The 45,886-nt window shown below is 62.7% G+C and carries 39 protein-coding genes, 1 tRNA gene, 1 pseudogene and 1 riboswitch (1 of these 42 only partly in view); of the genes and pseudogenes, 19 read left to right on the plus strand and 22 right to left on the minus strand.

The genetic code is table 11. The features are described 5' to 3' along the window. Together NKI29_RS26460 and NKI29_RS26465 are read left to right on the plus strand one after the other, a co-directional pair. Nucleotides 1-286, plus strand: partial view of a DUF952 domain-containing protein gene (locus NKI29_RS26460; protein ID WP_023677366.1) — the 3' portion only. It extends 65 nt beyond the left edge of the window; the window shows 286 of its 351 coding nt (coding positions 66-351); the start codon falls outside the window, past its left edge; it ends in the stop codon at nucleotides 284-286. Further along, nucleotides 283-1,359 carry a quinone-dependent dihydroorotate dehydrogenase gene (locus tag NKI29_RS26465; protein ID WP_023677365.1) on the plus strand — a complete coding sequence of 359 codons (1,077 nt, stop codon included), beginning with the start codon at nucleotides 283-285 and terminating at the stop codon, nucleotides 1,357-1,359. Before NKI29_RS26460 ends, NKI29_RS26465 begins: the two co-directional genes overlap by 4 nt. Nucleotides 1,360-1,362: 3 nt before the next feature. Here NKI29_RS26465 and NKI29_RS26470 read toward each other — a convergent pair whose 3' ends face one another. Beyond that, nucleotides 1,363-2,787, minus strand: coding sequence for an MATE family efflux transporter (locus NKI29_RS26470; RefSeq protein WP_352797803.1), 1,425 nt, complete (start codon nucleotides 2,785-2,787; stop codon nucleotides 1,363-1,365). A 50-nt stretch (nucleotides 2,788-2,837) separates the two neighbouring features. On the opposite strand from NKI29_RS26470, the gene NKI29_RS26475 reads away from it, so the two are divergent. Further along, on the plus strand, nucleotides 2,838-3,740 hold the full coding sequence (locus tag NKI29_RS26475) for a histone deacetylase family protein (RefSeq protein ID WP_023677363.1): 903 nt from the start codon (nucleotides 2,838-2,840) through the stop codon (nucleotides 3,738-3,740). A 4-nt stretch (nucleotides 3,741-3,744) separates the two neighbouring features. On the opposite strand, the gene NKI29_RS26480 is transcribed toward NKI29_RS26475, so the two are convergent. Continuing rightward, entirely contained in the window at nucleotides 3,745-4,008 is a 264-nt protein-coding gene (locus NKI29_RS26480; RefSeq protein WP_023677362.1) for a DUF6460 domain-containing protein, read from the minus strand. 131 nt (nucleotides 4,009-4,139) lie between these two features. Here NKI29_RS26480 and NKI29_RS26485 point away from each other — a divergent pair. After that, nucleotides 4,140-4,213: transfer RNA gene (locus NKI29_RS26485), tRNA-Gly, on the plus strand. A 313-nt stretch (nucleotides 4,214-4,526) separates the two neighbouring features. Here NKI29_RS26485 and NKI29_RS26490 read toward each other — a convergent pair. Continuing rightward, nucleotides 4,527-5,516 carry a LysR family transcriptional regulator gene (locus NKI29_RS26490; RefSeq protein WP_023677361.1) on the minus strand — a complete coding sequence of 330 codons (990 nt, stop codon included), beginning with the start codon at nucleotides 5,514-5,516 and terminating at the stop codon, nucleotides 4,527-4,529. A 317-nt stretch (nucleotides 5,517-5,833) separates the two neighbouring features. Between NKI29_RS26490 and chvE the strand changes: the two genes are divergently transcribed. The 5 genes from chvE to NKI29_RS26515 all read left to right on the plus strand — a co-directional run bounded on the left by chvE (nucleotide 5,834) and on the right by NKI29_RS26515 (nucleotide 11,482). Continuing rightward, nucleotides 5,834-6,898: a multiple monosaccharide ABC transporter substrate-binding protein gene (gene chvE / locus NKI29_RS26495; RefSeq protein WP_023677360.1), complete on the plus strand. Its 1,065-nt coding sequence runs from the start codon at nucleotides 5,834-5,836 to the stop codon at nucleotides 6,896-6,898. A gap of 99 nt (nucleotides 6,899-6,997) precedes the next feature. After that, nucleotides 6,998-8,530, plus strand: a complete 1,533-nt coding sequence (gene mmsA, locus NKI29_RS26500; RefSeq protein ID WP_352797800.1) for a multiple monosaccharide ABC transporter ATP-binding protein — start codon at nucleotides 6,998-7,000, stop codon at nucleotides 8,528-8,530. Beyond that, on the plus strand, nucleotides 8,527-9,819 hold the full coding sequence (gene mmsB, locus NKI29_RS26505; RefSeq protein WP_023677358.1) for a multiple monosaccharide ABC transporter permease: 1,293 nt from the start codon (nucleotides 8,527-8,529) through the stop codon (nucleotides 9,817-9,819). Before mmsA ends, mmsB begins: the two co-directional genes overlap by 4 nt. Before the next feature lie 190 nt (nucleotides 9,820-10,009). Continuing rightward, nucleotides 10,010-11,002 (plus strand): AraD1 family protein, encoded by a 993-nt coding sequence (gene araD1, locus NKI29_RS26510; RefSeq protein ID WP_023677357.1) that lies wholly within the window; start codon nucleotides 10,010-10,012, stop codon nucleotides 11,000-11,002. Between the two features lie 27 nt (nucleotides 11,003-11,029). After that, complete coding sequence (locus NKI29_RS26515) at nucleotides 11,030-11,482, plus strand: hypothetical protein (protein ID WP_023677356.1); 453 nt, start codon at nucleotides 11,030-11,032, stop codon at nucleotides 11,480-11,482. Nucleotides 11,483-11,498: 16 nt separating this feature from the next. On the opposite strand, the gene NKI29_RS26520 is transcribed toward NKI29_RS26515, so the two are convergent. Further along, nucleotides 11,499-12,593, minus strand: coding sequence for a 2'-deoxycytidine 5'-triphosphate deaminase (locus tag NKI29_RS26520; protein ID WP_023677355.1), 1,095 nt, complete (start codon nucleotides 12,591-12,593; stop codon nucleotides 11,499-11,501). 135 nt (nucleotides 12,594-12,728) lie between these two features. Next, nucleotides 12,729-12,806, plus strand: a riboswitch (SAM riboswitch). Nucleotides 12,807-12,876: 70 nt separating this feature from the next. Here NKI29_RS26520 and NKI29_RS26525 point away from each other — a divergent pair. Beyond that, the gene (locus NKI29_RS26525; protein ID WP_031211967.1) at nucleotides 12,877-14,067 is read left to right on the plus strand and encodes an O-succinylhomoserine sulfhydrylase; all 1,191 of its coding nucleotides are present in this window, start codon (nucleotides 12,877-12,879) and stop codon (nucleotides 14,065-14,067) included. Nucleotides 14,068-14,103: 36 nt separating this feature from the next. Here NKI29_RS26525 and NKI29_RS26530 read toward each other — a convergent pair whose 3' ends face one another. Continuing rightward, nucleotides 14,104-15,258, minus strand: coding sequence for a glycosyltransferase (locus tag NKI29_RS26530; RefSeq protein ID WP_023677353.1), 1,155 nt, complete (start codon nucleotides 15,256-15,258; stop codon nucleotides 14,104-14,106). A gap of 226 nt (nucleotides 15,259-15,484) precedes the next feature. Between NKI29_RS26530 and apaG the strand changes: the two genes are divergently transcribed. After that, a complete protein-coding gene (gene apaG, locus NKI29_RS26535) occupies nucleotides 15,485-15,877 on the plus strand; it encodes a Co2+/Mg2+ efflux facilitator ApaG/CorD (protein WP_023677352.1) in 393 nt (130 codons plus the stop codon). Between the two features lie 6 nt (nucleotides 15,878-15,883). Here apaG and NKI29_RS26540 read toward each other — a convergent pair whose 3' ends face one another. The 3 genes from NKI29_RS26540 to NKI29_RS26550 form a co-directional block, all read right to left on the minus strand. Further along, complete coding sequence (locus NKI29_RS26540) at nucleotides 15,884-16,894, minus strand: Hsp33 family molecular chaperone (RefSeq protein ID WP_023677351.1); 1,011 nt, start codon at nucleotides 16,892-16,894, stop codon at nucleotides 15,884-15,886. A gap of 162 nt (nucleotides 16,895-17,056) precedes the next feature. Next, nucleotides 17,057-17,968: an ornithine carbamoyltransferase gene (gene argF, locus NKI29_RS26545; protein ID WP_031211966.1), complete on the minus strand. Its 912-nt coding sequence runs from the start codon at nucleotides 17,966-17,968 to the stop codon at nucleotides 17,057-17,059. 14 nt (nucleotides 17,969-17,982) lie between these two features. Then, on the minus strand, nucleotides 17,983-19,182 hold the full coding sequence (locus NKI29_RS26550) for an aspartate aminotransferase family protein (protein WP_023677349.1): 1,200 nt from the start codon (nucleotides 19,180-19,182) through the stop codon (nucleotides 17,983-17,985). Nucleotides 19,183-19,537: 355 nt separating this feature from the next. Between NKI29_RS26550 and NKI29_RS26555 the strand changes: the two genes are divergently transcribed. Further along, the gene (locus NKI29_RS26555) at nucleotides 19,538-20,062 is read left to right on the plus strand and encodes a GcrA family cell cycle regulator (protein WP_023677348.1); all 525 of its coding nucleotides are present in this window, start codon (nucleotides 19,538-19,540) and stop codon (nucleotides 20,060-20,062) included. A 198-nt stretch (nucleotides 20,063-20,260) separates the two neighbouring features. On the opposite strand, the gene NKI29_RS26560 is transcribed toward NKI29_RS26555, so the two are convergent. The 3 genes from NKI29_RS26560 to NKI29_RS26570 form a co-directional block, all read right to left on the minus strand. Continuing rightward, nucleotides 20,261-21,268, minus strand: coding sequence for a magnesium and cobalt transport protein CorA (locus NKI29_RS26560; RefSeq protein WP_023677347.1), 1,008 nt, complete (start codon nucleotides 21,266-21,268; stop codon nucleotides 20,261-20,263). A gap of 116 nt (nucleotides 21,269-21,384) precedes the next feature. Beyond that, the gene (gene phoU / locus NKI29_RS26565) at nucleotides 21,385-22,110 is read right to left on the minus strand and encodes a phosphate signaling complex protein PhoU (RefSeq protein WP_023677346.1); all 726 of its coding nucleotides are present in this window, start codon (nucleotides 22,108-22,110) and stop codon (nucleotides 21,385-21,387) included. A 117-nt stretch (nucleotides 22,111-22,227) separates the two neighbouring features. Further along, a complete protein-coding gene (locus tag NKI29_RS26570; RefSeq protein WP_352570369.1) occupies nucleotides 22,228-23,490 on the minus strand; it encodes a sensor histidine kinase in 1,263 nt (420 codons plus the stop codon). 197 nt (nucleotides 23,491-23,687) lie between these two features. Here NKI29_RS26570 and ppk2 point away from each other — a divergent pair, with 197 nt between their 5' ends. Continuing rightward, nucleotides 23,688-24,590, plus strand: coding sequence for a polyphosphate kinase 2 (gene ppk2, locus NKI29_RS26575; RefSeq protein ID WP_352570368.1), 903 nt, complete (start codon nucleotides 23,688-23,690; stop codon nucleotides 24,588-24,590). Nucleotides 24,591-24,614: 24 nt separating this feature from the next. On the opposite strand, the gene NKI29_RS26580 is transcribed toward ppk2, so the two are convergent. The 3 genes from NKI29_RS26580 to NKI29_RS26590 form a co-directional block, all read right to left on the minus strand. After that, nucleotides 24,615-25,364 carry an enoyl-CoA hydratase-related protein gene (locus NKI29_RS26580; protein ID WP_352570367.1) on the minus strand — a complete coding sequence of 250 codons (750 nt, stop codon included), beginning with the start codon at nucleotides 25,362-25,364 and terminating at the stop codon, nucleotides 24,615-24,617. 15 nt (nucleotides 25,365-25,379) lie between these two features. Next, the gene (locus NKI29_RS26585) at nucleotides 25,380-26,018 is read right to left on the minus strand and encodes an acyl-homoserine-lactone synthase (protein ID WP_023677342.1); all 639 of its coding nucleotides are present in this window, start codon (nucleotides 26,016-26,018) and stop codon (nucleotides 25,380-25,382) included. Between the two features lie 97 nt (nucleotides 26,019-26,115). Then, on the minus strand, nucleotides 26,116-26,847 hold the full coding sequence (locus NKI29_RS26590; RefSeq protein ID WP_023677341.1) for a helix-turn-helix transcriptional regulator: 732 nt from the start codon (nucleotides 26,845-26,847) through the stop codon (nucleotides 26,116-26,118). 271 nt (nucleotides 26,848-27,118) lie between these two features. On the opposite strand from NKI29_RS26590, the gene NKI29_RS26595 reads away from it, so the two are divergent. Continuing rightward, nucleotides 27,119-27,970 carry an ABC transporter substrate-binding protein gene (locus tag NKI29_RS26595; protein ID WP_352570366.1) on the plus strand — a complete coding sequence of 284 codons (852 nt, stop codon included), beginning with the start codon at nucleotides 27,119-27,121 and terminating at the stop codon, nucleotides 27,968-27,970. 14 nt (nucleotides 27,971-27,984) lie between these two features. Here the strand turns inward: NKI29_RS26595 and NKI29_RS26600 are convergent, their stop codons facing one another. Next, nucleotides 27,985-28,395, minus strand: coding sequence for a tellurite resistance TerB family protein (locus NKI29_RS26600; RefSeq protein ID WP_023677339.1), 411 nt, complete (start codon nucleotides 28,393-28,395; stop codon nucleotides 27,985-27,987). A 246-nt stretch (nucleotides 28,396-28,641) separates the two neighbouring features. Between NKI29_RS26600 and NKI29_RS26605 the strand changes: the two genes are divergently transcribed. Continuing rightward, nucleotides 28,642-30,297: a lysine--tRNA ligase gene (locus NKI29_RS26605; protein ID WP_352570365.1), complete on the plus strand. Its 1,656-nt coding sequence runs from the start codon at nucleotides 28,642-28,644 to the stop codon at nucleotides 30,295-30,297. On the opposite strand, the gene NKI29_RS26610 is transcribed toward NKI29_RS26605, so the two are convergent. From NKI29_RS26610 to NKI29_RS26640, 7 genes are all read right to left on the minus strand, one after another. Beyond that, a complete protein-coding gene (locus tag NKI29_RS26610; RefSeq protein WP_352570364.1) occupies nucleotides 30,260-31,099 on the minus strand; it encodes a thermonuclease family protein in 840 nt (279 codons plus the stop codon). The two genes, NKI29_RS26605 and NKI29_RS26610, sit on opposite strands and share 38 nt — an antisense overlap. 11 nt (nucleotides 31,100-31,110) lie before the next feature. After that, complete coding sequence (locus NKI29_RS26615) at nucleotides 31,111-31,755, minus strand: S24 family peptidase (RefSeq protein ID WP_352570363.1); 645 nt, start codon at nucleotides 31,753-31,755, stop codon at nucleotides 31,111-31,113. An 82-nt stretch (nucleotides 31,756-31,837) separates the two neighbouring features. Then, nucleotides 31,838-34,057, minus strand: a complete 2,220-nt coding sequence (locus NKI29_RS26620; protein ID WP_352570362.1) for a 3-hydroxyacyl-CoA dehydrogenase NAD-binding domain-containing protein — start codon at nucleotides 34,055-34,057, stop codon at nucleotides 31,838-31,840. Nucleotides 34,058-34,069: 12 nt separating this feature from the next. After that, the gene (locus NKI29_RS26625; protein ID WP_352570361.1) at nucleotides 34,070-35,278 is read right to left on the minus strand and encodes an acetyl-CoA C-acetyltransferase; all 1,209 of its coding nucleotides are present in this window, start codon (nucleotides 35,276-35,278) and stop codon (nucleotides 34,070-34,072) included. Nucleotides 35,279-35,309: 31 nt separating this feature from the next. Beyond that, nucleotides 35,310-36,479, minus strand: coding sequence for an acyl-CoA dehydrogenase family protein (locus tag NKI29_RS26630; protein WP_352570360.1), 1,170 nt, complete (start codon nucleotides 36,477-36,479; stop codon nucleotides 35,310-35,312). Between the two features lie 237 nt (nucleotides 36,480-36,716). Then, nucleotides 36,717-38,513, minus strand: coding sequence for an acyl-CoA dehydrogenase (locus tag NKI29_RS26635; protein ID WP_352570359.1), 1,797 nt, complete (start codon nucleotides 38,511-38,513; stop codon nucleotides 36,717-36,719). Nucleotides 38,514-38,750: 237 nt separating this feature from the next. Further along, nucleotides 38,751-39,212 (minus strand): MerR family transcriptional regulator, encoded by a 462-nt coding sequence (locus NKI29_RS26640; protein WP_023677331.1) that lies wholly within the window; start codon nucleotides 39,210-39,212, stop codon nucleotides 38,751-38,753. 552 nt (nucleotides 39,213-39,764) lie between these two features. Here NKI29_RS26640 and NKI29_RS26645 point away from each other — a divergent pair. The 4 genes and pseudogenes from NKI29_RS26645 to NKI29_RS26660 form a co-directional block, all read left to right on the plus strand. Beyond that, the gene (locus NKI29_RS26645) at nucleotides 39,765-43,625 is read left to right on the plus strand and encodes a peptidoglycan-binding protein (protein WP_352635735.1); all 3,861 of its coding nucleotides are present in this window, start codon (nucleotides 39,765-39,767) and stop codon (nucleotides 43,623-43,625) included. Between the two features lie 191 nt (nucleotides 43,626-43,816). Then, nucleotides 43,817-44,740: a sulfite exporter TauE/SafE family protein gene (locus tag NKI29_RS26650; protein WP_023676949.1), complete on the plus strand. Its 924-nt coding sequence runs from the start codon at nucleotides 43,817-43,819 to the stop codon at nucleotides 44,738-44,740. After that, the gene (locus NKI29_RS26655; protein WP_352576961.1) at nucleotides 44,740-45,531 is read left to right on the plus strand and encodes a TIGR02186 family protein; all 792 of its coding nucleotides are present in this window, start codon (nucleotides 44,740-44,742) and stop codon (nucleotides 45,529-45,531) included. The genes NKI29_RS26650 and NKI29_RS26655 overlap by 1 nt, the downstream gene beginning before the upstream one ends. 108 nt (nucleotides 45,532-45,639) lie before the next feature. Further along, nucleotides 45,640-45,780, plus strand: a pseudogene (locus NKI29_RS26660) (Hsp70 family protein); the annotation flags it as partial. Between the last annotated feature and the right edge of the window lie 106 nt (nucleotides 45,781-45,886).

The raw sequence follows: 45,886 nt of genomic DNA on the forward strand, positions 1-45,886 counted from the left end.
CTTCACCGGCGCGCCGATCGACGTCGCCGACGGCTTCATCCATTTTTCCACCGCCGGGCAGGTTCGGGAAACGGCGGCCAAACATTTCGCCGGCCAAAGCCGGTTGCTGCTGGTCGCCGTCGATAGCGCGCGCCTCGGCGATGCGCTGAAATATGAGGTCTCGCGCGGCGGCGCCCTGTTCCCGCATCTCTATGGCGGGCTCGGCCTCGATGCGGTCGTTTCGGTGCAGGCATTGCCGCTCGGCGCTGACGGCCGGCATGAATTCCCGGCGCTGGAGGCCGAATGAGCGCGTTCGACCGGATCGGCCAGAAACTGCTGTTCACGCTCGATCCGGAAACCGCGCATGGGCTGTCGATTGCCGCGCTGAGATGCGGGCTGCCGGTCGCCGGTCGTCCGCCGCAGGACAACAGGTTAAAGGTCAGCCGTTGCGGGCTCGGTTTCCCGAACCCGCTCGGCATGGCCGCGGGTTACGACAAGAATGCCGAAGTGCCGGACGCGCTGCTCGGCCTCGGCTTCGGCTTCGCCGAGGTCGGCACGATCACGCCGCTGCCGCAGACCGGCAATCCGAAGCCGCGCATCTTCCGGCTGCCTTCGGACGGGGCAGTGATCAACCGGCTGGGCTTCAACAATGAAGGCCACGCCGCCGCGGAAAAGCGCCTTGCCGCCCGCATGGGCCGTGCCGGCATCGTCGGCGTCAACATCGGCGCCAACAAGGACAGCACCGACCGCGTCAGTGACTATGAACGCGGCGTGGTCCGGTTCGCGCGATATGCCAGTTATCTGGCAATCAACATCTCCTCGCCGAACACGCCGGGCCTGCGCAACATGCAGGCACGCGAACAGCTTGGCGAACTTCTGTCGCGGGTCATGGCCGCGCGTGCGGCAGCACCGGCAAAACCGCCCGTGTTCCTCAAGATCGCGCCGGATCTGGTCGAGGCCGAGCTTGAGGACATCGCCGCCGAGATCAGCGACAAGCAAATGGACGGCGTCATCGTCTCCAACACAACGATCGCGCGAGCCGGCCTGAGCAGCGCCGGCCTTGCCGGCGAGACCGGCGGGCTTTCGGGGAAACCCTTGTTCGAGCGCTCGACTATCGTGCTGGCAAGGATGCGAAAACTGCTTGGCCCGGATCCCACCATCATCGGCGTCGGCGGCGTCGATTCCGCCGAGACGGCGCTGGAAAAGATCCGTGCCGGCGCCGATCTCGTCCAGCTCTATACCGGCATGATCTATGCCGGGCCCGCGCTGCCGGGGCGCATTCTTTCCGGCATGGCCCGTTTCATGGACAGTCAACGGCTGAAGTCGCTGCGCGAGCTTCGCGACAGCCGCCTCGATCACTGGGCGGCGAAACCGTTTTAGCGATCAGCCAAAGACCGCGCGCACCCGCAGCCGCAATATGGCGGGCAGGCTGAAGCCGCGTACCAGCAGGAAGACATGCAACGCCGCCCACAAGCCGTGATTACCGAAGGCCGGCGCCAGGATCAGCAGCGCGGCGCTGAACGCCAGGAATGACAACAGCATCATGTTGCGCATGTCGCGCGACCATGTTGCGCCGATGAAGACACCGTCCATCTGGAAAGCCAGCACGCCGCTGAGCGCGGTGAACGCCGCCCAGGGCAGGTAGATGTCGGCAATGGCGCGGACGTCCGTCGCGGTCGTGATCAGGGCGATCAGATCCGTGCCCTCCAGCAGGAAGAAGAGTGTCGCCGCGCCGGCCAGACCGAGTCCCCAAAGCAGCGTCAGCCGCACCGCCTGGTTAAAGGCGGTGGCGGCGCGCGCTCCGATGGCGCGGCCGGCGAGCTGCTCGGCGGCAGTGGCGAAACCGTCGATGAAATAGCCGGCAACCAGGAACAGGTTCATCAGCACGGCGTTGGCGGCCAGCGTCAGCGTGCCGAACTGCGCGCCCTGGCGCGTGAACAGCGCGAAGGCGGCGAGCAGCGAAAAGGAGCGGATCATGATATCGCGGTTGAGCGACATCATGCGCAGGAATGCCGGCAGATCGAGGACGCGGTGGCGCGGCAGCCTGGGTGCCGCCCAGAAGCGCCGGCCGACGATGGCGAGACCCAGCAGCATGGCGACGAATTCGCCGGTGAGCGTCGCCCAGGCGACGCCGGCGACGCCCCAGCCGAACTCCAGGCCAAGCAGGAAGCAGAGGGCGATGTTGATGCCGTTCAGTATCAATTGCAGCATCAGCCCGAGCCCGCCCTCGCCGCGCCCAAGCACGTAACCGAGGATGGCGTAATTGATCAGGGAGAACGGTGCGGCGAGCATCCTGATGCGGATATAGACGTCCATCGCCGCGCTGACGCGCGGTTCGGCGCCTATGAACCATTGCCCGGCGGTGGAGACCAGCGGCGCAAGCGCGGCAAGCACGACGCCGGCGACGACCGCGATCAGCACGGCGCGCCAGAACACCGCCTGCTCCTCCAGCGCATCGCCGCGCCCGAAGGCCTGGGCGACGAGGCCGGTGGTGCCGGAGCGCAGGAAGTTGAAGGTGGTGAAAACGACGTCGAAGATCAGGGCGCCGGCCGCCAGGCCGCCGAGAAGGGCGGCGTCGCCGAACTGCCCAATCACCGCCGTGTCGACAATTCCGAGCAACGGCGTCGTCAGATAGGCAAGCGTCATCGGCACGGCGATGGCGAGCACCGAGCGGTTGGTGACGACGAAGGCCCTGGCTTCGGTGGCGTGGACTTCGGTGGGTAAAGCCTGCTCCAAACGCGTGTTGCTTCCTGTTGCGGCTTGATCGGCTAGCCGATGTGCCCCAGTTTGCGGACCTCGCGCAACCATCCACCCCGCTATGGTCAACCGAAACCCGCCTCTGGCGCACCGCCCGTCCCATGCCCTTGCAGATCGTTCATCATCCCGACTACGACGCCGGCTTCGCCGTCAACCACCGCTTCCCGATGAGCAAATATCCGCTGCTGATGGATGCCTTGCGGGCACGCGGCCTGGCGCAGCCCGAAGCGCTCAACATGCCGGAGGCGGCGCGGCCATCATGGCTGAAGCTTGCCCACGCGGTCGACTATGTCGACCAGGTGCTTGCCTGCGAAGTGCCGGTGGCGATCGAGCGCGAGATCGGCTTTCCCGTGGGACCGCGGGTTTCGCTGAGGGCGCAGCTCGCAACGGCCGGCACGGTGCTGGCAGCGCGGCTGGCGTTGCTGAACGGCATCGCCTGCAACACCGCCGGCGGCAGCCATCACGCGCGGCGCGCGCAAGGCGCCGGCTTCTGCACCTTCAACGACGTAGCCGTTGCCGCGCTGGTGCTGCTCGCCGAAGCTGCTGTCCAAAACATCCTGGTCGTCGACCTCGACGTGCATCAGGGCGACGGCACGGCGGATATCCTCAACGACGAGCCGCGCGTGTTTACCTTCTCCATGCATGGCGACCGCAACTACCCCGCGCTCAAGATCGCCTCCGATCTCGATGTCGCCCTGCCCGACGGCGCCGGCGATTCAGCCTATCTGGAGCGGCTGGACGCCATCCTGCCGGAGTTGTCGGCGCGAAGGCGCTGGGACCTCGTCTTCTACAATGCCGGCGTCGATGTCCATGTCGAGGACCGGCTCGGCAGGTTGTCGCTCACGGATGACGGGCTGCGTGCCCGCGACGATATGGTGATCCGCCATTTCCGCACGCTTGGCATACCGGTATGCGGCGTTATCGGCGGAGGCTATTCGACGGATGTCGCAGCACTTGCTGCACGGCACGCCATCCTGTTCGAGGTGGCGGCGGGCTACGCCTGAAAATTCATTTCCGGTAGTTAGCGATCCTGAGCAGGATGAAGGCCGGCACGACGATCGCGGCACCGAGCAGGATGTAGCCGAGGAAACGGTCGATGGCGTGGAAGCCCAAATTCCACAGGTCGATGAAGAATTTGCGAATGCCGTAAAGCACATCCATCGGCGACCAGCCGAAGGCATTCATGACCAGCCCGACGAGGAACGACACCACAAGCAGCTTCAGGATCACCCGGAGCGGCGTATCGCCGAGAAAGCGGTTCAGTGCGGACAAGCCTGTCTCCACAGTCGGGTGCCGCGATTCGGGCACATGCCTAGAAATACGCAGTTGATAGCCCAGCATCAAGCCGAGCCCTCAAACCGGATTGCGCATCGGCGCCGGGCCATGATATCGGAGGAACCAGCGCGGGTATGATGTAATGGTAGCTTGTCAGCTTCCCAAGCTGAACGCGCGGGTTCGATTCCCGCTACCCGCTCCAGCTTTTGCCCCCGGTGCATTGCACTTGTTCTGGCCAAGCTGAAAACCAGCGGATTTATAGGCAGTTTTACAGCCCGGCTGGCCGTCTTTCATCTGTTTGGCCGATGTGCCAGTTCGTGGAATATCTCACATTGAGGGTCGGCGGGGCCTCGAATGACCCCAACCGGAAAGTCTACCCTTGGCCCGCTGGCTTCTGCTGGCGGGCTTTTTTTGAGCATCAGGCAGTAGTGGCCGACGTGCATCGGCGCCGCTGCTGGCGGGCCTGTCTGGTCGTCTGGCCGGCCACGGGATGCGCCCGCTACCCGCTCCAACCCTCAGCCCACCTCTCGCAAAATAAAATCGTGCAGCATCTTGGCTGCCGGTGACAGCGCGCGGTTCTTCACCGTGATCAGGCTGTACGGCCTGACCTCGATGTCGAATTCAGTGTGGACGACATCGATAGCGCCGGCCAGGCCCTCGGGGTTCTGGATGAACTTCGCGACCTGGATCGACACCGGCGCGATGGCGTCGGATTGCGCGACCATGACCAGAGTCAATAGCAGCGAGCTGGTGTTGAGGATGCGGTCCGGCAGCGCGATGTTGCGGTTCAAAAAGTTGCTTTCCATCGCCTGGCGCAGCGGCGAGCCGCCCGACTGGAAAACCCAGTCATAGGCGGCGGTGTCTTCCAGCCGCACCGCCTTGCCCTTGGTCAGCGGGTGGCCGCGGCGCACGATCAGGCAGGCTTTCTCGACGCCGATGACGCGCGCTTCGAACAGCCGCGGATTGAGGTCGTCGGGGATGCGGGCGATGATGAAATCGTGGCGCGAGGCGATCAGCTCGCGCGCCAGGACGTTCGATGTCTCGACCTGCATGGTGATTTCGATGCGCGGATAAAGGCGCCGGATCTCGCGGATCGCCGGCACCGCCAGCTCGATCGCCGGTGCTGTCACCGCGCCCAGGAACACCGAGCCGCCTTTGCCCGCCTTGAGCTCGAAAATCTCGCGATCGACCTCGCGCATCTCGAGCAGGATCGATCGCGCGCGCCGTGCCAACGCCTTGCCATAGGGTGTCAGCGTGACGCCGCGCGGCAGCCTTTCGCAGAGCTTGACGTCGAGCACGGCCTCCATCTCGGCGATCATGCGCGAGGCCGCCGGCTGCGAGATGTTCATGACCTGGGCCGCGGCGCTCACCCGGCCGTGCTCGTCGAGGGCTGCGATCATGCGCATGTGACGCAGGCTCAAGCCGCTGCGCAGCAAGGTTCCGCCATCACCCGGAATTTCATCGTAACTGGCTGATATTCCGTCAGGATTTCGCAGCGCCGCCATGATTCTTCCCTACTCTTACGCCCGGCGCCCTGGCTGGATCCGGCAGCGTCGTCACTAGCCTAAGCCATATCAGTCTCGATATAGCAACCATCAAAGATCGCATTTGACAGTTATGGCAAAGCGACACACCCTTCGCGCGTCCTGAGGCTTGACGGTCGGTGACGAGGGAAAACTCGTATCGATTGAAACCAGAGTCTCGGGGCCGATTGGGAGGATACCGGAGATCGATTGACGGCAGCGGCGCGTTTGGCGCTCCTGCACGATTGCGCGGCCCACGAAACCCAAGGGTACGCGTCCATCAACCAGGGAGAGTTAATGTGAAGATTGTCAAGACACTGGCCGCCGTCGCGGCCCTAGGCATCGCGGCCATGACGCTGCCGGCGCAGGCGGGCGAAGGCCTGATCGGCGTGCTGATGCCCACCAAGACCTCGCAGCGCTGGATCAACGACGGCGACGCCGTCAAGTCCCAGCTCGAGGCTCTGGGCTACACTGTCGACCTGCAGTACGCGCAGGACGACATTCCGAACCAGCTCAGCCAGCTGGAAAACGAAATCACCAAGGGCCCGAAGGCGCTGATCATCGCTTCGATCGACGGCACCACGATGGGCGATGCGTTGCAGAAGGCGAATGACGCCGGCGTTGTCGTCGTCGCTTACGACCGCCTGATCAAGAAGACGCCAAATGTCGACTACTACACCACCTTCGACAATTTCGGCGTCGGCGTCATCCAGGCCAAATCGCTGCTCAAGGGTCTCGGTTATCCCGAGAAGAAGGGCCCGTTCAACATCGAGCTGTTCGGCGGTTCGCCGGACGACAACAATGCGTTCTTCTTCTATAACGGCGCCATGTCGGTTCTTCAGCCGCTAATCGACGACAAGACCCTCGTCGTGAAGTCCGGCCAGATGGGCATGGACAAGGTCGGCACGCTGCGCTGGCTGGCGGCAACCGCCCAGGCCCGTATGGACAATCTGCTCTCCGCCAACTACTCGGACGGCAGCCGCGTCGATGGCGTGCTCTCGCCCTATGACGGCCTGTCGCGCGGCATCATCGCTTCGCTGCGCGCCGTAGGCTACGGCACCGCCGATCAGCCATGGCCGATCGTCACCGGACAGGACGCCGAGACCGCTTCGGTCAAGGCGATCATCGCCGGCGAACAGTATTCGACGGTGTTCAAGGACACCCGCGAACTCGCCAAGGCGACGGTCGAACTCGTCGATAAGGTGCTCTCGGGCGGCAAGCCGGAAGGCCTCGACACCACGACCTACAACAACGACGTCAAGGTCGTTCCCTCGATCCTGTTGACGCCGCATGACGTCGACAAGTCGAACTACCAGGCCCTGGTGGTCGACTCCGGCTACATCAAGGCCGAAGAACTGAAGTAATCGCGGTTACAAAGCCTGGGGTCCTGCGCAGGCAGGGCCCCTTTTCGTTGGCGAGCCAGCCCGGTATTGTTTGCGGACCTCGCAGGAGTGGTATTCTCAATGGCATCGACGATTTTGGAGATGCGCGACATCACCAAGACGTTTCCCGGCGTCAAGGCGCTGTCGAACGTCAAGCTCATGGTCGAGGAAGGCGAGATCCATGCCGTGGTCGGCGAGAACGGCGCCGGCAAGTCGACGCTGATGAAGGTGCTGTCGGGTGTGTATCCGTCCGGCACCTATGACGGCCAGATCATCTATCGCGGCGATGAGTGCCATTTCAAAGGCATCCATGACAGCGAGCGCAAGGGCATCGTCATCATCCACCAGGAGCTTGCGCTGGTGCCGATGCTGTCGATCGCCGAAAACATCTTTCTCGGCAACGAGCACGCCAGATACGGCGTCATCGACTGGAATGCCAATGAGGCGCGCACCAGCGCCCTGCTCAAGAAGGTCGGCCTCAAGGAGGACCCCAACACGCTGATCACCAATATCGGCGTCGGCAAGCAGCAGCTGGTCGAGATCGCCAAGGCGCTCAGCAAGGAAGTGAAGTTGCTCATTCTCGACGAGCCGACCGCGAGCCTGTCCGAAAAGGACAGCCAGGCGCTGCTCGATCTGCTGCTCGAATTCAAGCGGCAAGGCATCACTTCGATCCTGATCTCGCACAAGCTCAACGAGGTGAACCGGGTCGCCGACAAGGTCACCATCATCCGTGACGGGCGGACCATCGAGACGCTGGCCAAGAAGGACATCTCGGAGGACCGCATCATTACCTCGATGGTCGGCCGTTCGCTCGACGACCGCTATCCGCCGCGCGAGCCGAAGATCGGCGAGACCGTTCTCGAAGTGAAAAACTGGTCGGTCTACCACCCCATCCATGCCGAGCGGCAGGTCATCAAGGGTATCAACCTCAACGCCCGCAAGGGCGAAGTGGTCGGCATTGCCGGGCTCATGGGCGCCGGCCGGACCGAGTTTGCCATGAGCCTGTTCGGCCGGTCCTATGGCCATCGCATCACCGGCGAGGTGTTCCTCAACGGCAAGCCGATCGACGTCTCTTCGGTGAGCAAGGCGGTGGAACACGGCATTGCCTACGTTACCGAGGACCGCAAGACCTACGGTCTCAACTTGATCGACCACATCAAGCACAACATCACGCTGGCCAACCTGCCCGGCGTGTCGCGCCACGGCGTGATCGACGATTTGCGCGAGCTTTCGGTCGCCAACGATTATCGCGGCAGGACCAATATCCGCGCCTCGAGCGTCTACCAGATGACCGGCAACCTTTCTGGCGGCAATCAGCAGAAGGTGGTGCTGTCGAAATGGCTGTTCGCCAATCCGGAAGTGCTGATCCTCGACGAGCCGACACGCGGTATCGACGTCGGCGCCAAGTATGAAATCTATACGATCATCGCGCGTCTCGCCTCCGAGGGTAAGGCAATCATCGTCATCTCGTCGGAAATGCCCGAACTGCTCGGCATCACCGACCGCATCTACGTCATGAACGAAGGACGCATCGTCGGCGAAATGGCGGCAAGCGACGCCAGCCAGGAAAAGATAATGCGCGCCATCGTCCGCGGAGAAGGAAAAGCATCATGAGCACCGAAAGCGCTCCCGGGCCGCAGACCGGCGTTGCCCAGGATCTACAACAGGGACCTCGCATTGCCGTCTCGGCGCTGGTCACCAACCTGCGCGAATACGGGTTGGTGCTGGCGTTGATCGCAATCATGGTGTTCTTCCAGTTCACCACGTCCGGAACGCTGTTCAAGCCGGTGAACCTCAGCAATCTCGTGCAGCAGAACAGCTTCATCATCGTGATGGCGCTGGGCATGCTTCTGGTGATCGTTTCGGGTCACATCGATCTCAGCGTCGGCTCCGTCGCCGGCTTCATCGGCGCACTGGCGGCGATGATGATGGTCATCTGGCCGCTTGGCCCATTGAGCAATCCGCTGGTGGTGTCGATCATCTGCCTGATCGTCGGTGGTGCGATCGGCGCGGCACAAGGCTACTGGATTGCCTATCACCGAATACCGAGCTTTATCGTCACGCTGGCGGGCATGCTGATCTTCCGCGGCATCTGCCAGGCGCTGCTGGGTGGCGGGTCTTCCGTAGGGCCGCTTCCCGTCGGCTTCAAGGCGCTCAGTTCCGGCTTCATTCCGGACCTGATCGGCCCATTGACGCTGATACCGCCAACCGTGAACGCCGCCGGCAAAACCATTGTCGGCAGCGGCCTGACGCTGCACCTGACGACGATCGTGATCGGCCTCGTCGCCGTGCTCGCCTATGCCTATTTCGGGCTCAGGGCACGGCGCACCCGCGAGAAACATGGCTACGAAGCCGAGCCCTTCTCGCTGTTCGTCGTCAAGACCCTGGTGATCAGCGCGCTGGCGCTGTTTCTCGTCTACCAATTCGCCACCTATAGGGGCCTCCCCATCGTTCTCATGGTGATGGGCGTGCTGATCGCGTTGTTCGTCTTCGTTACCAAACGCATGACGATCGGCCGTCGCATCTATGCGATGGGCGGCAATGTCAAGGCAGCCCAGCTATCGGGCATCAAGACCGAACGGCTGACGTTGATGGTGTTCATCAATATGGGCGTGCTGTCGGCACTCGGCGGCCTGATTATCGCAGCGCGCCTGGGGCAGGCTGTGCCGGCGGCCGGCCTCGGCAGCGAGCTCGACGTCATCGCCGCGGTGTTCATCGGTGGCGCTTCGGCGATGGGCGGCGTCGGCCAGGTCATCGGCGCGGTGGTCGGCGGCTTCATCATGGGCGTCATGAACAACGGCATGTCGATCATGGGCGTCAATGTCGATTGGCAGCAGGTGGTCAAAGGCCTGGTGCTGCTCGGCGCCGTCGTCTTCGACGTCTACAACAAGAACAAGGCTTGAGAGGCAACCAGGAGGCATACGGGTCACATCGCGGCGCTGCCGGGCGGCGCAAAGAAGTCCCCCGAGGGACCTGATCCGCGAGCGCAATCCGGACGAAGAATTTCAACCGAGGCGCGGACAGGGTCCGGGCCGCGCAGGGCAGGGTTTGCCAAGAAAGGCACGCCAAGCCCACAATTCAGAGAGGGTTACCATGCTGATCTCACAAATCCTCGACGACGCCGAGACGATCCGCGTCGTTGCCCGCAGCGGCGGCAAGACCCGCGTCATCAACGGCGCCCGCAGCGTCTATTCGCTGGCGATGGAAGCCGCGCGTACCGGCAGCGGGCTTGTCGCCCTGATCGAGCGCAAGGGCTTCGGCGAAACCGTCGATCTCGACGCAGCCTACAAGAAGGGCCGGCTGCTGTCGCCGATCAACCATCCCGATCCGGCGCATCTCCATCTCACCGGTACCGGGCTGACGCATCTCGGCTCCGCCGCGACCCGCGATTCCATGCACAAGAAGCTCAGCACGGACGGCGAGGAACAGCTGACCGATTCCATGAAGATGTTCCGCATGGGGCTTGAGGGCGGCAAGCCGGCGAAGGGCCAGACCGGCGTGCAGCCGGAATGGTTCTACAAGGGCAACGGCACCATGGCGGTGGCGCCCGGTGCGGCGCTTATGTCGCCGGCCTTCGCCCAGGATGCCGGCGAGGAGCCGGAAATCGCCGGGATCTATGTGATCGGCGACGACGGCGCCCCGTTCCGTGTCGGCTTCACCCTGTCGAACGAGTTTTCCGACCACGTCACCGAGCGTGTGAACTATCTCTTCCTCGCCCATTCCAAGCTGCGCAACGCTTCGTTCGGCCCGGAGATCCTGATCGGCGACCTGCCGTCCGACATCCGCGGCGCTTCACGCATCCTACGCGACGGCAAGCTGCTTTGGGAAAAGCCGTTCCTGTCGGGCGAGGCGAACATGTCGCACACCATTGGCAATCTCGAGCATCATCACTTCAAATACTCGGCCTTCCGCCAGCCGGGTGACGTGCATGTACACATGTTCGGCACGGCGACGCTGTCCTTCGCCGACGGCATCAGGACCGAGGCCGGTGACGTATTCGAAATCGAGGCGCAGGATTTCGGCCTGCCTCTGCGCAACCCGCTTGAAATCGAGCAGCCGGTGAAGGTGGCGGTGAAGGCGTTGTAAACTGGTGACATAATTCAGGGGCGAGAAATGAACGGCCTGCGGATTGGCACTGTGTTCGTAAGTTTAGTCCTGTTCCTCGCCTATTTCTCCCCAGCGGCTTACAGCGCCGGACAATGCAGCGCAAGATCCTATCGCGAAGCCCGAATGTCGATGACTGACCGGCTTCTGGCCACCGGCTATTCGAAATCGCAAGTGAGCTTTCTGATGCGCAACGCGGATCGCATGACGTCCGCACTCCGCGCTGACAGACTGAACGACAATGGCAGAGCCTGCGGTATCGACTCCGCCAGAGCCCATGTGCTGGGATGTCTCGGCAAGCAGTTGTTCCCCTTGCAGTCCAGCTCAAGCGCCTCACTTGACGACGAGAAGCAAACCAGAGGTTTTTGGGGGAAGAAGCGATTGGCAGTGCGAGAACTGCTCTTTGTCGGTCAGTTTCATGGCTGCCTTGGCGCCGCGAAAGAATATCTGTTTCGCGGCTGATGGCCTGCGAACAAGATCAGCGGGCGACGCGGAAATGCTTGGACAGTTTCAGGCCCTGCGCCTGATAGTTCGAGCCTAGATCTGTGCCGTAGAGCGCCTGCGGCCGTTTCAGCATGTGCTCGTAGACCAACCGTCCGACGATCTGGCCGTGATCGAGGATGAACGGCACTTCGTGGCTGCGCACCTCGAGCACCGCCCGGCTGCCGGTGCCGCCCGACGCCGAATGGCCGAAACCCGGGTCGAAGAAACCGGCATAATGGACGCGGAACTCGCCGACCAGCGGGTCGAAAGGCGTCATTTCGGCGGCGTAGACTGGCGGCACATGCACCGCCTCGCGCGACACCAGAATATAGAATTCGTCCGGATCGAGCACCAGCTCGCCGGCACCGCTCTTGTAGAGCGGCTCCCAGAAATCGACGACATCCTGCGCGGCGCGCTTGTCGACGTCGACCAGGCCGGTGTGGTGCTTGCCGCGATAGCCGACAAGCCCATCCTTGTCGCCGTCGAGGTCGATCGACAGCGCGATGCCGCCGCCTGAGATGTTGGGTGGTTCGGTGGCGACCAGCATCTCGGCGCGGTGCAACTCGTGCAGCTCGCTTTCTGACAAGAGCGCATTGCCGGTGCGGAACCTGATCTGTGACAGCCGCGAGCCGGTGCGCACGACGATCGGGAAAGTGCGCGGGCTGACCTCCAGATAGAGCGGACCTTCATAGCCTGCGGCGATCTTGTCGAACTCGTGGCCACGGTCGGTCATTACCCGGGTGAAGATATCGAGCCGTCCGGTCGAGCTTTTCGGGTTGGCCGAGGCGGAAATATGCGCGGGCAGCGCCAGGCTTTCGAGCAGCGGCACGATGTAGACGCAGCCGGTTTCCAGCACGGCACCTTCGGCGAGGTTGATCTCGTGCAGCTTCAGCCGGTCGAGCTTGTTGACAACCCTGTAGTCCGGGCCGGGCAAGAAGGAAGCACGCACCCGCCAGGCCTTGTCGCCGAGCCTGAGGTCAAGGCTGGCCGGCTGGATCTGATCGGAATCGAGCGTGCGCGGCGATTTCAGCGCGCCCGTCTGGAACAGCGCGGAAATATCCTGATCGGGAAGAATGCCTGTCTGCCGCAAGGGTCTGGCTCCGTTCGAACGCCGGGCGAGGTCTTGTTCTGTCGCAGGTCCGACCGTGGACGCCTTTGGCACCTGCTTGGTACAACCCTCTTAATCATGCCGGCAATTGACGCAAGCGTGGCGCGGGTCTAAAGCTCGTTATCCCGTGGTGATTTGGCCGGTCGGCTTGCAGCCACGTTAAACAAGTCGCTAAAGGACCGTCGGGCCGCAAGGCCATATGGACCGGTTGCGACTTTCGCGACCGGTTTTTTGTTGTTTGGACCAATTTTGGTGTTTGGATGGAATGATGACCAAGAAGCGCGACTGGAAGCCTCAGACCGCACTCGTGCATGCCGGGACGCTGCGTTCCGGCTTCGGCGAGACCTCCGAGGCGATGTATCTCACCCAAGGCTATGTCTACGAGACGGCGCAAGCGGCGGAGGCCCGCTTCAAGGGCGAGGAGCCGGGCTTCATCTATTCGCGCTATGCCAATCCGACGGTCGACATGTTTGAGAAACGCATGTGCGCGCTGGAAGGAGCCGAGGACGCGCGCGCCACGGCATCCGGCATGGCGGCGGTGACGGCAGCACTGCTGTGCAGCGCCAAGGCGGGCGACCATATCGTCGCGGCGCGCGCGCTGTTCGGCTCCTGCCGCTGGGTGGTCGAGACGCTGGCGCCGAAATACGGCATTGAGGCAACGCTGGTCGACGGCACCGACATCGCCAATTGGGAAAAGGCGGTCAAGCCGAACACCAAACTGTTCTTTCTGGAAAGCCCGACCAATCCGACGCTGGAGGTGATCGACATCGCCGCCGTCGCGGCACTTGCCAATTCGATCGGCGCCAGGCTGATCGTCGACAATGTCTTCGCTACGCCCTTGCAGCAGAAACCCCTGCAGCTCGGCGCCCACATCGTCGTCTATTCGGCCACGAAGCATATTGACGGCCAGGGGCGCTGTCTTGGCGGCATCGTTCTGTCGGACAAGAAATGGATCGACGAGAACCTGCATGACTATTTCCGCCACACCGGCCCAAGCCTCTCGCCCTTCAATGCCTGGACGCTGCTGAAAGGCCTGGAGACGCTGCCGCTACGCGTACGCCAGCAAACGGAAAGTGCCGGCCGCATCGCGGATTTCCTCGCCGAGCGCCCGCAAATCGCCCGTGTCATCTATCCTGGCCGTGCCGACCACCCGCAAGCGGCGGTGGTCAAGAAGCAGATGTCGGGTGGCTCGACGCTGATTTGCCTCGATGTGAAGGGCGGCAAGCAGGCGGCCTTTGCCTTCCAGAACGCACTCGACGTCGTGCTGATTTCCAACAATCTCGGCGACGCCAAGAGCCTGATCACCCATCCGGCGACGACGACGCACAAGAACTTGACCGATGAGGCCCGCGCCGAGCTCGGCATCGGACCGGGAACGCTCAGGCTGTCAGTTGGCCTTGAGGACGCCGACGACCTGCTCGAAGACATCGAGCAGGCACTGAGAGTTGCCGGATAAGGGCTGGCCGAATAGAGGCGAGCGGGGACGCGCCGATCAGGCGCCGGACGGGGTCTCTTCCAGCTCCGCGACGGGCTTGGTCTGGATAGTCATCACATTGCCGCGCCAGTCGACGGCGCCGCTCAGCCATCCGCGCGCCCAAATGGCGGGAAGCATCAGGTCTCGCGCCATCATCGCCAGGATGGTGCGCAGCGACAGGTGCCATCCCTTGGCCGAGGCCAAGGCGCATTCCGGCAGGTAGGCCGCGACCAGCACGGCGATGGCGGTTGCCGGCAGGCTGACGCCGGCGTCAGCCGCCGCGATCAGCGCAAGCACCAGCGGCGGCGCTGCGCCGATCAGGATCTCGGGGGCGAAGAACAGCGCGAAGGTGACGCGGCGCAGCCGCGCCCAGCGCGCCTGCCGCGACCAGATCTCGCCAAACGTGCGCCGGCCGAGCGGCTGTTCGAAGGGCGAGGCGACAAGATTGACCCGCAGTCCGAACCCGTTGACCAGCTTGGTCGCGGCGGCGTCTTCGGCGATCTCGGCAGCAAGCGCGCAGATGCCGCCATTGGCGTCGAGCATCGGCTTATTCCACAACATGCTCTTGCCCTGCGCGAAGCCGAGGCCGAGCGCCTCTCCGGCGTACTGCCAGCGTGCCTGCAGCGTGTTGAGAAAGGCGCATTCGACCTCCCCCCAGAAGCCGTCCGGCCGCGAGCCGATCGGCGTCGAGCAGACGAGGCCGGTGTCGTGCCGCCACGCCGCCATCAGGTGCTGGACGTAGTCGCTCGGCATAAGCACGTTGGAATCGGCAAGGATGACCCAGCTATAATGCGCCGCTTCCCAACCCTTCACGCAATTGTTGAGTTTTGGATTGCCGCTGATGCGGTCGTCACCGACTAGAAGACGGGCGCGAATAGCTGGAAAGCGCGCCATTGCGGCGGTGATCGGCTTGACCACCGGGTCGTCGGCATGGGCAACGCAGAAGATGAGTTCGTAGCGCGGCCAGTCGAGTGAGAAGGCGCGCTCCAGCGTCTCTTCGGCAAACGGCTCGACGCCGCGCGCCGGGATGACGATCGATACCGGCGGCGCGTTGGCCGCGGGCGGTGCGATCCTGCCTGGTCGCTTCAGCTTCAGCGAAGCTAACAGGATGCTGGCGAGATTTGAAAGAAGGAGGGCTATGGAAAGGAGGGCGGCTGCGAATGTCGGTTCCATCGAGATCTGGTCACTCCAGAAGTGCCGGCCGCATGACGGCCGTTTTCAACAATTCGACAGAACGCTGAGTCGCCCGGCACAAGCCTGCACACCATCATTGTCATGTGTCACTTAAATGACATTGTTTTTCGGCACCTGCGCTCGAGTCGGGCAAGGAGATGACGCGCATCGTTGATCAAACTGCGCTGAGCGTCGAAGTTCCATCTACATTGCTTTGGAGCAGTTTATGTACAGCGCCGTCACCCGCAACATCGAAGTGCAGGTCAGGCCGTTCTATCTGGAGGATCACTCCGACCCGCCGCAAAACCGCTATGTCTGGGGATATCAGGTGACCATCGACAATCAGTCGGATGAGTTCGTGCAGCTTCTGTCGCGCTACTGGCACATTACCGACGGCACCGGCAAGGTCGAGGAAGTGCGCGGCCCCGGGGTCGTCGGCGAGCAACCCGGACTCAACCCCGGCGACAGCTATCAGTATACGTCTGGATGCCCGCTCTCGACGCCGTCCGGCATCATGGTCGGGCACTACACCATGCGCAACAAGCGGGGCGAGACGTTCGACGTCGCCATCCCCGCCTTCTCGCTCGACTTGCCGGGAATGCGGCGCACCGTCAATTGACGGCCGTCATCCGGCCGCTGCAAACTCCGCCGGGTCGAAGTCATATTGCTTCGAGCAGAATTCGCAGGCGACGTGAATGCTGCCATCCTCGGTGCTGTCCCTGATCTCCTCGGCGGAAAAGCCTTCGAGGATGCCGTGGATCTTCTCCCTCGAGCATGAGCACTGGTCGGCGACCGGCACCCCGCCGAACACGCGGACGCCATGCTCGTGGAAAAGCCGGTAAAGCAGCCGTTCGGCGCCGATCGTCGGATCGATCAGCTCGGTCGGTTCAATAGTACCAACCAGCGCCAGCAGCTCCTGCCAGGAATTGTCGGTCGGGTCGTGGATTTCCTCACGCGGATCGCCGTCGCCACCGGGAAGGTCGGGTACGCGCATGCGCTCCGCCGACTGCGGCAGGAATTGTGCCAGCAGGCCACCGGCCCGCCATTGCTCGCGGGCACCGCCGACGCCGGGCGTCAGAAGCTTGGCAACCGAAAGCCGGAGGTCGGTCGGAATCTGCTCCGACTGGCGGAAATAAGTGCGTGCGGCATCTTCCAGTGTGACGCCGTCGAGCTGGACGATGCCCTGGTAGCGTTGTGTGTGAGCGCCCTGGTCGATGGTCAGCGCCAGGACGCCGCTGCCGAGCAGCGTCTGCGGTGACGTCTCGCCGGCAGAAGTCAAAGCCTGCAGCCGGTCGGCATCGAAGCGGGCATAAGCGCGCAGCGCGTGCGGCGTGGAGAAATCCGCGACCAGCATGTCGACCGGCCCGTCGGTGCGGGTCTGCAGAATGAACTTGCCCTCGAACTTCAGCGAAGTTCCGAGCAATACCGTCAACACACAGGCTTCAGCCAGGAGCCGGGCGACCGGCTCGGGATAGTCGTGGCGGCTGAGAATAGCATCGAGCATCGGCCCGAGCTGGACGGTGCGACCGCGCACGTCGAGCGGGCCGACCTCGAACGGCACGACATGGTCGTCGCCGGCGTAGCCGAATTCGCCGAGCTTGGGTTTATGTTCAGCCAATTGATGAGTTTCCAACATGACAAAGCTCCGGGGCGCGGCGATGCCGCCCTCCGGGGCGCATGCGACGAGACGCGCTCGATTTGCGTGATGCGCCTGAGATAGGCACCACCAACTCCCGGATCAAGGCGGCCCAGATCAAGGCGGCGCAGATCAGGCCGGCCCGGATCACCGCGGCTCGTATCAAGCGCCCAGGCACCAGGCCAAGACCGCCTTCTGGGCATGGAGCCGGTTCTCGGCCTCATCGAACACCACCGAATGCGGTCCGTCGATGACCTCGTCGGTAACCTCCTCACCGCGATGCGCCGGTAGACAGTGCATGAACAGCGCGTCCGGCTTGGCTTTCGCCATCAGTGCCGCATTGACCTGATAGGGCAGGAAGACATTGTGGCCGCGGGCACGGTGCTCCTGGCCCATCGACACCCAGCAGTCGGTGACGATGCAGTCGGCCTCGTGAACGGCCTCCTCGGGCGAACGGCTGAATTTCAGCTTGCCGCCATTGGCTTTCGACCAGTCGACATGCTTCTGGGCCGGTTCGCTGCCCTCGGGCACGGCGACGTTCAGCTTGAAATGGAACCGCGCGGATGCCTCCAGCAGCGAATGCAGCACGTTGTTGCCGTCGCCGGTCCAGGCGATCGTTTTACCGGCCACCGGACCGCGGTGCTCTTCGAAGGTCATGATGTCGGCCATCAGCTGGCAGGGATGGGTCTCGTCGGTCAGCCCGTTGATGACGGGGACCGTAGCGTTTTCCGTCAGTTCCAGCAGCCGGTCATGCGAGGTGGTGCGGATCATGATGGCATCGACATAGCGCGACAGCACCTTGGCCGTGTCGGCAATGGTCTCCGAGCGGCCAAGCTGCATCTCGGTGCCGGTCAGCATGATCGTCTCGCCACCCAACTGCCGCATACCGACGTCGAACGACACGCGCGTGCGCGTCGACGGCTTGTCGAAGATCATCGCCAGCACCTTGCCTTCGAGCGGCTTGCTGCGTTCGCCGGCCTTGAGCCTTGCCTTTCGCACCGCTGCGTCGTCGAGCATGAAGCGCAGATCGCCTTCGGAAACGGCGGAAAGATCGGTGAAATGGCGAAGGGACATCAGAAATTCCAGGATTACTTCGCAGCGGCAGCGACGATGGCATCTGCCAGGCTCTTGGCGCCGGCACGAATGCGCTCGAGCGCTTCGTGGATCTCGGCGTCGGTGACGGTGAGAGGCGGTAGCAGGCGGATAACGTTGTCGCCGGCCGGAACCGTCAAGAGATGCTGGTCACGCAGTGCCACCGTGACCTTGGTGTTGGGCATCGCGCATTTAAGCCCGAGCATCAGGCCGGTGCCCCTGATGCTTTCGATAACATCCGGAAATTCGTCGGCGACGCCAGCGAGCCCCTGCTTCAACAGCAGTGCCTTGCGCCGGACGTCTTCGAGAAAGCCGTCTTCCAGCACCACGTCGAGCACGGCGTTGCCGACCGCCATTGCCAGCGGATTGCCGCCGAAGGTGGTGCCGTGCACGCCGGCGGTCATGCCGACCGCTGCCTCGTCGGTGGCGAGGCAGGCACCCATCGGAAAGCCGCCGCCGATGCCTTTGGCCACCGCCATGAGGTCGGGTGTGACACCCGCCCACTCATGCGCGAACAGCTTTCCGGTGCGGCCGACGCCGCATTGGACCTCGTCGAAAATCAGGAGCAGTCCGTGCTGATCGCAGAGCTGCCTGAGCCGCTTCAGCGATTGCGTCGGCACTTGCCTGATGCCGCCCTCCCCTTGCACCGGCTCGATCAGGATCGCCGCGGTTTCAGGCGTGATCGCCTTCTCGGCGGCATCCACATCGTCGAAGCCGACCTGGTCGAAGCCGTCGACCTTGGGGCCGAAACCTTCCAGATACTTGTACTGGCCGCCGGCGGCGATGGTCGCCAGGGTGCGGCCGTGGAAGGCGCCTTCGAAGGTGATTGTGCGGTAGCGCTCGGGATGGCCCTTGACGAAGTGGTAGCGCCGCGCCGTCTTGATGGCGCATTCGAGCGCCTCTGCGCCGGAATTGGTGAAGAACACCTTGTCGGCGAAGCTTGCGTCGGCCAGCCGCTCGCCGAGCCGGCTCTGTCCCGGAATCTCGTACAGATTGGAGACGTGCCAGAGCTTGGCGGCCTGCTCGGTGAGGGCCGCGACCAGATGCGGATGGCTGTAGCCCAACGAATTCACGGCGATGCCGCCGGCGAAATCGAGATATCGCTCGCCCTTGTCGGTGACCAGCCAGGTGCCTTCACCGTGGTCGAAAGCCAGGGGTGCGCGAACAAAGGTCTCGAAAAGCGCCGAACCGCTCATTATATGCGTCTCCGGAACCGGAAAAATCAAAAAGCCGCCAAAGCGGCGGCCCTTGTGGCTTATCGTGTTTTTCGGCCGTGAAGTCAACGAAAAGGTCGCGCAAGGTCGCGCGGCAAGCCCCCCAGCATAACGCCGGCTCATAAGCGACCGGGCAAGTTGGGGAAAACCGAAAAAACCGATTCGTGTTGGCCTTGGGACTCTTGTCACCGAGTCAGCGCATAAGGTAATTGTAGTAGAGAAATAACTAGATTTCGTGCGGCGGACCTAATCACCCGATATATGTGGTGTCTGCCCGGCAGAAGCCGGGTCGGGAATGGATTCCGATTGCCGCACGTTTCAGCAGGAGCGCGGTCTCATGAACTGGACTGACGAGCGAGTCGAACTTCTCAGAAAATTGTGGTCGGAGGGCCTCAGCGCCAGCCAGATCGCCGCACAGCTTGGCGGGGTCAGCCGCAATGCGGTCATCGGCAAAGTGCACCGGCTGAAACTGTCCGGTCGCGGACGCACGACCGCCTCACCGGCACGCCAGAAGAAGACGGTGCAGGGATCGACGATCCAGAAATCGGTGTCCCGGGCAGCAAGCGCCACGCGCCATGCCACCACCTCGATGTCGATCGGTGCGACCGCGCTCAAGGCGCAGTTCGATGCCGAACCGGTGGCGCGCCACTATATCCGCCCGGTCGAGAACGTCGTCGTGCCGATCTCGCGGCATCTGCAACTTGTCGAACTCAACGAGCGCACTTGCAAATGGCCGAACGGCGATCCGCTTTCGGAAGACTTCCATTTCTGCGGCAACGACGCCGCCGAAACCGGCCCCTACTGCAAGTACCACGCCCGCGTGGCGTTCCAGCCGGCATCGGAGCGGCGGCGGAGCAGATAGTTAGGGGAATAGGGGAGTAAGGCAGTACGGCAGTAGGTGAATTGTAGAGAAGCGCGCTCCCGAAGCGATAGCCTACTGCCCTACTGCCCTACTGCCCTACTGCCCTACTGCCCTACTGCCCTACTGCCCTACTGTCCTACTGTCCTACTGCCCTACTGCCCTACTGCCCTACTGCCCTACTGCCCTACTGCCCTCGCTTCAAAGCCACCCATTCTTGCGAAACCGCCAGTAAAGAAACGTGCAGATCAGGGCAATTGCCGCCAGGACGGCCGGGTAGCCATATTCCATCCTCAGTTCCGGCATGTCGCTGAAATTCATGCCGTAAATGCCGGCGAATGCCGTCGGCACGGCCAAGATTGCGGCCCATGAGGCAAGCTTCTTGGAGATCGCCGTCTCCTGGCTTTGACCGACCAGAAGGCTCGCCTCGAAGGCGAAGGCGAGAACCTCACGCAGGCTGTCGATCTTTTCCTGGACAGTGCGGATGTGGTCGGTGACGTCGCGAAACAGCGGGTGCATGGCTGTGTGGATTTGCGGCAGATCGGCGCTGGTGAGCCGCCGGCAGACCTCCACCAGCGGCAGGGCCGCATTACGCAGGCGCAAGAGATCGCGGCGCAGCATATAAAGCCGTTCGATATCGGAGCCGGTCATCGGTTTCAGCAGAACCTTGTCCTCGATCGCCTCGACCTCGTTTTCGATCTGCTCAAGCACCGGCATATAGTTGTCGACGATGAAATCGAGAATGGCGTAGAGGACGAAATCCTCGCCCTTGGCAAGCGAATGCGGGCAGCTTTCCCAATGCTGGCGAACGGCCGCGTAGGAGGTCGACGGGCCATGCCTGACGCTGACAATGTAGCCCGCGCCGACGAACAGATGCGTCTCGCCGAAGGTGACGCGGCTGTCGATCAGCTGCGCCGTGCGGGCAACGATGAACAGGGCATCACCATATTGCTCGATCTTCGGTCGCTGGTGCGGATGCTCGGCGTCCTCGATCGCCAGCTCATGCAGATGGAATTGCGCCTGGACGCGCAGCAACAAATTGCGGTCGGGCTCCAGCAGTCCGATCCAGACCACGTGGCCCGGCTTCCCGGCCCATTCGCCGGCTTCCTCGATCGGAATGTCGGCGATGCGCCGCCCAGCCGTATAGACGCCGCAAGCGATTATACCCGACATCGGCGGCGCAGGAGCAAACTCGCGGACGTATTCCATCGCAGCCTCCTGAAGGCGGGGCCTTCATCGCGGAACTGAGAAGTCGGCGCGTCGAAAGCTTAGCGCAATTTTCTGTCAGGTGGCGAATCCGAAATTCGCATCAGTTCTGAGAGAACTCACTTCGCTGGTTGGGTTGCGGGAAGAATAATCTTGTCCGTCTTGTCGCCCTTCGGACGATCGGCCGGCATCTGATCGCCGGTGACGATATAGTAGATCGTCTCGGCGATGTTGGTAGCGTGGTCGCCGATGCGCTCGATGTTCTTGGCGCAAAACAGGAGATGTGTGCAGGGCGTGATGTTGCGTGGGTCTTCCATCATGTAGGTCAGCAATTCGCGAAACAGAGAGGTGTACATGGCGTCGATCTGGTCGTCGCGGTCGCGCACGAAACCGATTTTCTCCACCGACCGCGACGCGTAGACGTCGAGTACTTCCTTGAGCTGGGTCAGTGCCAGATTGGCCAAAGCCTCGAGGCCGCGGAACAGGCTGTTCGGCTGGCGCCCGTCTGCGACGGCAACCACCCGCTTGGCGACGTTCTTGCCGAGGTCGCCTACCCGTTCGAGGTCAGCCGAGATGCGGATCGCGCCGACGATCTCGCGCAGATCCGTCGCCATCGGCTGGCGTTTGGCGATGATGATGATCGCCTTGTCGTCGATCTCGCGCTGTCCCTCATCCAGAACCAGGTCGTCCCGAATGACTTTCTGGGCAAGCCCCGGATCCGCATTGACCAGCGCCGCGACCGCCTGCTCGACCATGCGCTCGGCATGCCCGCCCATCGCCGCGATGCGCTTCGACAGATATTTCAGCTCCTCGTCATAGGCGCTGACGATATGCACGGATTGCATGGACGAAATGCCTTCCCGGGATCTCGTGGTTGAGTCGTTCCCTCGAATCCCCGCTGATACGCTAGCCGGATGACAGAAAAAAGAAACGGCCCATTATGTGCTAGAGATAGTACTACGTTAGCGAGCCGGCAAATGGACCGTGAACGCCGCACCCTTGCCGACCTCCGACCTGATGGAGAGTCTGGCGTTGTGGCGGGTCAGGATATGCTTGACGATGGACAGGCCAAGGCCGGTGCCCTTCTGGGTTCGGCTGTTCTCGACGTCGATGCGGTAGAAGCGCTCGGTGATGCGCGGGATGTGCTCTTCGGGGATGCCGGGGCCGAAATCCCTGATGGTGACGTCGATGCCTGGTTCGGGATCGCTGTCGCTGCGTATGATCGACACCACGACGCGTCCGCCCGACTGACCATATTTGCAGGCGTTTTCCAGCAGGTTTTCGAAGACCTGGAAAAGCTCGTCCCGATCGCCGGGCACGTCGAGCGGCCCTTCCGCGAAATCACGCTCGATGACGACGCCGTTTTCCTTTGCGAGCGGCCCAAGCGAATCGATGACGCTGTCGATGGCCTGGCGCAGGTCGACCTCGGTTCCCGGCTTGAGATAGGGCTTCATCTCCAAGCGCGACAGCGACAGAAGGTCGTCGATGAGGCGCGCCATGCGGCTGGTCTGGTTCTGCATGATCTGCAGGAACTGCTCGCGCGCCGCGGGGTCGTTGCGGGCCGGCCCGCGCAGCGTCTCGATGAAGCCGGCGATCGAGGCGAGAGGCGTGCGCAGCTCGTGGCTGGCATTGGCAATGAAGTCGGCACGCATTCTGTCGATCCGGCGCGCCTCACTCTGGTCCTTGAACACCAGCACGTAGAGATCCGTGGCATGGCCGACTGAAGACGCGCTCACCCGATAGGCTCGTTCGACCGGCAGCTTTTCTATGTAGTCGACGCTGTCCGAAGCGACGTTGCCCGCCAAGATACTATCCAGCAAGGCCTGCATTTCCGGCGCGCGGAATTTCAGCGACAGCGACATGCCGGGGGCAATCCCGCCGAAGGCGGCAAAGGCAGCGGCGTTGGCGTGGACGATGGCGGCGGAGCGATCGAAAATGATCAGCGGATCGGCAACCGCCGCCGCGAGATATTCGCCGGAAAGTTGTTGCACGCTTGACTCGATGGCCGCGGCATTTTCGGTCGATTGGCGGGCGATGCCGGCCGGCAGCATCGCAGCGGCAACCAGCACGGCGCCAGCCAGCAGCACCACATAGCCAGACATGCCGGCAAAACCATAGACCATCAGAACTGCAACGAGGCCGGCCGCCAGCAGCCAGCGGCTGTTCCACAGCCGCATGGCGACGGCTTGCGCCCTGCCTCTCCGCTCTGTGCCGATGTCGGCCATTTGCGCTCCGTCTGCGGCCACTTCAAGAACTTCTTGCTGGACCGGCGCTAGAGCGCAGTGCGTCCAATTGGACGCACAAAGGACGCTCTACCACTTTATCTGCTGCATCGTTCTTTCCGAAAATCGATTCCGATTTTCGGGCCGATGCAGTAAGGCTCCCAATAGCACGAGTCCGGAAGCTGGAAAGGTTCGCCTCGATGAAAAACGCTAAGGAAAGCCCCACCGCACCCTCATCGGGGCCGCTGAAGATCATGATCGACGGCAAGGAGAGGGCGTTCGACATCGAGGCCCCCGCGCTTCCCGACTGGGTCGAGGACCGCAAGCTCACCGCCGGCGGTTACCCTTACGACAAGAAGATGAAGAGCGAGGAGTATGACGAGAGGCTAGAGAAGCTGCAGATCGAGCTGGTCAAGGCGCAGGCGTGGCTGCAGTCGACGGGCAAGCGGGCAATGTCGCTGTTCGAGGGGCGCGACGCTGCCGGCAAGGGCGGCACGATCTTCGTTTTGCGCCAGTATCTGAACCCTCGCACGGCGCGCAACGTGGCGCTGACCAAGCCAACGCCCACCGAGCTTGGACAATGGTACTTCCAGCGCTACGTCGACCACTTCCCGACGTCGGGCGAATTCGTCACCTTCGACCGCTCCTGGTATAACCGCGCCGGCGTTGAACCGGTGATGGGATTCTGCACGCCCGAGCAGCACGAGCAATTTCTGAACGAGGTTCCGCATTTCGAGCGGATGATCCGCAACGAGGGCATACATTTCTTCAAATTCTGGCTGAACATCGGCCGGGAAACGCAGCTCGAGCGATTCCACGACCGCCGCTGGAGCCCGCTGAAGAGCTGGAAGTTTTCGCCAATCGACATCGCCGGCATCACCAAATGGGACGAATACACCAAAGCGCGCGACCTGATGGTCGAGCGCACGCACAAGGAGTTCGCGCCCTGGATCATTGTGCGGGCGAACGACAAACGGCGCGCGCGGCTGGCCGTGATGCAGCGCATTCTCCTTTCGCTTCCCTATGACGGCCGCGACCTCGACGTCATCGGCAAGGAGGACAAGAAGATCATCGGCGAAGGGCCGACTTTCCTCGAAAAATAAGCTCACCTCATCGATACGCGGCTCTCATGCCGCCAGCCGGGCAATCCGCTGCAGTCGCTTCAGCGTGGTGTCGTCCTGCAGCGCCTGCTGGAAAAGCGAGATCTCCTGGTCGATGCGGTCGCAGAGCGCGCCGGTGTCGCCCCTAAGCAGGTCGCGCGTCTGTAGCAGCGCCGCGACAGGCTTCTTGGCGAGTTGCCTGGCTCTTGCCAACGTGGCTTCCTCGACGCTGCCGTCCGTCACGATCTCGCCGACAAGGCCCAGTGCCCTGGCATCTTCGGCGGCGAGCGTGTCGCCCAGGCAGAAGAAGCGGAACGCCCCGGCATAGCCGAGCTTCTGCGGCGCCAGAATGCTGGTCGCCGCGTCCGGCACCAGGCCGAAATCGACGAACGGCACCCGAAACGTGCTCTTGCTCGAGGCGATCACCATGTCGCAGTGGAACAGGATGGTGCAACCGACGCCGACGGCGTCGCCGTCGACACAGGCAAGGACCGGTTTCGGGAACGTCGCCAGCGTGCGGAACATATCGGTGACGGCGGCGATCAGTCGCCGATGTTTGGTGGCGTCGAGAAATTCGGAGAAATCGGCACCGAGGCAGAAGCACCCGGCCAAGCCGCGCAGGACCACGACGCGGACGTCGTCGTCGACAGCGGCTTCGTGGAATGTCCTGGCCAGGCTTTCATAGGCCCGCCTGTCCAGCACCGGGCGGCCGTCACCCGACGATACCGTGACGATCAGCGTGTGATTGCGGAATTCTGCTTTTGCGTGAACGTTCATGGCCTCTCTCCAATCTCACGAGGCGCGTCTCTGTCCGAGCATGTCCGGGTACCCTCTGGCCAGCACCGGCGCAAAATGGTTGCGGCGCGAACGCACCACGTCGAGCGTGTGCTCGTTGAAGGTGAGCAGTGTGGCAACCACCTGCTGGTTGCCATAGGTACGCTGGTAACCGAGCGGCGTTGCCAGGAAATGCAGCTGCAGCGCGCGAAGCACCCACATCGGCTCGAATTCGATGATCACCTGATTGACGTTGCGCTTCAGACCCCACTCGACGAAGCCGGCGATCAGCTCGGTGCCGACCGTCGACACGCCGCGCCGACCGTCGCGGAATCCCGGCGCAACCGCATAGCGGGTCAGTTCATAGACATTCGGGCCCGACGGTGGGGTTCCCTCATAAAGGTCCGCCAGCACATCGGTTAGAAGATGTGCCCGGGTCGTCGGCAACATCCGCTGATAACCGGCGAGCTCGCCATTGCGGATGACGATCTGGTGCACTGCCTCGTCGTGGTCGAATTGATCGATCTCGAGGCCATCAGGGCGCTGCAGATCGGTCCATCCCATCTCTTCGACGAAAACTCTGTAACGCAAACGATGAACTGCCTCCCAGAGGTCGGGCCGTTCCATCAATTCCTGGGTCGTGAGGGAAAAAAGCATTTGCCGTCTCCTAGTTTCAATAGGAAGATACGGCCGTGCTTTCCCAAAAAAATTACGCGATCACGCAAGCAAGAATTTCTAGGCCGGCGCGGCCGACCTAGTTAATATAGCCGCGCCTTATCGCTTCCGCGACGGCCTGGACCCGGTTGACGGCACCGAGTTTGCTTTTGGCGTTAAGAAGGTGTTTCTCTGACGTGTGTTCCGAAATGCCGAGAATTTGTGAAATCTCCCATTCGGACTTGCCAACAGCAGCCCATTGCAGGCATTCGCGCTCACGCGGCGTTAATTCGACATGATCGATGGTTTTGCCCGCCATGGTGTGGAGCTGCATTGCGCGGCCAATCGCATAAGTCGAGACCAGCGACACCAACCCGAACTCGGCACTCGACAATTCGACAGCCTCGCCGCCTAGCGACACCATGACGATCTGGCCATCGAGCGTGATTAGCGGGAAGGCCAACCCGTCGCGCAGCTTGAATTCGCCGGCATCGCCCATCACCTCGCCGCCGCTCTTGCCGATGCGGATGCCCTGAGATGCTTCCCGCCACTGGAATGGCGCTTGAAGCTGCTTCATGTGGCTGACGACGGGGTCGTGATCGACGTAGTTGCGCGCGACGTAGCGCTCAAGCCATTCAGCCGGCCAGTCGCAGAGCAGCACATGGTCCTTTTGCTGGTTTCTCGGCGTGCCAGGTTGCGGAACCGTCCCGGCCATCAGCGCCGTCAGCCCGAACCCGCTTGTTACCCCCAGCAGCTTTTCGCAGACGGCGGCGGCTGTGCCGGCGTGCTGCAACTGATCTATCAACTCCAGCGTACGATCGAAATGACCCATCGCAACATCTACCCCATGTTGCCTTCCGCTCTTGAGGCCAATGGCAGTGATCAACCCGCACCACGCCATCAACCCCGGACTGCAAAGCTGCCTCCCCTGTGCGTCCTACTGCTCCTCTTCAGCCGGCATCACGCAGTCACTTGCAAACTCACTAAACAATATCCCTAAATTGCAATGATGAAACCAAAAACCGTCGTACCTGTGTTTTTTTCGTACAAAAACCTGTGTTATTTCGTACGAAAGGCGGGGCAAGACCGGACGGAGTCGTCGCGTGGCGTTTCGGCGCATATCCATTTCATTGATCTTGATATTGATCGGAGCGCAATCGCTTGCGGCTGCTGCGCTCGCCGCGGAGCCGCAGGTGCCGGTGTTCTGGGACGCCAAGGAGCGGCTGCCAAAGCCGGACCTTTCGATGCTGCCGCGGCTGCGATTCCTGACCACCACGGATTTCCCGCCGTTCAATTTCCTCGATGGGGCAGGCCGGCTGTCGGGCTTCCATGTCGACCTGGCGCGCGCCATCTGCGCCGAGCTCGGCATTGCCGAAAAATGCCAGATCCAGGCGCTGCCCTGGGCCGAGCTCGAAGGTGCGCTCGGGAAAGGCGAGGGCGAAGCGATCATTGCCGGCATCGCCGCGACGCCGGAGTCGCGGTCGAAATACGCATTTTCACGCTCCTACCTGCAATTTCCGGCACGCTTCATCATGCTGAAGACACAGGCGCTGACCGAACCAATGTTCGACAAGCTGCGCAGCAAGCGTGTCGGCGTGATCGCCGGCTCCGCGCACGAGCGGATGCTGCGCGATTATTTCGGCGACGTCCAAATCGTCCCGTTCGCAAAGCCGGAGGAGCTTTATGGCGAGCTGAAAGCCGGCAAGATCGACGCCGCCTTCGGCGACGGCATGCGTTTCGCCTTCTGGCTCGGCGGTTCGGATGCAGCGGGCTGCTGCCGCTTTGCCGGCGGCCCCTATCTGGCGCCCGAATATCTCGGCTCAGGCATGGCAATCGCCACCAGGGCCGACGATCCGGCACTGGCCGCCGCTTTCGACTACGCGCTGCAGGAAATCTCGGTGAAAGGCACGTTCGCCGAGTTCTATCTGCGCTATTTTCCCGTCAGTTTTTTCTGAGCTTGGCCGCCGGCTCAGGTCAGCGTGCGAAGGCGGGCCTTGGCGGCTCGCGCAATGGCGGCGACCGTCAGCGCATCGAGGTCGAGTTCCCGGCGGACGAGCTGCAGGACGCGCACCTCCTCCAGGCGCATTTCGAGATCGACAGCTGCGACCTCGAAGGCGGCGGCATAGGCGGTGTCACGCAGGCGTTCGGGCAGCGCCTCGGCGACGCGCGCCAGGACGCCCTCCAGCCCATCCTTTTCATGCAGCATTTTCTGGCAGGCCTGGGCGACCTCGACCAGCCGCTCCTGGTTGAAATCCTCAAACACCGGCCAGGATCGAACGACGTCGCCGATCCGCGCCAGTTCGACGTCGGTCATGTCGCGGTCTGACGCCGAGGTGATGACCATCAGGTAGATCATGGCTTCGTGTGGCGACAATGGCATTTACAACTCCTTGAGACGGTCCCGAAGTTAGGAACGAGGGACCGGCGCCGCAAGGAAAAACAGCCGCGATCGTTGGCGCTCCGATCACGCCTTGGAACTTGATCCATCCTGACTATCGGGACGGGGGCTCTTAATCTTCTTGCCTGATCACGGTGCTGCCCGAAAACCGGGTTCCACTTTTCGGGATCATGGTCTAGAGCATGCGGCTGCCGGCATGGATGCTGGCAAAGTTGCAGGAATAGCATCATGGCCGAACAACAGCCGATCGATCTCAGCCCGGAAGTCCTCGCCGCCGCCGCCGAAAGCAAGGCGTGGCCATTCGAGGAAGCGAAAAAGATCGTCGCCCGCTACGCGAGCAGCGGCTACCCGGAAACGGTGCTGTTCGAGACCGGCTACGGCCCGTCCGGCCTGCCGCACATCGGCACGTTCGGCGAGGTGGCGCGCACATCTATGGTGCGCCACGCCTTCCGCGTGCTGACTGAAGACAAGGTCAAGACGCGGCTGCTGTGCTTCTCCGACGACATGGACGGATTGCGCAAGGTGCCGGACAATGTGCCTAACAAGGACATGCTGCGCGCCTATCTCGGCAAGCCGCTGACCAGGATACCGGACCCGTTCTCCAATGAGTATCCGTCCTTCGGCGCCGCCAATAACGCACGGCTGCGCGCTTTCCTCGACCGTTTCGGCTTCGATTACGAATTCGCTTCCTCGACCGACTATTATACTTCCGGCCGCTTCGACGCGACGCTGCTCAAGATGCTCGAGCGCTTCGATAAGGTGATGGCAATTATGCTGCCGTCGCTGCGCGAGGAGCGGGCGCTGAGCTATTCGCCCTTCCTGCCGATCCATCCCAAGACCGGCATCGTCATGCAAGTCGCGATCGACGAGCGCAAGCTCGACGCCGGCACCATCGTGTGGCGCGACCCGGACACCGGCGAGCGCTTCGAGACGCCGGTGACCGGCGGTCATGCCAAGCTGCAATGGAAGCCAGATTGGGCGATGCGCTGGGCAGCACTCGGCGTCGATTACGAGATGTCCGGCAAGGATCTGATCGATTCCGTCAAGCTCGCCGGGCAGATTTGCCGCGCGCTCGATGCTCCGGCACCGGAGGGCTTCAATTATGAGCTGTTCCTCGATGAGAACGGCCAGAAGATCTCGAAGTCGAAGGGCAATGGGCTGACCATCGACGAGTGGCTGACTTACGCGCCGACCGAGAGCCTTAGCCTTTATATGTTCCAGCGCCCGCGAACCGCGAAGAAGCTTTATTTCGACGTCATCCCGAGGGCGGTAGACGAATATTACACGTTCCTCTCTGCCTATCAGAGGCAGGACTGGAAGGAGCGGCTGGGCAATCCGGTCTGGCACATGCATGACGGCAATCCCCCGGCAGTCGACCTGCCGGTTCCGTTCTCGCTGCTGCTCAACCTGGTCAGCGCCTCGAATGCGCAGAACAGGGACGTGCTGTGGGGTTTCATTTCGCGCCACGCGCCGGGTGTGACGCCGACAACCCATCCCGAGCTCGACCGGCTGGCCGAATATGCCATCCGCTATTTCGACGATTTCGTGAAGCCGGCGAAAGTGTACCGTGCTGCCGACGCGGTCGAGCGCGAGGCGCTGACCAAGCTTTCGGAAGCGCTCGCCGCGCTGCCGGCTGATGCCGACAGCGAGGCAATCCAGAACGCTGCCCTCAATGTTGCGCGCAAGATCGAGCGCTACCAGGATCATTCCAAGCAGAGCCCGGAGGGCGGACCCGGTGTCTCCGTCGCCTTCTTCCAGATGATCTATCAGGTGCTGATAGGTCAGGAACGCGGGCCGCGCTTCGGCTCCTTCGCCGCGCTCTACGGCATCGCCGAAACGCGCGAGCTCATTCAGCGGGCGCTGGCTGGTCAGCTGGCGGCATGAGGACGCCGTCTTGCTCCTCCAGGATCGAGCTAGGCGCTACAGGCGCGGATCGCGACGCAGCAGCCGGGAGCGGCGGCAGGCCTGAAACGCTCGGCGGCGGCCCGAAGACGCCTTTTTTTGCTGCACGCGCCTTCTCGCCGGCTTCTGCGTAAGGGCCGCCCTTGGCGGCGCGCGCCCAGCCATTTTCGACCAGCCATTGGCCGATATCCTGATTGCCGATCCGGCACTCGGCGGCGATCAGATCACGACCGCCTTCGGGCGGCACGGCACAGACCACCGCACGACTGCGGAGAAAGGCGCGGAAGGCCGTTCGCGCCCGAATGCCGCAATTCCAGGACTCGCCGCCGTCGGTGCAAGTCTCCTCCTGCTTGACGATGTCGATACCGGAAACCGCAATCGAATAGCCCTTTACTTCGATGACCCCGGCGGCCGACGCGACTGGCTGGAATAGTTTCGTGCCTTTCCAGTCGTCGGGCATTTTCGTTTTTGGCGGCTTGGGCGGTCCGGCCAATGCCAGATCGCTCAACGGGGCGCGCGGCTCTATCCGTTCAAGCTCGTTGGAACCGAGCTGCGGCGGCACCACGATTTCTGGATCGATTGCCCTCGAATGCGCCGCCTGCTTGGCCGGCACTGGCTTCGGGATGGCCGACGTAGCCGGCGCGGCGGGCTGCGGTTCAACGCCGACCTGGATTTGCTCCCAGGGGCCGCCGCTTTCGCTCTGGACGGCGCGGCCGGCGGCGACAATTGCCGTGGCCATCGCCGGGATCGCCAGAACAGCCAAGGCAAGGTGAGGCAGACGCACCGGCCCCGCGCCTACTGGCTTGCCCAGACAATCCGCGCCACCCATTCGACATCGCGCATGGGGATGTCGCGGTCCGGGTGATCGGGATTGAGGGAGACCAGCGCGATTGACCTCGGTGTCTGGCCGTCGAGCACCTTGGCCATCACCTCGCCGGCATTGGTCTTGACGACGACGCGATCACCCTTTCGTATGGTAGCCCCTGGCTCGACGATCAGGACATCGCCATTGCGATAGAGCGGCAGCATGGAATCGCCCTGGACCTTCAAGGCATAGGAGGTTTCGGTTGCCCGTGCCGGAAGCTCGATCAGGTCCCATCCCTGCCCCGCTGGAAACCCGGCGTCGTCGAAGAAGCCACCGGCGCCCGCCTGGGCGAAGCCGAGCAGCGGCACCGACGATCTCTGCACGGGTAGTGCGCCGGAATGACTCCGACCCTCGACCAGCCCCGCAAATTCATCCAGCGAGGCGCCGGTTGCCTCGATGATCTTGGCCAGCGATTCGGTCGACGGCCAGCGCGGCCGTCCATCTGAGGACAGCCGCTTCGATTTGTTGAAGGCGGTCGAGTCGAGGCCAGCGCGCCTGGCCAGTCCAGAGGCCGAAAGCGAATAACGCTCGGCAAGAGCGTCGATGGCGGCCCAAACGCGGTCGTGCGAGAGCACCTTGCTCTTCCTTCGAAACAGGAAAAAATACCTTCCCTGTTCTATCCCTTGGCCGCCATCTTGTCCACCGCCGAAGACGGGGTCAGGCTGCCTCCTTGGCCTCGTCTCTGGTATAGGGATCGAAGCGCTCGTAGAAGGTCTCGCCCTTCTCGGCCATATCAAGCAGCAGCTTCGGCGCCTTGAACTCGGTGCCGTATTTCTTCTGCAGGCGCTTGGCGAGTTTGACGAATTTCTTCGCGCCGATGCCGTCGATGTAGGACAGTGCACCGCCTGTATAGGGCGCGAAGCCGAAGGCCAGGATCGAGCCGACATCGGCCTCGCGTGGGTCGGTAACGATGCCCTCTTCCATCACCCGTACCGCCTCAAGCGCGATGGTGACCAACAGCCGCTGCTTCAGTTCCTCATAATCGACCTGCTCCGGCGCCAGCTGCGGGTAGAGATCCCTGAGGCCTGGCCACAGCTTCTTCTTGGCCGGTTTTGCCGGATAGTCATAGAAGCCCTTGCCGTTCTTGCGGCCCAAGCGACTATGCGTGTCGACCATCGTGTTGATCAGCGCCATCTGCTTCGGATCGACCGCCTTGTCGCCGAGGTCGCGCATGGTCTGCTTCATGATCTTCTGGGCAAGGTCGATCGCCGTCTCGTCGGTCAACGCCAAAGGACCGACCGGCATGCCGGCGGCCTTGGCCGCGTTCTCGATCATTGGCGCCGGAACACCTTCGATCAGCATCTTGTAGGCCTCCGACATGTAGCGCAGCACGCAGCGATTAACATAGAAGCCGCGCGTATCGTTGACGACAATCGGCGTTTTCTTGATGGCACGGACAAAGTCGATCGCGGTTGCCAACGCCTTGTCGCCGGTCTTCTTGCCGAGGATGATCTCGATCAGCATCATCTTGTCGACCGGCGAGAAGAAATGGATGCCGATGAAATTCTTCGGCCGCGCCGAATTCCTGGCCAGCGATGTAATCGGTATGGTCGACGTATTCGAGGCGAAGATCGCCGACGGCTTGAGCACAGCCTCGGCCTGTTCGGTGGCACCCTTCTTTACGGCCGAATCCTCGAATACCGCCTCGACCACAAGATCGCAGCCGGCGAGATCCGCATAGTCGGCCGTCGGCGTGATTAGCGACAGCAACTGATACTTGTCCTGCGGCTTGGCACGGCCCTTCTTTACCTGATCCGAGATCAGGTTGTCGGAATGCGCCTTGCCCTTGGCGGCGGACTCCATGTCGCGGTCGAGCAGCACCACCGGAATGCCGGCCTTGGCCGTCACATAGGCTATACCGGCGCCCATGAAGCCGGCGCCGAGTACGCCGATCTTCTTGAACTTCGTTTCCGGCACACCGGCCGGGCGGCGCGCGCCCTTGTTCAGTTCCTGCAGCGACACGAACAGCGAACGGATCATCGCTGCCGCTTCCCTGGTCTGCATGATCTCGGTGAAATAGCGTTGCTCGATCCGCAAGGCGGTGTCGAACGGCACCAACAGGCCCTCATAGACGCATTTCAGGATGGCGGCAGCGGCGGGATAATTGCCATAGGTTTCTCGGCGCAGAATGGCGATGGCCGGCGGCCACAGATTGGCACCGGCCACCGAATAGATCGGGGCGCCGGGCAGCTTGAAGCCCTTTTCATCCCATGGCGCCACCGGTTTCAAGCCGTTCCTGATCATCGCCTTGGCGGTTTCGACCAGCTTGTCCGGCTCGGCAATCTCATGGATCAGGCCCATCGACTTGGCCTTCTGAGGCGACAGCGTCTGGCCGGACGTCAGCATTTGCAGCGCCTGCTGCTGGTCGGTCAGCCGTGGCACGCGCTGGGTGCCGCCGGCCCCCGGAAAAATGCCGATCTTCACTTCGGGAAGCGCCATCCTCACTTTGTCTGAATCGGCCGCGACACGGCCATGGCAGGCGAGCGACAATTCGAACGCGCCACCCATGCATGTGCCGTTGATCGCCGAAACCCATGGCTTTCCCGAAGTTTCCAGCTTACGGAACAGGCCGTTCATGGTGCCCGCATTGTCGAACAGCGCCTTGGTCTCCTTCTCCGGGTCCTTCGCCTTGTCGGCGGCGAAGGTCGCCAGCATCTTCTGCAGCATGGTGATGTCGGCGCCGCCCGAGAACGTATCCTTGCCGGAGGTGATCACCGCGCCCTTTATCGCTGCATCGCTCGCCACTTTGTCGACGATGGTATTCAGTTCGAGCATCACCTCCTCGGTGAAGACGTTCATCGAACGGTCCGGCATGTCCCAGGTGACCAGCGCAATGCCGTCGGCGTCGATGTCGAGGGTGAAATTGGTGTAGCTCATCATCTCTCTCCGTCAGACGCGTTCGATGATCGTTGCAGTGCCCATGCCGGCGCCGATGCAAAGCGTCACCAGCGCGGTGTTGAGGTCGCGGCGTTCCAATTCGTCCAGCACCGTACCGAAGATCATCGCACCGGTGGCGCCGAGCGGATGGCCCATGGCGATGGCCCCACCATTGACGTTGATCCGGTCATGCGGAATGTCGAAAGCCTGCATGTAGCGCAGCACCACCGAAGCGAAGGCCTCGTTGAGCTCGAACAGGTCGATGTCCGACAGCCTCATCTTCGCCCGCTTCAACAGCTTCTCGGTGACGTCGACGGGGCCGGTCAGCATCAGCACCGGTTCGGAGCCGATATTGGCGAACGCACGGATGCGTGCGCGCGGCTTGAGGCCGAGCGTCTTTCCCGCCTTTTTCGAGCCGAGCAGCACGGCCGCCGCGCCATCGACGATGCCGGAGGAATTGCCGGCATGGTGGACGTGGTTGACCTGTTCCACCTCGGGATGCTTCTGCACGGCGACGGCGTCGAAGCCGCCCATTTCGCCGGGCATGACGAAGGACGGGTTGAGCGCGGCCAGCGACTGCATGTCGGTCGAGGGCCGCATATGTTCGTCATGGTCGAGAATGGTCAGGCCGTTCTGGTCCTTGACCGAGATCACCGAATTCTTGAAGCGGCCCTCGCCCCACGCCTTGGCGGCACGCTTCTGGCTTTCGACTGCGTAGGCATCGACGTCGTCGCGCGAAAAGCCGTATTTGGTGGCGATCAGGTCGGCCGAGATTCCTTGCGGCACGAACCAGCCGGGCAGGCCGACCGATGGGTCCATGAACCAGGCGCCGCCGGAGGCGCCCATGCCGACGCGCGACATCGATTCGACGCCACCGGCAATGACGATCTCGTCGGCGCCCTGCGCGATCTTGGCGGCGCCGAAATTGATGGCGTCGAGGCCCGAGGCGCAGAAGCGCGATATCTGCATGCCAGGCGCCTTGGTGTCGTAGCCGGCCTCGAAAGCGGCGGCACGTGGAATGACCGCACCCGCCTCGCCAACCGGATCGACACAACCGAAGATGATGTCGTCGACGGTGCCGGTGTCCAGCCCGTTGCGATCGCGGATGGCCTCGAGCACCTTGGCGCCGAGCCGCACCGCCGGCACTTCGTGCAGCGAGCCATCCTTCTTGCCCCTGCCGCGCGGCGTGCGCACGGCATCATAGACATAAGCTTCGGCCATTTTCCTGCTCCTTGGGTTTGCTGAAACTCGCTCAGAGCGAGCGCCCGATCAGCAATTTCATGATCTCGTTGGTGCCGCCGTAGATGCGCTGGACGCGGGCGTCGCGGAACATGCGCGCAATCGGATATTCATTCATGTAGCCATAGCCGCCATGCAATTGAAGGCATTCGTCGACTACTTTTCCTTGCAGGTCCGACAGCCAGTATTTGGCCATAGACGCGGTCACCGGGTCGAGGCCGCCGTTAATGTGGCGGGCAACGCAGTCATTATAGAAGACGCGGCCGATGGTCGCCTCGGTCTTCAATTCGGCAAGTTTGAACTGGGTGTTCTGGAATTCGATGATGGCCTTGCCGAAGGCCTTGCGCTCCTTGACGTAGTCGATGGTAAGCGCCAGCGCCCGCTCGACCATGGCGATAGCAGTGGTGCCGATCTGCAGCCGCTCCTGCGGTAATTGCTGCATCAACTGGACGAAGCCCTGGCCTTCCTCGTTGCCGAGCAGGTTCGAGGTCGGCACACGCACGTCGTTGAAGAACAGTTCCGACGTGTCGTTGGCCTTGAGGCCGATCTTGTCGAGGTTGCGGCCGCGCTCGAAACCTTCCACCTCGTCAGTCTCGACGACGATCAGCGAGATGCCCTTGGCGCCCTTCTCAGGATCGGTCTTGGCAACGACGATGATGAAATTGGCGAGCTGGCCGTTGGTGATAAAGGTCTTCGAGCCGTTGAGCTTGTACTGGTTGCCGTCCTTTTCGGCGCGCGTCTTGACGCTCTGAAGGTCGGAGCCCGCACCGGGCTCGGTCATGGCGATGGCGCCGATCAGCTCGCCGGTCGCCAGCCTCGGCAGCCACTTCTTCTTCTGCTCCTCCGAGCCGTAGTGGAGGATGTAGGGGGCAACGATCGAATTGTGCAGGCCAATGCCGAACCCGTCGACGCCGACATGGCCGATCGCCTCGATGATGGCGCTCTCATGCGCGAAGGTGCCGCCCGATCCGCCATATTCCTCCGGCATCGAGGCGCAGAGCAGGCCGGCAGCACCCGCCTTCAGCCAGCTCTCGCGGTCGACCATTTCGTTCTTCTCGAATTCGTCGTAACGCGGCGCGATCTCTTCCGACATGAAGCGGTGCGCCATGTCGTAAAGCATGCCGACCTCGTCCGCCGCCCAGGCGGGCTTGGGAAGGCCGAGGATTTCGGCGGGGTGGGTCATGGTTTCTCCCTCGCGCCAACGTTCTCCTCCCCCTCGAGGGGAGGGTAGCCGCGAAGCGGCCGGGTGGGGTCGCCGATGACGTGCTCGACCTTGTCTTTTACAACCTGCGCCATATGCCACGGCATTGCGATCATTTTCCTCCAAGGCATGCACCAGAATGGAGGTCGGCGCACTGCACGCAGGACCCCTCCCGGCCCTTCGGGCCACCCTCCCCTCGAGGGGAGGGGAACGCCGAAGCTAGAACGCTTCCGCCGGCAGTGCCATCAATGTGTCGGCACCGCTGGAGATGCGGGCAAGATGCGCCGACGTCTCCGGCATGATCCGCTCTATGAAGAAGCGCGCCGTCACCAGCTTGTTGTCGTAGAAAGACGAAGCGCCGTCGGCGCCATTCGCCAATTTCGCTGCGGCCACCCTGGCCATCTGCGCCCACATATAGCCCAGCGCCACCAGGCCGAAGAGATGCATGTAATCGGTCGAGGCGGCACCGGCGTTATCGGGCTTGGCCATGCCGTTCTGCACCAGCCACATCGTCGCCGTCTGCAGATCGTTGAGGCCCTTCTTCAGCGCCTTGGTGAAGGGCGCCATCGTCTCGTCGGTGCGGTTTTCCTCGCAGAACTCTCCGACTTCCTTAAAGAAAGCCTGGACCGCGCGGCCGCCATTCAAGGCCAGCTTGCGGCCGACGAGGTCGAGCGCCTGGATGCCGTTGGCACCCTCATAGATCATGGCGATGCGCGCATCGCGGACGAACTGGCTCATGCCGTGCTCTTCTATATAGCCGTGGCCGCCGAAGACCTGCTGCGCCATTACCGCATGATCGAACCCCTTGTCGGTGAGCACGCCTTTGACCACCGGCGTCATCAGGCCGGTGTAGTCGTCTGCGACCTGGCGATCTTTGTCGTCACCGGAGCGGTGAGCGATGTCGGACTTGATCGCCGTCCACAGCGCCAGCGCGCGGCCGGCCTCGTTGAAAGCCTTCATGGTCATCAGGCTGCGGCGGATGTCCGGATGGACGATGATCGGATCGGCCTTCCTGTCCGGCGCCTTCGGCCCTGACAGCGAGCGGCCCTGCAGACGATCCTTGGCGTAGGAAACCGCATTCTGGTAGGCAACCTCAGATAGCGAAAGTCCCTGCAGGGCGACGCCAAGCCGCGCCTCATTCATCATGGTGAACATTGCTTTCAGCCCGCCATTGGCCTCGCCGAGCAGCGTGCCTTCAGCGTCGTCGTAATTCATGACGCAGGTCGAGTTGCCATGGATACCCATCTTCTCCTCGATCGAGCCACAGGAGACGGTGTTCTTCTCGCCCGGATTGCCTGAGGCATCGAGCTTGAGCTTCGGCACGATGAACAGCGAGATGCCCTTCACGCCATCCGGCGCGCCCTCGATACGGGCCAGCACCAGGTGGACGATATTGTCCGACATGTCATGCTCGCCGGCCGAGATGAAGATCTTCTGACCGGAGATCCTGTAGGTGCCGTCGCCATTTGGGACGGCCTTGGTGCGCAGCAAGCCAAGATCGGTTCCGCAGTGTGGCTCGGTCAGGTTCATGGTGCCGGTCCAGGCGCCCTCGACCAGCTTCGGCAACCATGTTGCCTTCTGCTCTTTGGTGCCATGGGTGATGATCGCAGCGATCGCGCCTTGCGTCAGGCCGGCATACATCATCAGCGACATATTGGCCGACACCATGTATTCGGCAACCGCAGTGTGCACCGCGTAGGGCAAGCCTTGCCCGCCAAACTCGACAGGTGCCGCGAGCCCCATCCAGCCGCCTTCGCGATACTGGTCGAAAGCTTCCTTGAAGCCTTTCGGCGTCGTTACCGAACCGTCGTCATGGCGCATGCAGCCTTCCACGTCGCCAACGCGGTTCAGCGGCTGCATCACGTTTTCGGCGAGCTTCGCGCCCTCGGCAAGGATGGCCTCGAGCACATCCGGCGTCGCGTCGGAAAATCCGGGAAGATTGGAATAACGCCGATATCCCAGCACTTCGTTCAGCACGAACAGCGTGTCCCGGACCGGCGCTCTGTAGATCGGCATGCGTTTCCTCCACCATGCGGTCTTGGCCCCGAAATCAGCCCCAGCATATGAGGATGGCAGACGGACCAACGTTGTGGTCGAGATAACAAATATTGACGTTTGCGTAAACGTCAATTCGGCGGTGCGTCAAATTTTCCCCCGCGCGCCAGGACGACAAACGACAAAGCACGGCAAACGACGAAGAACCGCGCACCGAAAGCCACGCGGCTCTTATTCGTCACAAATCGAAAGCTTAGTTTAGCTCGCTACGCTGGCCTGCGGCGTCGAGCGCTCGATCAGCATTTGCCGGACGGTCGACATCGAAGCACTCAGTTCGCTGATGGCGTCGTCGATCAGCGCCCGCTGCTTCTGCAGACGGGCAAGCTGCTTCTCCGACTTGTCGAGCGCCAGCCGCAATTGCTTGGTGTTGGAGCCGTTCGGATCATAGAGGTCCATCATCTGCTTGACGTCGCGCAGCGAGAACCCGACCTTGCGGCCAAGCAGGATCAGCTTCAGCCGGGCCCTGTCGCGGCGTGTATAGAGACGGGTCGAGCCGTCGCGCTGCGGGTTGAGCAGACCCTTGTCCTCATAGAAACGCAGCGTACGCAGCGTCACTCCGTATTTCTTGGCCATTTCGCCGATGCGGACAAGCTCTTCACCGGCTTCGCTCGACATATCGTTGGTGTTGGCCGCGGCTTGGCCGGGCGAAATAAGTTTCATGGTCACTGGCTTTCCCCGTCTGGTGGCGTCGCGGTCGCGGACCTTGCGTCGCCTGAGTGAAAGCGGGGGCGTGCTTCCACTCGTGGTTTCAACAAACAAATCGCAAACGGCGTAATCCGCTCATTTACGTTTACGTCAATTCTATATCGATAGCCGCCTCACCACGCAAGAGCGTTCTGGTCTTGCAACTTTATGCCGCAGCACCAGCGGACAACCTAAAAGGTCGTTGCCGATTTCGGGAGCGATCATGCGGCTGATCAAAATTCTACAACGTCTTTTGCGCGTCCAAAAAAGACACCCGGCGCCGTCGGCGGCCAGCCGACAAAGTTGCAACTTCTTAAGCTTGGTTAACGCGTTGTTTACCACGTTGGGGCGAAATGTGCGCATGTCGGTTACCCGTGTCTATCCTGTACTGAATTTTTCACGGTTTTTCGGAGCGCGGATGAGACCCGGGAAGCTCGTCTTCCACTGCAACAAGCCAAGCAGTCGCCTTCGTCCCGGCAGGACTTTGGGAACCTGGTGAAAGCCAGCAATTCTGAAACGGGCGCATTGATGAACAGCAAGCGGTCCTACCTCGATACACTCAACGCCGGCAGGCAACGCCGGCCGCACACGACGCTTGAAGAGCTCAACCGCTCCCTGGAAACTCTGGAGCAGCGGCTGGAGCGGACGCGCGAGGAGACGGCAAGCCACCCCGATCCGCGCCGACCAGCGGCAGAACCACGCTATCCCAGCGCCCAACCCTATGGCCAGCAGCGCCGGTATGAGGATCCACGCGCGCAGCGGCCGAAAGGTCCAGCAGCGGCTTTCGACCAGAATTACCAGGCGATCGCCCGCGATATCGACCGGGTGCGCGGCCAGGAGGACAGCGTCGCCCTAGCCGGCAAGATCGCCGGGGAATTGCGCGGCCTGCGCGAAGACTTGCGCCAGCAGATGACCTCCGGCCTGCAACGCGAGTTCGAGGTACTGCGCAAGAATATTGGGCGAGCCTTCCAGTCAAATGGCGGCGGCAAAGGCAGCGCCGAACTCAGCGTCGAATTCGAGCGGCTTTCCGGCGCCATCCAGACACTGGCCGAAAAAAGCGACGACAGAAGCGTCAATATGCTGCGGCTCGAGCTTGAGCAGGTCAAAGCCGCGCTCGATACGCTGGCGCGCGAGGAGAGCGTGCAGGCGGTCGGACGCCGCTGGGACGATTTCGACCGCCGCTGGAACGCTTTCGAGGATCGCGTCGAGGCCGATCAGCGCAAGCGTTCCGATGCACCCGGCCTGTCGGCGCTGACGGAGCGGCTCGAACAGATCAGCAATGCCGTCAGCAATCTGCCGGAATCGCTGTCGCTGCGCTCGCTCGAGGAAAAGGTCCGCACGCTTGCCGGAGCGGTCGACCATTTCGCCCGCCAGCAGGACAATCGCGGCGGCGACACATTCAGTCAGATCGACGAGCGGCTCGACGAGATTTCCCGCGCGATCGTCGCCTCGACGGTTGCCGCGCAAGCCAATTCGTTCGACCCCGAGCCCTTCGAACGCATCGAGAAGCGGATCGATTCACTGGCCCAGCAAATCGAAGAAGTGTCGCAGGATCGTCCGGGTCGGGAGGTCATTGACCGTCTCAACACATTGTCGAGCCGCGTGGATGAACTGGCCGGCCGAGCCAATCTGCCGGAACAGGCGATGGAGCGCCTTGCCAGGCAAGTCGCGCTTATTGCCGACAAGATCGACCACGCACCTGCCATGCCCGACGCCGACTACATCTTCCAGGGGCTCGAGCAGCGCTTCGACGTGCTGTCCAGCATGATGGAACGTCGTCAGGGCGACGCAATCGAACAAGGCAACATGCTGTTTCGCGACCTTGAGCGCCGGTTGGACGAGGTCGCCGACAGGCTGGACCAGCGCATGCCGCAGGTCGATAGCGCCGGCATTATGGATGCCATCGACGCCCGCTTCACCGCACTGGCCAAGCGGATTGAGACGCGCGTTCCAGATCCCGCCAACGAGGCGGCGATCCGTGGCCTGGAGAGCCGGCTCGAAGACATCTCAAGCCGGCTGGATTCGTCCGCGGCGCAGGTCGCCAGCATCGACCCAGCGTTGATCCGCAGCCTTGAAGCGCAGGTCGCCGGCCTGACGGCGCATCTTTCCAAGCCCGGCACGCCGCTGCCGGAATTCGACGACATCAGCCCGCGTCTCAACGAAATCGAGAAGTCGCTGGCCGGAACCCGCGATTCCATCCTCGGCGCGGCGCGCGAGGCGGCTGAGAGCGCCGTCCGCTCACTGGCCGGATCAAGCGCCAACACGGCGGCCGTTACCGGCCTCGCCCAGGACCTGAAGACGCTCGAGGCACTGACGCGCCGTTCGGACGAGCGCAATTCGAGAACGTTCGAGGCTATCCACGATACGCTGCTCAAGATCGTTGACAGGCTTGGTTCATTGGAGACGGGCGAACCGGCAAGCGCGGAGTTGAGCAAGCGTTTCGGCCGGCCATCCAAGATCTCGGTGCAGGACGCACCGTCGATGGACCTCGACCAGCCGCTGCCGTTGACGGGCAGCATGGCCGATCTCGACGGCCGCGCCGCGGCGCTCGTGCGCGACGAGCCAGGTCCGCGTACGCCAGCCGAGGCCGCCGCCGCAGCAGCCCTGGCGGCTCTCGGTTCAGACACGACGCGTGAAAAAACCGAGCAAGGCGGCGGCAGGAAATCGATGTTAGGCGGGCTGGCGCGCGCCTTGAAGGGCAAGAAGGACGCCGAGATGCCGCCGCTTGCAGGCTCGGCGCAGAGCGCCGAGATACCGAGCGTCGATCTCGACGAGCCCCTCGACCCCAAGCTCGCCAACCGGCCACTGGAACCCGGCTCCGGCGCACCCGACCTCAGCGCCATCATGAAGCGCGTGCGCGACGAGCGCGGGCAGCCGACCCGGGAAGGCGGCGCTGAGGCGGCGAAATCGGACTTCATCGCGGCAGCCAGACGGGCTGCGCAAGCGGCGGCCGCCGAGGCGGACGCCCTCAAGCGCCAGTCGACGATGAAAGGCCCGGTCAAGGCACTCAGGATCGGCGACCTGCTCAAGGCGCGACGCAAGCCGATCCTGATGGGGGCAATCGCCATCATGCTGGCGCTTGCCGGCCTGCAACTGGGCAAAGCCTTCTTCTCCGACCCGGTCGAAGTCACCAACAATGAGGCGGCACCGGCCGTGGCCGTACAGCCGGTGGAAACCGCTTTGGCCAGCATTGCCAGCGAGCCGAAGGCGGACGCGCAGACGACAACACAGGAGAGCGCGCCGTCGCCCACGGTCAGGCAGGCAGAGCCATCCGCATCGATGACCAAGGACGACACGGCGGCGCAAACCGGCCCCGCTACACCGGCAGCCGAGACATCGACGGCGCCCTCGGCTTCTGCGGCGCCCGCTGACCTGGCGGCGCAAGACACCGCGGCCGCGGTGCCCGCGCCGGCAGCGGCGACGGCCAGCGACGCCGAGCCAATGGCTGCCGCGCCTGCTATAGCCACCGCTGCGACGCAGGACACGACCGGCACGGTGCCGCCGGCGGATGCTGCCGCGGCAGGCGTTGCCAAGATCGACGTTCCGGCCGATGCCGGTCCGGCCGCCCTGCGCGATGCAGCGGCCGGCGGCGACGCCAAGGCGCTGTTCGAGATCGGCTCGCGCTACGCCGAGTCTCGCGGCGTCAAAGAAGACATGGCGGCGGCGGCCAAATGGTATGAGAAAGCTGCCGAACTCGGTTTCGCACCGGCAGAATACCGCATCGGCAATTTCTACGAGAAGGGCATCGGCGTCGCACGCGACATCAAGAAAGCGAAAACCTGGTACCAGCTTGCCGCAGCGCAGGGCAATGCCAGCGCGATGCACAATCTTGCCGTGCTGTTTGCGATGGCGGCGGATGGCGTGACCGACAATGAATCGGCAGCGCGCTGGTTCCAGGCGGCGGCGGATCTCGGTGTCAAGGATAGCCAGTTCAATCTCGGCATCCTCGCGGCGAAGGGCGTCGGCATGAAGCAGAACCTCGAGGAGAGCTACAAATGGTTCGCACTCGTCGCCAAGACCGGCGACAAGGATGCGGCGGCCAAGCGCGACGAGATCGCCAAGGCGCTGAGGCCCGAGCAGCTGGAGCGTGCGCGGGCCGCGGCTGAACTGTGGAAGACCAAGCCGCTCGATCCAGCCGCCAATTCGGCCGACGTTCCTGAATCGTGGCAGGACGGCACACCGCAGACGACCGCCGGCATCGACATGAAGAAAGCGGTCCAGAACATCCAGCGCATTCTCAACAAGAACGGCTACGAGGCCGGCAATCCCGACGGCATGATGGGCCAGAAAACCAAGAACGCGATCATGGCCTTCCAGGCCGACAACGATATGAAGGCAACCGGCGCGATCGACGAAAAGCTGGTCAAGGCGCTGCTTGCGCGTAAATAACGGCGGATGCGTCGTTTCCGCGACGCCCTTGCCACAGATTTGCCTGTTAACTGATTGAGTTGTTTTTTGTTTCGGCGGTGCGGCGAAGTTTGACTTCACGGCCCGGCCGGCGCAAGAACGAGATAGCCTTCTGACGCAAAATGCCCGCAACGGTTGCATTCGCCAGGAGGCAAACTGATCGAGACTGACGGGTGGGCATCTATCTCCCGATCGCGGAAATTTCCGTCAACATCTTCGTGCTGCTGGCCATGGGTGCGGCGGTGGGTTTCCTGTCGGGCATGTTCGGCGTGGGCGGCGGCTTTCTCATTACGCCGCTGCTGATCTTCTACAACATACCGCCGGCAATTGCGGTCGCCACCGGCGCCAACCAGGTCATCGCTTCCTCCTTCTCCGGCGCCCTGTCGCACATGAAGCGCGGCACGCTCGACTTCAAGCTCGGCGGCGTGCTTTTAGCCGGCGGCATCGTCGGCTCGACCGGTGGCATCTATGTCTTTGCGCTCCTGCGCCGGCTCGGCCAGCTCGACCTGTTCATCTCGCTGCTCTACGTCGTGCTGCTCGGCACCGTCGGCGGACTGATGCTGGTCGAGAGCGTCAATGCGCTGCGCGCCACTCGCAGCGGCGCCGCACCGGTGTTGAAGAAATCCGGCCAGCATAATTGGATCCACCGCCTGCCGCTGAAGATGCGGTTCAGGGCCTCGAAGCTCTTCGTCAGCGTCATTCCGGTGCTTGGGCTGGGCGCGGCGATTGGCTTCCTGTCCTCGATCATGGGCGTCGGCGGCGGCTTCATCATGGTGCCGGCCCTGATCTACCTTTTGAAAGTGCCGACCAACGTCGTCATAGGCACCTCGCTGTTCCAGATCATCTTCACCTCGGCTTACACCACGCTGGTCCACGCCACCACCAACCAGACGGTCGACGTCATGCTCGCCTTCCTGTTGATGGCAGGCGGCGTCGCCGGCGCGCAATATGGCGCCAAGGCTGGTCAGAGGCTGCGGGGCGAGCAACTCAGGGCGCTGCTGGCGCTGCTCGTGCTGGCGGTAGCCATCCGGCTTGCCATCGATCTTTTCGTCACGCCGCCCAATCTCTATTCTCTGTCCGGCGTGGGCCTGAGCTGATGGCCGGCCTAAGGACGCTCGCGGCCGCCGCCTTGCTGTCGCTGCTGGCTGCTGCGCCACCGGCGAAGGCGCAGGTGCCACTAACCGAAAACATCCAGATCGGCCTTTCCACCGACAATGTCTCGATTACCGCCGGCTTTTCCGGCGCCGACCTGACCATTTTCGGCTCACTGGAAAATGCCGATCCGCTTGTCGCACGGCAAGGGCGCTACGACGTGATCGTCGTGCTGGAAGGCCCGGCTCGGCCGGTCGTCGTGCGCCGCAAGGACCGGGTGCTCGGCGTCTGGGTCAATCTGGAGTCGGAGACCTTCAAAAACGTACCTGTCTCCTATTCGGTGGCGACGACGCGGCCGCTGCAGGACGTCACCGATCCGAACAGCTACAAGCAGCTGTCGCTTGGCGCCTCCAACCTCTATTTGCAGCCGGCCGACGCGGAGGACAGCCCGGCGACAATCGAGGAGTTCACCGCCGCGCTGCGCGAACGCAAGGCGGCGACCGGCCTCTACAGCGAGAATGTCGGCGGTGTGCAGTTCCTGTCGCAGAACCTGTTCCGCGCCACCGTCAGGCTCGCCCCAAACGTTCCGGTCGGCACCCATAAGGCCCGCGCCTTCCTGTTCAAGAGCGGCCTGTTCATCAAGGAAAGCTCCGCCCAGCTCGAAATCCGCAAGTCCGGTTTCGAACAGTCGATCTTCCGCGTCGCGCACGACTATTCCTTCCTCTACGGTGTCTTTGCCGTATCGCTGGCCATGCTGACCGGCTGGCTCGGAAGACTGGTGTTCAGGAAAGACTGAACTCTCGTAAAAGTGGTTTCCCTTTCCGAGGGTATGGGTTAGACCGCGACCCCCGGCCCGGCCGGACACGAGCTGCTGCTCCCCAAATCAGAAATACAGGAACGCACGATGCGACCAGCATTCGCCGGGATCGACTTCGGCACTTCGAATTCCACCGTAAGCGTGGTCAGGAACGGGCAGCCGCGGCTGGTGGCGTTGGAAGACGGCCAGGTCACGCTGCCCAGTGCGGTATTCTTCAATTTCGAGGACACCTGACCTGCCACGGGTAATTTCCTCCATCTGAGATTAGAGTCCGGCCTCGATTGAAGGACGGACAGATGAAGAGAAAGCGGTTTACGGAAGAGCAGATCATCGC

The sequence above is a fragment of the Mesorhizobium sp. M0678 genome (genome assembly GCF_040320505.1).
GTDB lineage: Bacteria > Pseudomonadota > Alphaproteobacteria > Rhizobiales > Rhizobiaceae > Mesorhizobium.

Excerpts from the sequence above, each read along its gene's own strand:
- NKI29_RS26465 (WP_023677365.1), top strand. The coding sequence starts at position 283 with ATGAGCGCGTTCGACCGGATCGGCCAGAAACTGCTGTTCACGCTCGAT.
- NKI29_RS26470 (WP_352797803.1), bottom strand. The coding sequence starts at position 2,787 with ATGGTTGCGCGAGGTCCGCAAACTGGGGCACATCGGCTAGCCGATCAA.
- NKI29_RS26475 (WP_023677363.1), top strand. The coding sequence starts at position 2,838 with ATGCCCTTGCAGATCGTTCATCATCCCGACTACGACGCCGGCTTCGCC.
- NKI29_RS26490 (WP_023677361.1), bottom strand. The coding sequence starts at position 5,516 with ATGGCGGCGCTGCGAAATCCTGACGGAATATCAGCCAGTTACGATGAA.
- mmsA (WP_352797800.1), top strand. The coding sequence starts at position 6,998 with ATGGCATCGACGATTTTGGAGATGCGCGACATCACCAAGACGTTTCCC.
- mmsB (WP_023677358.1), top strand. The coding sequence starts at position 8,527 with ATGAGCACCGAAAGCGCTCCCGGGCCGCAGACCGGCGTTGCCCAGGAT.
- araD1 (WP_023677357.1), top strand. The coding sequence starts at position 10,010 with ATGCTGATCTCACAAATCCTCGACGACGCCGAGACGATCCGCGTCGTT.
- NKI29_RS26515 (WP_023677356.1), top strand. The coding sequence starts at position 11,030 with ATGAACGGCCTGCGGATTGGCACTGTGTTCGTAAGTTTAGTCCTGTTC.
- NKI29_RS26525 (WP_031211967.1), top strand. The coding sequence starts at position 12,877 with ATGATGACCAAGAAGCGCGACTGGAAGCCTCAGACCGCACTCGTGCAT.
- NKI29_RS26530 (WP_023677353.1), bottom strand. The coding sequence starts at position 15,258 with ATGGAACCGACATTCGCAGCCGCCCTCCTTTCCATAGCCCTCCTTCTT.
- apaG (WP_023677352.1), top strand. The coding sequence starts at position 15,485 with ATGTACAGCGCCGTCACCCGCAACATCGAAGTGCAGGTCAGGCCGTTC.
- NKI29_RS26540 (WP_023677351.1), bottom strand. The coding sequence starts at position 16,894 with ATGTTGGAAACTCATCAATTGGCTGAACATAAACCCAAGCTCGGCGAA.
- argF (WP_031211966.1), bottom strand. The coding sequence starts at position 17,968 with ATGTCCCTTCGCCATTTCACCGATCTTTCCGCCGTTTCCGAAGGCGAT.
- NKI29_RS26550 (WP_023677349.1), bottom strand. The coding sequence starts at position 19,182 with ATGAGCGGTTCGGCGCTTTTCGAGACCTTTGTTCGCGCACCCCTGGCT.
- NKI29_RS26555 (WP_023677348.1), top strand. The coding sequence starts at position 19,538 with ATGAACTGGACTGACGAGCGAGTCGAACTTCTCAGAAAATTGTGGTCG.
- NKI29_RS26560 (WP_023677347.1), bottom strand. The coding sequence starts at position 21,268 with ATGGAATACGTCCGCGAGTTTGCTCCTGCGCCGCCGATGTCGGGTATA.
- phoU (WP_023677346.1), bottom strand. The coding sequence starts at position 22,110 with ATGCAATCCGTGCATATCGTCAGCGCCTATGACGAGGAGCTGAAATAT.
- NKI29_RS26570 (WP_352570369.1), bottom strand. The coding sequence starts at position 23,490 with ATGGCCGACATCGGCACAGAGCGGAGAGGCAGGGCGCAAGCCGTCGCC.
- ppk2 (WP_352570368.1), top strand. The coding sequence starts at position 23,688 with ATGAAAAACGCTAAGGAAAGCCCCACCGCACCCTCATCGGGGCCGCTG.
- NKI29_RS26580 (WP_352570367.1), bottom strand. The coding sequence starts at position 25,364 with ATGAACGTTCACGCAAAAGCAGAATTCCGCAATCACACGCTGATCGTC.
- NKI29_RS26585 (WP_023677342.1), bottom strand. The coding sequence starts at position 26,018 with ATGCTTTTTTCCCTCACGACCCAGGAATTGATGGAACGGCCCGACCTC.
- NKI29_RS26590 (WP_023677341.1), bottom strand. The coding sequence starts at position 26,847 with ATGGGTCATTTCGATCGTACGCTGGAGTTGATAGATCAGTTGCAGCAC.
- NKI29_RS26600 (WP_023677339.1), bottom strand. The coding sequence starts at position 28,395 with ATGCCATTGTCGCCACACGAAGCCATGATCTACCTGATGGTCATCACC.
- NKI29_RS26605 (WP_352570365.1), top strand. The coding sequence starts at position 28,642 with ATGGCCGAACAACAGCCGATCGATCTCAGCCCGGAAGTCCTCGCCGCC.
- NKI29_RS26620 (WP_352570362.1), bottom strand. The coding sequence starts at position 34,057 with ATGAGCTACACCAATTTCACCCTCGACATCGACGCCGACGGCATTGCG.
- NKI29_RS26625 (WP_352570361.1), bottom strand. The coding sequence starts at position 35,278 with ATGGCCGAAGCTTATGTCTATGATGCCGTGCGCACGCCGCGCGGCAGG.
- NKI29_RS26630 (WP_352570360.1), bottom strand. The coding sequence starts at position 36,479 with ATGACCCACCCCGCCGAAATCCTCGGCCTTCCCAAGCCCGCCTGGGCG.
- NKI29_RS26635 (WP_352570359.1), bottom strand. The coding sequence starts at position 38,513 with ATGCCGATCTACAGAGCGCCGGTCCGGGACACGCTGTTCGTGCTGAAC.
- NKI29_RS26640 (WP_023677331.1), bottom strand. The coding sequence starts at position 39,212 with ATGAAACTTATTTCGCCCGGCCAAGCCGCGGCCAACACCAACGATATG.
- NKI29_RS26645 (WP_352635735.1), top strand. The coding sequence starts at position 39,765 with ATGAACAGCAAGCGGTCCTACCTCGATACACTCAACGCCGGCAGGCAA.
- NKI29_RS26655 (WP_352576961.1), top strand. The coding sequence starts at position 44,740 with ATGGCCGGCCTAAGGACGCTCGCGGCCGCCGCCTTGCTGTCGCTGCTG.